47 protein-coding genes and 6 tRNA genes (1 of these 53 running past the window's edge) are annotated in these 57,671 nt (G+C 40.1%); 25 read left to right on the forward strand and 28 right to left on the reverse strand.

The features are described from left to right. Window positions 1-102 precede the first annotated feature (102 nt). Window positions 103-177 (reverse strand) — tRNA-Glu (locus WCW66_05205). Window positions 178-251: 74 nt separating this feature from the next. Here WCW66_05205 and WCW66_05210 point away from each other — a divergent pair. The 7 genes from WCW66_05210 (at window position 252) to queA (ending at window position 8,738) form a co-directional block, all read left to right on the forward strand. Further along, complete coding sequence (locus tag WCW66_05210; GenBank protein ID MFA6392113.1) at window positions 252-812, forward strand: methyltransferase domain-containing protein; 561 nt, start codon at window positions 252-254, stop codon at window positions 810-812. A 715-nt stretch (window positions 813-1,527) separates the two neighbouring features. Continuing rightward, window positions 1,528-2,013, forward strand: coding sequence for an Hsp20/alpha crystallin family protein (locus WCW66_05215; protein MFA6392114.1), 486 nt, complete (start codon window positions 1,528-1,530; stop codon window positions 2,011-2,013). A 129-nt stretch (window positions 2,014-2,142) separates the two neighbouring features. Continuing rightward, window positions 2,143-3,993: a VanW family protein gene (locus WCW66_05220; GenBank protein MFA6392115.1), complete on the forward strand. Its 1,851-nt coding sequence runs from the start codon at window positions 2,143-2,145 to the stop codon at window positions 3,991-3,993. Between the two features lie 2 nt (window positions 3,994-3,995). After that, on the forward strand, window positions 3,996-5,033 hold the full coding sequence (locus WCW66_05225; protein MFA6392116.1) for a hypothetical protein: 1,038 nt from the start codon (window positions 3,996-3,998) through the stop codon (window positions 5,031-5,033). A gap of 796 nt (window positions 5,034-5,829) precedes the next feature. Further along, window positions 5,830-6,852 (forward strand): Holliday junction branch migration DNA helicase RuvB, encoded by a 1,023-nt coding sequence (gene ruvB, locus WCW66_05230; protein MFA6392117.1) that lies wholly within the window; start codon window positions 5,830-5,832, stop codon window positions 6,850-6,852. Window positions 6,853-7,117: 265 nt separating this feature from the next. After that, entirely contained in the window at window positions 7,118-7,726 is a 609-nt protein-coding gene (locus tag WCW66_05235) for a PH domain-containing protein (protein ID MFA6392118.1), read from the forward strand. Further along, a complete protein-coding gene (gene queA, locus WCW66_05240; GenBank protein ID MFA6392119.1) occupies window positions 7,707-8,738 on the forward strand; it encodes a tRNA preQ1(34) S-adenosylmethionine ribosyltransferase-isomerase QueA in 1,032 nt (343 codons plus the stop codon). The genes WCW66_05235 and queA overlap by 20 nt, the downstream gene beginning before the upstream one ends. A 129-nt stretch (window positions 8,739-8,867) precedes the next feature. Here the strand turns inward: queA and WCW66_05245 are convergent, their stop codons facing one another. The 9 genes from WCW66_05245 to WCW66_05285 all read right to left on the reverse strand — a co-directional run bounded on the left by WCW66_05245 (window position 8,868) and on the right by WCW66_05285 (window position 16,034). Next, window positions 8,868-9,506 (reverse strand): hypothetical protein, encoded by a 639-nt coding sequence (locus WCW66_05245; GenBank protein MFA6392120.1) that lies wholly within the window; start codon window positions 9,504-9,506, stop codon window positions 8,868-8,870. Between the two features lie 6 nt (window positions 9,507-9,512). Continuing rightward, window positions 9,513-10,142 (reverse strand): hypothetical protein, encoded by a 630-nt coding sequence (locus tag WCW66_05250; GenBank protein MFA6392121.1) that lies wholly within the window; start codon window positions 10,140-10,142, stop codon window positions 9,513-9,515. Window positions 10,143-10,152: 10 nt separating this feature from the next. Then, complete coding sequence (locus WCW66_05255) at window positions 10,153-10,563, reverse strand: Rid family detoxifying hydrolase (protein ID MFA6392122.1); 411 nt, start codon at window positions 10,561-10,563, stop codon at window positions 10,153-10,155. A 203-nt stretch (window positions 10,564-10,766) separates the two neighbouring features. Beyond that, window positions 10,767-11,609 carry an aldo/keto reductase gene (locus WCW66_05260; protein ID MFA6392123.1) on the reverse strand — a complete coding sequence of 281 codons (843 nt, stop codon included), beginning with the start codon at window positions 11,607-11,609 and terminating at the stop codon, window positions 10,767-10,769. Between the two features lie 70 nt (window positions 11,610-11,679). Continuing rightward, entirely contained in the window at window positions 11,680-12,093 is a 414-nt protein-coding gene (locus tag WCW66_05265; protein ID MFA6392124.1) for a nucleoside 2-deoxyribosyltransferase, read from the reverse strand. Window positions 12,094-12,228: 135 nt separating this feature from the next. Continuing rightward, a complete protein-coding gene (locus tag WCW66_05270; GenBank protein ID MFA6392125.1) occupies window positions 12,229-13,137 on the reverse strand; it encodes a hypothetical protein in 909 nt (302 codons plus the stop codon). Window positions 13,138-13,408: 271 nt separating this feature from the next. Beyond that, window positions 13,409-13,888, reverse strand: a complete 480-nt coding sequence (locus tag WCW66_05275) for a hypothetical protein (GenBank protein MFA6392126.1) — start codon at window positions 13,886-13,888, stop codon at window positions 13,409-13,411. 46 nt (window positions 13,889-13,934) lie between these two features. Next, the gene (locus WCW66_05280; GenBank protein ID MFA6392127.1) at window positions 13,935-14,213 is read right to left on the reverse strand and encodes a hypothetical protein; all 279 of its coding nucleotides are present in this window, start codon (window positions 14,211-14,213) and stop codon (window positions 13,935-13,937) included. 3 nt (window positions 14,214-14,216) lie between these two features. Then, complete coding sequence (locus tag WCW66_05285) at window positions 14,217-16,034, reverse strand: SpoIID/LytB domain-containing protein (GenBank protein MFA6392128.1); 1,818 nt, start codon at window positions 16,032-16,034, stop codon at window positions 14,217-14,219. Window positions 16,035-16,294: 260 nt separating this feature from the next. Between WCW66_05285 and WCW66_05290 the strand changes: the two genes are divergently transcribed. From WCW66_05290 to WCW66_05310, 5 genes are all read left to right on the forward strand, one after another. Next, complete coding sequence (locus WCW66_05290) at window positions 16,295-17,722, forward strand: flippase (protein MFA6392129.1); 1,428 nt, start codon at window positions 16,295-16,297, stop codon at window positions 17,720-17,722. Window positions 17,723-17,724: 2 nt separating this feature from the next. Then, window positions 17,725-18,858, forward strand: coding sequence for a glycosyltransferase family 4 protein (locus tag WCW66_05295; GenBank protein MFA6392130.1), 1,134 nt, complete (start codon window positions 17,725-17,727; stop codon window positions 18,856-18,858). Beyond that, a complete protein-coding gene (locus WCW66_05300; GenBank protein MFA6392131.1) occupies window positions 18,855-20,294 on the forward strand; it encodes an O-antigen ligase family protein in 1,440 nt (479 codons plus the stop codon). The genes WCW66_05295 and WCW66_05300 overlap by 4 nt, the downstream gene beginning before the upstream one ends. Beyond that, on the forward strand, window positions 20,287-21,600 hold the full coding sequence (locus WCW66_05305; GenBank protein ID MFA6392132.1) for an O-antigen ligase family protein: 1,314 nt from the start codon (window positions 20,287-20,289) through the stop codon (window positions 21,598-21,600). Before WCW66_05300 ends, WCW66_05305 begins: the two co-directional genes overlap by 8 nt. Window positions 21,601-21,751: 151 nt before the next feature. After that, complete coding sequence (locus WCW66_05310) at window positions 21,752-23,944, forward strand: N-acetylmuramoyl-L-alanine amidase (GenBank protein ID MFA6392133.1); 2,193 nt, start codon at window positions 21,752-21,754, stop codon at window positions 23,942-23,944. Between the two features lie 467 nt (window positions 23,945-24,411). On the opposite strand, the gene WCW66_05315 is transcribed toward WCW66_05310, so the two are convergent. The 5 genes from WCW66_05315 to WCW66_05335 form a co-directional block, all read right to left on the reverse strand. Next, window positions 24,412-24,488, reverse strand: a tRNA-Ala gene (locus WCW66_05315). A 267-nt stretch (window positions 24,489-24,755) separates the two neighbouring features. Further along, window positions 24,756-24,832 (reverse strand) — tRNA-Val (locus WCW66_05320). An 8-nt stretch (window positions 24,833-24,840) separates the two neighbouring features. After that, window positions 24,841-24,927, reverse strand: a tRNA-Leu gene (locus WCW66_05325). Continuing rightward, the gene (rplS, locus tag WCW66_05330) at window positions 24,928-25,281 is read right to left on the reverse strand and encodes a 50S ribosomal protein L19 (GenBank protein ID MFA6392134.1); all 354 of its coding nucleotides are present in this window, start codon (window positions 25,279-25,281) and stop codon (window positions 24,928-24,930) included. It abuts the tRNA gene before it with no gap. 58 nt (window positions 25,282-25,339) lie between these two features. Further along, window positions 25,340-26,278, reverse strand: a complete 939-nt coding sequence (locus tag WCW66_05335) for an RluA family pseudouridine synthase (protein MFA6392135.1) — start codon at window positions 26,276-26,278, stop codon at window positions 25,340-25,342. Between the two features lie 85 nt (window positions 26,279-26,363). Between WCW66_05335 and WCW66_05340 the strand changes: the two genes are divergently transcribed. Further along, window positions 26,364-26,792, forward strand: coding sequence for a GNAT family N-acetyltransferase (locus WCW66_05340; GenBank protein ID MFA6392136.1), 429 nt, complete (start codon window positions 26,364-26,366; stop codon window positions 26,790-26,792). Between the two features lie 44 nt (window positions 26,793-26,836). Here WCW66_05340 and WCW66_05345 read toward each other — a convergent pair whose 3' ends face one another. The 5 genes from WCW66_05345 to WCW66_05365 all read right to left on the reverse strand — a co-directional run bounded on the left by WCW66_05345 (window position 26,837) and on the right by WCW66_05365 (window position 30,782). Then, window positions 26,837-28,450 carry a glycosyltransferase family 39 protein gene (locus tag WCW66_05345; GenBank protein MFA6392137.1) on the reverse strand — a complete coding sequence of 538 codons (1,614 nt, stop codon included), beginning with the start codon at window positions 28,448-28,450 and terminating at the stop codon, window positions 26,837-26,839. Window positions 28,451-28,580: 130 nt separating this feature from the next. Then, a tRNA-Lys gene (locus tag WCW66_05350) sits at window positions 28,581-28,656 on the reverse strand. Between the two features lie 89 nt (window positions 28,657-28,745). Next, window positions 28,746-29,453, reverse strand: coding sequence for a class I SAM-dependent methyltransferase (locus tag WCW66_05355; protein MFA6392138.1), 708 nt, complete (start codon window positions 29,451-29,453; stop codon window positions 28,746-28,748). A gap of 39 nt (window positions 29,454-29,492) precedes the next feature. Next, window positions 29,493-29,569: transfer RNA gene (locus tag WCW66_05360), tRNA-Arg, on the reverse strand. A 172-nt stretch (window positions 29,570-29,741) separates the two neighbouring features. Continuing rightward, window positions 29,742-30,782, reverse strand: a complete 1,041-nt coding sequence (locus WCW66_05365; protein ID MFA6392139.1) for a type IV pilus twitching motility protein PilT — start codon at window positions 30,780-30,782, stop codon at window positions 29,742-29,744. Window positions 30,783-31,077: 295 nt separating this feature from the next. Here WCW66_05365 and WCW66_05370 point away from each other — a divergent pair, with 295 nt between their 5' ends. The 5 genes from WCW66_05370 (at window position 31,078) to WCW66_05390 (ending at window position 35,099) form a co-directional block, all read left to right on the forward strand. Beyond that, complete coding sequence (locus WCW66_05370) at window positions 31,078-31,488, forward strand: hypothetical protein (GenBank protein MFA6392140.1); 411 nt, start codon at window positions 31,078-31,080, stop codon at window positions 31,486-31,488. A 47-nt stretch (window positions 31,489-31,535) separates the two neighbouring features. Continuing rightward, window positions 31,536-31,844, forward strand: a complete 309-nt coding sequence (locus WCW66_05375) for a hypothetical protein (protein MFA6392141.1) — start codon at window positions 31,536-31,538, stop codon at window positions 31,842-31,844. Window positions 31,845-31,961: 117 nt separating this feature from the next. Then, window positions 31,962-33,074 carry a HAMP domain-containing sensor histidine kinase gene (locus WCW66_05380; GenBank protein MFA6392142.1) on the forward strand — a complete coding sequence of 371 codons (1,113 nt, stop codon included), beginning with the start codon at window positions 31,962-31,964 and terminating at the stop codon, window positions 33,072-33,074. 69 nt (window positions 33,075-33,143) lie between these two features. After that, the gene (locus tag WCW66_05385; GenBank protein ID MFA6392143.1) at window positions 33,144-33,518 is read left to right on the forward strand and encodes a response regulator; all 375 of its coding nucleotides are present in this window, start codon (window positions 33,144-33,146) and stop codon (window positions 33,516-33,518) included. An 87-nt stretch (window positions 33,519-33,605) separates the two neighbouring features. Next, the gene (locus WCW66_05390) at window positions 33,606-35,099 is read left to right on the forward strand and encodes a leucyl aminopeptidase (protein ID MFA6392144.1); all 1,494 of its coding nucleotides are present in this window, start codon (window positions 33,606-33,608) and stop codon (window positions 35,097-35,099) included. A 50-nt stretch (window positions 35,100-35,149) separates the two neighbouring features. On the opposite strand, the gene dxs is transcribed toward WCW66_05390, so the two are convergent. The 6 genes from dxs to WCW66_05420 all read right to left on the reverse strand — a co-directional run bounded on the left by dxs (window position 35,150) and on the right by WCW66_05420 (window position 40,748). After that, on the reverse strand, window positions 35,150-37,024 hold the full coding sequence (gene dxs, locus WCW66_05395; protein MFA6392145.1) for a 1-deoxy-D-xylulose-5-phosphate synthase: 1,875 nt from the start codon (window positions 37,022-37,024) through the stop codon (window positions 35,150-35,152). A gap of 183 nt (window positions 37,025-37,207) precedes the next feature. Beyond that, window positions 37,208-37,498, reverse strand: a complete 291-nt coding sequence (locus tag WCW66_05400; protein ID MFA6392146.1) for a hypothetical protein — start codon at window positions 37,496-37,498, stop codon at window positions 37,208-37,210. A gap of 31 nt (window positions 37,499-37,529) precedes the next feature. Continuing rightward, entirely contained in the window at window positions 37,530-39,128 is a 1,599-nt protein-coding gene (locus WCW66_05405) for a hypothetical protein (protein MFA6392147.1), read from the reverse strand. A 237-nt stretch (window positions 39,129-39,365) separates the two neighbouring features. After that, window positions 39,366-39,587, reverse strand: coding sequence for a hypothetical protein (locus WCW66_05410; protein ID MFA6392148.1), 222 nt, complete (start codon window positions 39,585-39,587; stop codon window positions 39,366-39,368). A 40-nt stretch (window positions 39,588-39,627) separates the two neighbouring features. Further along, the gene (locus WCW66_05415) at window positions 39,628-39,966 is read right to left on the reverse strand and encodes a hypothetical protein (GenBank protein MFA6392149.1); all 339 of its coding nucleotides are present in this window, start codon (window positions 39,964-39,966) and stop codon (window positions 39,628-39,630) included. A 17-nt stretch (window positions 39,967-39,983) separates the two neighbouring features. Continuing rightward, window positions 39,984-40,748 (reverse strand): hypothetical protein, encoded by a 765-nt coding sequence (locus WCW66_05420; GenBank protein ID MFA6392150.1) that lies wholly within the window; start codon window positions 40,746-40,748, stop codon window positions 39,984-39,986. Window positions 40,749-41,038: 290 nt separating this feature from the next. Here WCW66_05420 and WCW66_05425 point away from each other — a divergent pair, with 290 nt between their 5' ends. Continuing rightward, window positions 41,039-41,368, forward strand: coding sequence for a hypothetical protein (locus WCW66_05425; GenBank protein ID MFA6392151.1), 330 nt, complete (start codon window positions 41,039-41,041; stop codon window positions 41,366-41,368). On the opposite strand, the gene WCW66_05430 is transcribed toward WCW66_05425, so the two are convergent. After that, window positions 41,351-42,067, reverse strand: a complete 717-nt coding sequence (locus WCW66_05430; GenBank protein MFA6392152.1) for a DNA alkylation repair protein — start codon at window positions 42,065-42,067, stop codon at window positions 41,351-41,353. The genes WCW66_05425 and WCW66_05430 overlap by 18 nt on opposite strands. 211 nt (window positions 42,068-42,278) lie before the next feature. Between WCW66_05430 and WCW66_05435 the strand changes: the two genes are divergently transcribed. The 4 genes from WCW66_05435 (at window position 42,279) to WCW66_05450 (ending at window position 44,612) form a co-directional block, all read left to right on the forward strand. Next, the gene (locus tag WCW66_05435; GenBank protein MFA6392153.1) at window positions 42,279-43,019 is read left to right on the forward strand and encodes a hypothetical protein; all 741 of its coding nucleotides are present in this window, start codon (window positions 42,279-42,281) and stop codon (window positions 43,017-43,019) included. A 192-nt stretch (window positions 43,020-43,211) separates the two neighbouring features. Continuing rightward, entirely contained in the window at window positions 43,212-43,784 is a 573-nt protein-coding gene (locus tag WCW66_05440; GenBank protein ID MFA6392154.1) for a hypothetical protein, read from the forward strand. A gap of 168 nt (window positions 43,785-43,952) precedes the next feature. Further along, window positions 43,953-44,126 (forward strand): CxxC-x17-CxxC domain-containing protein, encoded by a 174-nt coding sequence (locus tag WCW66_05445; protein ID MFA6392155.1) that lies wholly within the window; start codon window positions 43,953-43,955, stop codon window positions 44,124-44,126. A gap of 153 nt (window positions 44,127-44,279) precedes the next feature. Beyond that, window positions 44,280-44,612 carry a hypothetical protein gene (locus WCW66_05450; GenBank protein MFA6392156.1) on the forward strand — a complete coding sequence of 111 codons (333 nt, stop codon included), beginning with the start codon at window positions 44,280-44,282 and terminating at the stop codon, window positions 44,610-44,612. A 398-nt stretch (window positions 44,613-45,010) separates the two neighbouring features. On the opposite strand, the gene WCW66_05455 is transcribed toward WCW66_05450, so the two are convergent. Beyond that, complete coding sequence (locus WCW66_05455) at window positions 45,011-45,796, reverse strand: patatin-like phospholipase family protein (GenBank protein ID MFA6392157.1); 786 nt, start codon at window positions 45,794-45,796, stop codon at window positions 45,011-45,013. 225 nt (window positions 45,797-46,021) lie between these two features. On the opposite strand from WCW66_05455, the gene WCW66_05460 reads away from it, so the two are divergent. Together WCW66_05460 and WCW66_05465 are read left to right on the forward strand one after the other, a co-directional pair. After that, window positions 46,022-51,217, forward strand: coding sequence for a fibronectin type III domain-containing protein (locus WCW66_05460; GenBank protein ID MFA6392158.1), 5,196 nt, complete (start codon window positions 46,022-46,024; stop codon window positions 51,215-51,217). Window positions 51,218-51,257: 40 nt separating this feature from the next. After that, a protein-coding gene (locus WCW66_05465) for a family 43 glycosylhydrolase (protein ID MFA6392159.1) crosses the window boundary here: on the forward strand, window positions 51,258-57,671 show its 5' portion. It continues 471 nt past the right edge of the window; only the first 6,414 of its 6,885 coding nucleotides appear in the window; it begins with the start codon at window positions 51,258-51,260; the stop codon falls past the right edge of the window.

A 57,671-nucleotide genomic window follows, 5' to 3' on the forward strand; every position in this document is an offset into this window, starting at 1 on the left:
TCCTGTACCATTCGGTACAGGTTTGTCTCGCTTCAACCCTTCAATTCCTAGTTTTAATATAGCGAATCGCGGTAGAAATATTACTAGCTTATAAAATATTTGTGGTACCGCCTAGGGGAATTGAACCCCTGTTTTCAGGATGAAAACCTAATGTCCTAACCACTAGACGAAGGCGGCATAAGCATACTTAACGTATCCTATCGGAAAATATATTTTTCGTCAATGGTCAGGGAAAGTGTTATAATACTTCCATGATTTACAATATTTTAGTATTTATTCAATTTGCTTTATTGCTGGTGGCAATCGGAATGGTTTTTTATATGGGCTATGTAATGCAGAGTTTTAAAAATCCTGTTCCCTACGTTCCGACAAACCGGAAGACAATTAGAAAAATGATTGAAGCAGCCGGGATAAAAAATGGAGATCGGATTATCGATATAGGGAGCGGTACCGGAAGGATAGTGTTCGCCGTTGCCAAAAAGCATGACGGGGAAGTAATCGGGATTGAAAAATCGCCGATTTTGTATTTAATCTCCCGATTAAAATTGCTATTTCAAAATAAAAAGAAAATAAAATTTGTTAAGGGTGATTTTACCCAATATCCCCTGAATGGGATCAATATTGTTATGTGCTTTTTAACACCGGAGGGGCTTTCAATTATTGAAAAAAAATTAACTGATGAACTTTCAGCCGGAGCAAAAATTGTATCTCATTTGTTTCCGTTAAAAAATGCAACTGGTTTTAAAGAGACTAAAGTTTTGCTTAATAAGAAAAAGAAACCAAGTTACCTTTTTATATATAATAAATTGTAATAAAGAGTTTATTAAATAAAAAAAGGGAGAAACTGGACGGTTCAATTTACTCCCCGGAGCGTAATCCGCCGGTTGGCGGGAGGCTCGGTGTCGAGTTTGTGTTTGCGCCCGCATTTCGGGCACTGTTTGGGTGCGTTAAGGATCCATCCGCAAGGACACGTAATCCATTCCCCGATGTGCCGGGGAGTTTCGTTTGGTGCTTGCTTTAGCGCACTCATGGTTGACCTCCCGGGATCGTGGGGTAGAGAAGGAGCAGGCTATTTTGGAAACCCAATGCTAGCACGGATTATTAACATAGTCAATGGCCTAAGAAATAAAAAAAGGCGGGAAGAGATGTATCGAAACTTCATTCTTCGCCGCCGTGGAGCTATTTGGTCCTGCATGTGCACCCGTCCTGGCCTTGAGGTATCAGGGCTCGGCACTCATGACACTGCCGGTAGAGCGGCAGGTCAAAAGCGGACAGAGCGGTCTGACATTCCGGACAGATCGGCTTTTCTGCCTGTACCGGATGCTTACACTCCGGATTCGGGCAGACCCTGTAGAGTTGTCTGTGTGGCATTACTTACACCCCCTTTCAAGGATGCGGCTTGCTCGCGTCCCAAGCCATGTTTTGGGATTGGGACAGTAGAGATTAGCCCAATATGTAATATTTGTCAATCCTCCCATTATATTTTATAATATAGTTATAAATAAATATAAATAGGAGGTTGGTTTCATGCCAAAAATAAAATCACAATCTTCAGATAAACTAGTGACGGATGATATTGCGGAGGAAGAGTTCTGGGCGGATGCTGTCAAAGAACAGCAAAACGATTCAATTACGGATTCTCCGGAAGTCGATCATGGCGGTTGGTTAGAAGAAAATTATGACGGTCAATTATCAGTTGATGTCTATCAGACTGAAGATTCAATTATTATCAAATCAACGATCGCCGGAGTTAAATCAGAGGATATTGATATCTCCATCAATAATGACATGGTTACAATCCGCGGTCTGCGCCAAAAACAGGAAGAAGTGGCAAAGGAGGATTACTTCTACCAGGAATGTTATTGGGGAGGGTTTTCCCGCTCGATTATTCTTCCGGTTGAAGTGAAAGAGGATAAGGTTGACGCGGAATTAGAAAATGGAATTTTAACAGTCGTTCTTCCCAGAGCTATCAAGACTAAGGCTACAAGTATTAAGGTTAAAGAAAAAAAGTAGTAGCGTGTCTATAAATTCCGATTCAGATACTGAATAGGAATTTAGGGGAATAATATTTATGTCTGGATGCGTATTAGCCCAGAATTCGTTTAGTTGTGGATGTAAGACTACAGTAATTTGAGATAATTTATGCCAGAAAAAAAAAGCAAAAAGAAAAAAGAGACTGCTGAAAAGAAAACTAACAAGCAAAAAAGAAAGAGTCATCTCCCGGCGATATTTACAGTTTTGATATGTATCGTTGTTTTTTTTGTTGCTGCCGTCGCAGTTTATTCGAATCTTTATGAACAGAAGATATACCCCGGTGTTTCGGTAGGACAAAAAAAATTACAGGGTTTATCTTACATGGAAGGAATAGATCAAATTGAAAATGCAATAATTGGTATTGAAGATGAGGGTTTGGTGTTTATTTATCAAGATACGGAATTGGTCTTAGACTCTAAAATGACAAGCATTGAAAGTGGTGTTGAATATGAAATATTCTATTTTGATGGTAATACGATGATTGATGAAGCATATCTGACGGGAAGAAGAGGATCATATTTGAATAAGCTCAGGGATCAATTAGCAGCGCTCATGTTCGGAAGAGATATCCCTGTCGAATACTTTTTAGATTTGAGTAAAGTTGAGATTGTTTTGAAAGAAAAATTTTCACAATTTGAATCGCCCCATATTGATGCATCTTTGGCAGTGAATGATGATTTATCCTTCTCAATTACGAAGGAGCAGTCGGGAAAGGTATTTGATTATGATTTAATAATGAATGAGGTAAAAAATAAATTTGTATCACTTCAGCCGGGATCAATAAACATGGAATTAATATTTGATCCGATTCAGATAACACAAAAACAAGCCACTGCATTTTTATCTGATGCGGAAAAAATAGCAAAGTATGCACCGTTTAAAATAAATTACGATGACAAAGCCTGGGAAATTTCGGAAGAAGAATTCCGCGAATGGTTAAACTTTCTACCCGATGCTCAGTCAGGAATCAAAATCGGGTTAGACGGAGAAACAGTTGGAAAATATCTTGATACTTTGCGCGAAGTAGTGGATATCCCGGTATCGGATGGTAAATTCAGAATGGAGGCGGACAGAGTTGTGGAATTCCAGGGCAGTAGACCGGGGGTAATTATTGATTCAGAAAAAACGATACAGAAAATTACCGAAGATATTATTAACAATAGCGGTAAAGAAACAAGCCTGGTTGTTAAAACTGAAGAACCGGAAATTTCTGTCGGCAATGTAAATGATCTTGGGATCAAAGAACTGATTGGTACGGGTAAGTCTGATTTTACCGGCAGCCCCACGAATAGAAGAGCGAATATCAAGCTGGGCGCGGAAAAGTTGAACGGGATATTAATCAAACCCGGAGAGGAATTTTCACTGCTGAAAGCCCTGGGCAGTTTTGAAGCATCCGAGGGCTGGTTGCCGGAATTGGTGATTAAAGGGAATAAAACTGTCCCTGAGCTTGGTGGTGGCGCATGCCAGTTCGGAACTACTATGTTTAGGACCGCACTGAATACCGGCCTGCCGATTACTAACCGACAAAATCACTCTTATTCGGTTTCCTACTATTTCCCCGTAGGAACGGATGCTACAATTTATGATCCGGCGCCTGATTTTAAATTTATCAATGACACAAAACATTATATTTTAATTCAAACCAAAATTGAAGAAAACATAATGACTTTTGAAATGTGGGGTACAAAAGACGGCAGGGTAGCGGAACAGACAACTCCCGTGCTTTCAAATTATGTAAGTCCCCCCGCCACAAAAATAGTGGAGACAACTGATCTTGCTCCGGGCGTGACTAAGTGCACGGAGAAGGCACATACCGGCGTAACCGCATCATTTGACTATAAGGTAACTTATGAGGAAGGTGAAGTTAAAGAACAGAATTTTACCAGCAAATATAAGCCTTGGCAGGAGGTGTGTTTGAAAGGGGTGGAAAAGTTAAGTGAAGAACCTAAGCCAGAATAGCGATGGATCCAAATGAATATCTGAAAGGGAAGTTAGAGACTTGCGCTCAAACCGAGTTAAGACCTGTTGATCGCGAGTTTTTTAAATTGTACGGCGTACAGGATTTTATTTATCGGATGCTCATGCTTAAGAAATTCAGAAAATGGAAAACAAGTGACGAATATGCCGGTGAAATAAAAAAATCGATAACTTATGCAGTTGCAAAAAATGAACCATTCGAACTTTCCTGGTTTTTTGGTGGTTATAAGCTTTGGCGTTTTCCGTCCGCTCCGCTAGTTGATTGGGCGGAACTATTTACAATTTCATATCTGGTAGAATATGCATCGATGATTGCAAAAGTGTATGAACCGGGAATTAAAATTGTTTTCTGGGCAGCTCATCCTTCAGTTATGAAACTCCAGAGTAATATTCCGGAAAATGATTGTCAGGAGTATCGCGATTCATTTGATAATCTGCTTAGTATAATTCATCCTTATTTACCGATAAATTTGAAAGTTGAATTAAAGTCGTTTGAATCTCTGTATCCGAATAATGGAGAATATCAGGCAGAACTTAATCAAATGATTATGGATGTTGAAAATGAATATAAAAACGGATGGACAGCTGAAAGAAAGGATAAAAAAAATGCATCATCTATTTTAAACATCCAATGGCAGGGTGCTGAGAACTGGGAGTCGCTTTCAAGTGATGAAAAAGAAGAAAAAATACGGCGGGGTCCCATAGTACATGACGGTTATTGCCGGCTTTCGAAGATCAGTCAGGCAGTACGCGGTTTAGGAAAAGTTGATTTAACTGCTACACCCATTCCGGGCGGATCGATCGCTGTTGGAACTTCTGCGTCATCAGTAACCAAGTTCTGGACCGGATTTGGCGTGTTAGAAAAGAGGGGCGATGAATATGTAGAGAGGATTCTCTCGCCTCAGCAGTTAGAATCGGTGAAAGAGATGCCACATGAGAAGATAAAAAGCAATATTGTTCCATTAAAGAATTTTGAAGAAATATGGATATTCAACAATGAAATAAATTTTTCATTGAAATGATAAAAACAGATAAAAATTTCAAAATTTTAGGATTCTTGATGCCCTGGTTTTTATATTTTGTAATATATGGTACTTTATGTTTCACCGGTCGAAGTTCTTTGTATAAAAGCAATGTTTGTGTTGAAGAACCGATGATCAATTACTATTGGGCGGTCATTCTTGCTACAATTATGGGTCTCTTTTTTTCTTTCCCAAAATCTAAATTATTCACATGGTTCTTAAGTGCTACAAAATATTTTAGAAATGCCAAAAGCAAAAATAAATTTTACTATCAGTTAAAGTCATACATCAATACATTTTTTTGGTCTTTTATCATTATTCTAATATTTTTTTCGCCGTCTTATCTGTATGTTACGAGTAAACGCGGTCCATATTCGTATTTTTTAATAGTTTCTGTATTTTCAATAATTTATGCAACTGCAGACGCGTTTGTGCCTTTATTTAGAAAGTTTCTTCTTAGAAAGAAAAAGTAATTTTATAGCATTAATTGTCTCTCTGAACAAATCAATTTTTAAGGATAAAAAGCAAAAACCCCGCAAATTTGTGGGGTTTTGATAATATCCATTGAACTGCGCTCAAGAGAATTCATCAGAGGAAAGTTCTAGGTAAACCCAGAAAAAACCTAAAGATGAGTTCCCATGCTTGTCGTGAGCGCAGATTAAAAGATACTATCTATAAAGGTGAAGATTTGTCACCTTTTTTAAGGCAACAGAGTAGGATATCATATTAGATATAACTTGTCAAGGGGGGTAGGAAGTGATAAGATTTTGGTGTAACTTTACTCAAAAAGACACTAATGGAAGCGGAAAAAATAATTACAGCCAAAGATAAACCGGAGGATAAAACACTGGATCTGACATTGAGACCGCGCGCGCTCAGTGAGTTTGTCGGGCAGGAAAAAATCAAAAAAAACCTCCAAATATTTATGCAGGCAGCTCAGCAAAGAAAAGAGGCGATTGAGCATACTTTGGTTTATGGTCCTCCGGGAATCGGTAAAACAACCCTGGCGCATATTATTGCAAATGAAATGGGGGTAAACATCCGTGTTACTTCGGGACCGGCGATAGAACGTGCGGGAGATCTGGGTGCGATTCTAACCAACTTGAATGACGGAGATATTTTATTTATTGATGAGATCCACCGACTACCAAGGATTGTGGAAGAAACATTATATCCGGCGATGGAAGATTATTCTTTGGATATAGTTGTCGGCAAAGGACCGGCGGCGCGGACGCTTCGCCTGGATCTGCCTCAGTTTACGATTATCGGTACGACAACCAGAGCCAGTCTGTTATCTGCTCCGCTCCGTGACCGTTTCGGCATTACATACCGGTTAGATGAATATACCGACAAACATATGGAAGAAATATTGAGAAGGTCGGCAAAAATATTAGGGATTGATGTTCTGCCCGGCGCTCTGGAAGAAATCGCGAAGCGATCAAGACGCATTCCGCGCATTGCCAACCGTATTCTGAAGAGAGTAAGAGATTTTGCGCAGGTTGAATCACGAGAAAAAATTGATAAAGAAATAGCGCAGGACGCGCTCAGCCGTCTTGAGATTGATCCTTTAGGCTTAGATGTCGTGGATCGCAGGATACTTGAGACAATTATCAAAAAGTTTAACGGCGGGCCGGTGGGGATAAACACTATTGCCGCCGCAACCAGTGAAGAAAAAGAAACGATCGAAGAAATCTACGAACCGTTTCTGCTTCAGATGGGATTTATCGCCCGAACGGCCAGAGGCAGAGTAATAACGGAGCAGGCTTATAAACATCTGGGCATAGATTTACCGGGTGATTATCAAAATAAATTGATTTGAAGCGAGAATGACCTTCCCACTTTATGTATTACTAATAGGATATGCGGTAGTAATTTTCATATATTTAATTTTTAGCGCAATTTTGTTGTATCACATATTCCGTTTTGGGTATTGGGACTCGTCAACCAAGCTGATGGTTTTTCTTTATTTTGCCGGCTCACTGGTAATTTTTATTTCAACATTCATTTTCTCCATTGATATTGACTGGTCTGAATCAATTACGCTATTCTCTAATATCCAGTTTAATTTTTCTTTCAACTAACCTATGGATCCATTTAAATATTTTCCAGACAAGAGGCCAAACGAGGAGATCGTTTTGTTGCTGAGAAGACACTGGCACGAAATAATAGGGTATTTTCTTGTCTTGATTTTGGAGATTGTTCTGCCGATAATTATTTTTATAGTATTTTTAAGATTTACGGAATTTGTCTGGGATAAGGATTCACCAATATCCGTACTGATATTTTTCAGTGCAAGCTCATATTACTTATTTATTTGGCTTTTCTTTTTCCATCATTGGATCGACTATTATTTGGACGTGTGGGTAGTAACTGACCAAAGAATTATTAATATTGAACAAAAAGCACTTTTTTCCAGGACTGTCTCAGAATTGAATATGAGTACGATACAGGATGTTACCAGTGAGGTGAAAGGAAAGCTGGCGACCATACTGAAATTTGGCGATGTCCATATTCAAACTGCAGCGGAAGAAAAGCGTTTTGTTTTTGAAAAAATTCCGAATCCCCAGGAAGTAGCAACAAAAATCACTGAACTTCATAGATTGGCAGAGCATAAGAACGGCTTAAATAATCCGACCAGCCAGTTGCAAAATGATCAATCGGAAGCTAAAGACAATGTATCTCAAACATTTTAACTACCTACTTCCTAATAAGCATATAGCGCAAAAGCCCGTTAATCCTCGAGACCACTCGAGACTTTTAGTTTTGGATAAAAATAGCGGAGAATTACAGCACAAGCATTTTTACGATATTTCGGAGTTTTTAAACAAAGGGGATGTCGTTGTCATGAATAACTCCAAGGTAATCCCAGCTAGGTTGCTTGGACAAAAAGAAACCGGCGGGAAGATGGAGATATTTCTTCTGAACAAGGTTGGTAAGGGGCTGTGGGAAGTACTGGTCGGTGGGAAAGGGCAGAAAGAAAATTTAACTGTTTTATTTCCGAAAAATTTAAAAGCAACGCTGATTGAAAGGAAGGAGGGCGGGACCTGGATTGTAAGTTTTAATAAAAAAGGTGAGGAGTTTGAAAAACTGTACAAAAAAATCGGTGAAGCTCCGGTACCGCCATACATTAAAGAGAAATCTGATCTGAAAAAATACCAAACGGTGTACGCAAAGAAAGAAGGTTCAGTTGCTGCCCCGACCGCCGGCTTTCATTTTACCAAAGGATTAATCAACAGCCTGAAAAGGAAAGGGGTAGAATTCCAGGAGGTTACCCTGCACGTGGGACTGGGTACGTTCCAGCCGGTAAAGGTATCCGATATTACCAAACATAAAATGCATCCGGAGTTTGTTGATGTACCAAAAGAAACATTGGCAAAGTTATGGCAGGCTAAGAAAGATGGACGCAGAATTATTGCGGTCGGTACAACTAGCGTACGTGTATTGGAAACGGTTATGGCCGAATTGAAGAATAAAAAAAATCCCCCAAAGGAATCTTTCAAAGCATGGGTGAATATTTTTATTTATCCCGGATTCAAGTTCAAATTTGTGGATGCTATGATCACTAATTTTCATCTGCCGGAATCAACTCTGCTGATGCTGGTATCCGCTTTTGCCGGCAGGAAGAATATCCTGCGTGCATATGAGATTGCCAAGGAAAAAAACTATCGTTTTTATAGTTTTGGTGATGCGATGCTGATTAAATAAGAATCAATAAGAAAGAAGCCGCGATTTCGAAATCGCGACTTCGTTTACTTAATTTAGGCATTTAAACTCCGAATTTCAATTTACTATAGGTGTAATATAGGCTGTGTACGGGGTAATTGGTGATGTATTCTAAAAAAAATTAGCGGTTGGGTTAAGTGGTCGGTGGAAAGTAATGCCGTTATTGGCAGGTTTATTTTTAAACTCTTGGTCCGTTAATGTTATGCGTATACCATATTCATTATCAATAAATTCATATTTATCAAAATAATTTATACCCTCTTTATTACCAACCTCTATATTAGGGTCTTCTTTTTGATTTATATAAATATCAATTATTCGGCCTTGTTTTAAATTGAATTTATTAGGGATAATAAAGTAACCTGGTATAATTTGGTTGTTAAAAGTATGCAGGGAATCCAAATCAAATATAATGATTTTTAAAATATTAATAGGGATTTTTGATTTGATACCTGGTAATTTTTTTATTTGTAGTATATGGCCATTCTTAGATTTAAAATGGGATACACCTGATATATAATGGTAAGTAAATTCTATAAGTTCTATATTTAAACGTTTAAATTGTTTATAGTAGTTGTCAATAATTTCACTAGACTTATCTACGTCATATAATGCTCCTCCAAATTTATTTTTTGGGAAACATATTTTTACATAAGGCTCCTTGTGTTTATCGGATTCACTTAGTATGTTAAATATTTTAAATAAATTATTTTGATCATCTTTGATTAATAATCTATCTATTTTTATCATATATTTTTATTTCTTATAATGCTGAATAATCTGATTAGTAGTCTCTGAAATGTTTAATGATCCATCTACGGAAAGCCACGATAAATTTTCTTGTATCACTTGTTCTTTTAAGATACGTGCAGACGCAATATCTCTTTGCATCCAATTGCGCCATGCTAATTTTCTATCTGAAGTTTTAGCAAGGACATTGTTTATCCAGGGTCGTTTACTGTAGTTGTGTAATTGGAACTCTTTGGTAGCTATTAAATAGTATACATGTTGAGGTGATGCCAGCAATGGAGCAAGGGTGTGCGGAGATACATATCCATCAAATAGCAAAGGCCTTTTGTCTTCTTTCAGACATTGCTTCAAATCTTCTTTAATTAACTCAAATTCTTCATCTGAAAATGATTCTTCTGTAGCAATTTGTTCTTCGAGAGGTCGAAGCCAAAGATCATCACCAGTAATTCGGGAGATTTTGTAAAAGGTAGGATGTTCTGTGGGGGATGCTTTTTCACGGTGTTGATCTATCCATTCATCAGAGTGATATACATTCCAATTCAGACGTTCTGCAATCAAAGAAGAGATCGTAGTTTTTCCAGAACAAACTGATCCGCTAAGCCAGTACATTCGGGAAAAATCTTTCTTTGTAAACATATTTTTTAAATCAGATATTCTTATCATTTTTTATTTCATCACCAGTTGCGACACATTCTATTTCAATGCGAGCTCCTAATGGTAAGGCTTGAACTGCCAGGGCAATTCTAGTGGGTAAAATGTCTTTAAATTTAGCAGTATATATTTCGTTTACTTTAGCATATTCAGCCATATCAATTAAATATATACGCACTTTGGTTAAATTATCTAAAGTCCAACCAACTTCAGATAAAATAGCTTCTATATTATTAAATGTTTGTTTTGTTTCTATCTCAATTCCACCTTCTACTAATTTTCCCGTATCTATGCTGATGCCAATTTGACCGGAAATCTCCAATCTATACTTTGAAGATTCTAAAATTGCTTGAGAATATAACTTTGGTGCTACTGGCGCTTTAGATGATGTAATTGTTTTTTTCATATTATTTGGTTATTGAATTTCGCCTAAGAGGTTGTTTACACACCTATTGGCATCATAGCCAACATTAGCTAAAAAGTAAATAATTTTTTTAATTAAAATACAAAGAAAAAAACTATCGTTTCTATAGTTTCGGGGATGCGATGCTGATTAAATAAAAACAGCCCAAGTGAGGGACGTGTGTGGGTGGTTATAGAGGAAGAAGATTATCTTGAAAAATTATCTAATTTCTTCAAATCTTCTTTATTCATTTGCCAGTCTGCTGAAGTAGCAATTTCTTGTAAGTGTTCTAAATTTAATGCTTTCGGTATTGTGATTACCCCTTGTTTTGATACTAGCCAATTCAACGCTATTTGGGCTTTTGTCTTGCCGTATTTTTTTGATAATTGTTCAAGAATAGGAAAGTCAGTATTAAATAAATCTCCTCTGGCAAAAGGGCGATAAGCTATAATAAGTATATTATTATTTTGACAGAATGGAATTATATCAGATTCCATATTAGCAGTATTTTGCCCCACATTTCTAGTTATTAAATTGTATTCAATCTGGTTGGCCACTATTTTATTTTGACTGAATTTTTGTGCTTCTTTTAACTGTAAAACAGAAAAATTGCTCACTCCTATAAATTTAGTTTTATTAGTTTCTACTAAATGATTCATAGCTCGCATACTATTTTCTATTGAGAAATCTGGGTTTGAAGAATGAATTAAGTATAAATCAACATAAGGGGTATCAAGTCTCATCAGACTATCGTCCATTGCTTTTATTATTCCATCATAACTTAAGTTTTCCTTAGCTACTTTGGTTGTAATAAACAATCTTTTTCTATCAAAACTTTTTATTGCTTGACCTACCAATTCTTCAGTGTGTCCTTGGGCATATATTTCAGCTGTATCGATATGCGTCAACCCAAGTTTTATAGCATTTTCTAAAGCTTCAATACATTTCTGATCATTATTATATTTTGGTGTTAAATCTCCACCCATTCCCCAAGTACCAATACCGATTACTGGTATCTGTATTGCAGATGTGACGTTTGCAAATTTCATCTTTTATAAGTTAATCTTATTTTCATTCGTGTCGGATATACGATGATGGATGATGTTAAAAGACTCGTTATTATAGCAATTTAAAATAATCATCAACATTGTTTATTGCCTCTTCTAAAGTATTATACCTTACTACTTTTATATTAGAGTTTCCACTTATCATCGCTGATAATCTTTTATCGGCCTGCTCTCTATACAAACACAATATTTTTTTATCTATATTTTCAGCTTTACCAATTTCATAGCCAATACCAAGCGAAGGGGTTGATACTTCAGCAATTATAACATCAGCTTCTTTCACCCATGCCATATCACGATTATAGATAAGTTCATCGGTAATGTCTTCACCTACACTAGTGAGATTTTTATCACCAAGGTGTTCGGTTAAAACTTGGCCGTATGTAGCGAGGTGTTGGATTAATTTAAAATATAAATCCATATCATCCCTACCACCACGTATTGATCCAGCAAAATAAATTTTCATATCTTTTTAATATCTTGTTTATTTAAAGGGGTTATGAGTCTTTCAATTTTTCCTAATACTGTATTTACGCATCTGTTAACAGCATAGCCAAAATTAGCTTAAAAGTAAATTAAATTACAGTTCACATTTTTAATACTAAGATGATCTATAAATATTTTTTATTGCCTTTTCCCAAACCACTGCATGAGTCGCGCCCGCGGTTACTAAAATATTTTTATGACCACTTTTTTTAGCATCCAAAATAACATCAATTGCGTTATTATCTCTCATAGTATTCATATCGTGAGCTACGGAGTCTGGTGAAGGATCGGAAGATTTTGTAAATAAATCTTGATCTTTCGCACGAAGAGCTTCATTCTGCGACCTGGATGCTAATTCATTAAATGGTAATCCGGCTTCTTTTTCAACTACTTCGGCAATTTTTTCTGAAGTTAAGTCTAGATATTTTTCTACTCCCGGAACCGCAAATAAAATCAGGTCATATAAAGCTTCCAAGGATGGTTCTTTGCCATCTTCATACAATTTTCTCATTCCATAAGTTGCCAGCCATGTTATTGCTTCGGTGGTGTTATGCTTTAATTCATTGTTTTCAGCTTTTATATTTAAGACAGCCTTTAATTGGTCTAAGCCCGAGATATCCCATGATTGAACTTTGAATCCTTGTTTTCTGGCTAGCCAGGTAAAATATAATTGTTCCTGTCGATCTATTATTTCTTTAGGATCCATTGCCGATATTTCATCAATTGTTTTTCCTGGAAAATATGTTTCCAGTGTGCTAGCCACCTCGGTTAAAACAAGATCAGGATTGATTTCAGCAAGTGTTTTTTCAAAATCATGGATCTTTTGTAATTGATTTGTATGTTTTCTGCCATCAATAAAAATATTTTCCTCGCCGTTTGTTGCCGAATAAGCATATCTATCTTCATATTTTATTTTTTCCACTTCATCGGGACTTCGAAGCAGACTTTTTGGATCACTCACAGTTTCATCTATAGATGAGCCCTGTTCCGTAGATTGCGTTTCCTTTCGTGTTCCAAATTCCATGATTTTATTAATAAATATAGTAATTTATTACTTCTTCACCTAATAGTGTATTTGAGTACCTGTTAACAGCATAGCCAAAATTAGCTTAAAAGTAAATAATTTATTAATCAAATTGCCAAGAAAAGAAACTATCGTTTTTATAGTTTCGCCGATGTTATGCTGATTAAATAGAAAAAAGAAAGAAGTCGCGATTCGAAAATGCGACTTCTTTTATTTATAAACACTCTTTATTGATAATTCAACAATGATATTCGATAATCTATGATTATACTTATTGGACGTGTCTTCTTAGTACTTCAACACTGTTTTCATCATTAGATCCCCCTATTGAACTTTTTATCAGATCAATGAAATTAATTCTTTCATATTCTTGGGCGACACGTTCCATAATATGACCTTTTTCAGCTAACTGATGCCTTCTATCGGTTGAATCCTGATCGGCAGTCTTGCCACTATTATTTTCATCATCATTATCTAATACATCTAGCATTTCTTCAATTTCATCTTCATTAGTTGGTAGATCGTGTCCTTCAAACAAATGTTTTACAACCTCTTCCTCTATTCTTGAATACATGTCATGAATCGCTTGCTTTGGATCAGCCCCAGCATCAATTTCTTCATCGTATAATGATAACGCGGCTCGTATCATGTCAGTATTTTTTAAAGCTTCATTAACTGCCTTTTGAGCATATTTTAATGCTTGCTGATCAAGTGCCGCTTCATTTAATCTTCCTTCGAATGGATGATTCATAATTTTATTGCTTAGTTAATTATTTTTGCTGATTAATTAAACTTTTTTAGTCCTCCCACCCGCATGCGTCTGCGCATTCATTCAAACCAATTGTATCAAAACAAACGGTTTTGCCGGATTCTTCTTCGCAGAATAATTTAGTACATTTTTTAACACAGTCATTTAACTTTCGTAATTCATATACATCCTTTATATTGCCGGGATTTAATTCAATATTGTCCGCATTCTCTATGTTTTGATTAATATCTGCATTGTTCGGTTTACTGACAGACCAAATCAATATTGCGACAATGGCGAAAATAATAATAAAAAGTAATGTTTTCATGAGTTAATATTGTTTTATCAGTTCAGTCCCACGGTAGTAGTGTTTTAAAATATCTTCATATAAACTACCATTCTCTGCCATGGAACGCGCACCGTAGGCACTTAGACCGACCCCGTGCCCGAGTAATGTCCTTCCATTACATCCCGGGTCGTCAACGGAAACAAGCCAGTTGTAAGGTCCGCCGGACCAGACTTCTTCCCACGATCTGGTTCGGCCGTCAGTTTGCGAAAAATATGGTGTGACAACTATTTCATTTTCATAGGTCACCATTACTCCTTCCGTATCAATAATCGCTTGGGTAATATTCGGTGAGCGGGTTTCCAGACCGTATCCGCGGTAGACCTGGTCATTGACCGCGTCAATTGTGAAGTTTTCATCAGCATGTTTTGTACCAGTTTGGTAATGATATATTGCATAAGTACGCGCGGCTGTCAGTAGGGCTTTTAAATAATCCGGGTCATTGTCATTGCTGGCCTCGGCGATGCCTCTTAAATATGATTCCAAAGGTAATTCGTTGATAACCCATAATTTATTTGTTGCACTGGCATAGTGAATTTCTATAATTCCCCGGAAACGGTTATCGTTGAGTGATGTGTTCCACTCCGGCCGATGTTCGTAGTTGGTAATTTCCATAATTGTATCTGTGCTTTTCGGGATTGCCCGGAGCGGTAAATTTGAAATAATTGTTTCATGCGCAGTGACAAGGGAATAGCTGTTATTCTCATATTTAAGCGTAATAATACTGTCTTTAGCAAAACTGCCAATCAGTGTGTTGTTAGTATCTCTTACTTCATAGTCGCCACTTCCAGAAACTGAGACTCCGGCCGTTGTTGGATACAACCCGACTCTGATATCAGGTTCGCCGAGAGTTTCATGGACAGGTTGGACACCATTGGTCACATTTATTTTGATTTTTAACCCGCCGCTTTTTATCCAGGTAAGGTTTTCCGCAACCAGGCCAAAATTTTCTGTATAGCTTCCCAGGGTATCAGGTGCCTGCAGGGCAAAAGTAAACCGCACCTTCTCCCCGGTTTTTACGGGGACCCCCTTCATAATCGTCGGGCGATATGCAGTCGGCCAGAGGCTGTGCCGGAAGGAACTGGTTCTGCCGATCGGTTTATTGATATTCAAAGCAACGAAGTGGTTCCCATTCGGGTACCAGGTTTGAGAGCCGGTATTTTTAAACTCCACCCACGCGGTGAAAGCTTTACCGGGTTCGATATTTATCTCCTTGTTTGATTGAGCAACTAATTTTGCTGAAAAATGCGGAAGGGGATTACCGACACGCATTACGATTTCCAGATCACCACCGCTGATCCAGGTCAGGTGTTCGGCGACCAATCCGAATTTTTCCGAATATTCACCGACTACTTTCGGGGCGGTTAATGCAAAACGAAAAATTCCTGTTTCTCCCGGTTTGACGACGGACGTCTGCATTTTACTCGGACGGTAGTATGCCGGCCAAAAAACATCCCGGAAGTTACTGTTTCTTCCTGTCGGGTTGGTAACGTTTAATGCTAGGAAATTTTTTGAATTATTGTACCAGGTTTCCGTCCCGGTGTTCTTAAATTTTGCTTCAAAAGTCAGTCTTCCACCCGGGTTGATGTTTATTATTTTATAACTCTTGCTGATCAGTTCCGCCTTATATTTATTTGAAATATTATTTTCATAGCTTGATGCATTGGCAGGGAGAATCAGCTGATTATTTTCCAAATAATGACCGACTTTATTGAGAGTGAATGATGCAATTATAACAACCAAGAACACCAGTAGTAGCCAGCTTGTTTCCCGTAAAAATGATTTTTGTTTTTGTTTTTTCATTGTTTTTCAAAGAAGAAAAAAGTGCTTCATTGAACCAAAGTCAAAGCACTTCGCAGTTGTTGTGTTGATATTTCATAAGTTGTACCTTGGTTTTTATTTTTGCCAGAAACTGTTGCTTCTGCTATGTTTATATTATCATAAAATTGACCATTTGTCAATGTGATTTGAATAGTGATATCATGCATTTGGAGCATAAAAATAAGTTAATTGGCGGGGTCTCTTTGGTCCCGTTTTCTATCAGAATAATATCAGCCGAATAAATGTCATTAACCCGGAAAATCGCACATAATACCATCATCCAAATTGTCGGTAAGGCAATATCAACGATTATTGCGCTAGTTGTTGCTTCATTACTTTTCCGTTATCTCGGCAAAGAAGGCTACGGAAACTATACGACAGTCATGGTTTTTTTGCAGTTTTTCGGCATCATGGTAGATATGGGGTTGTATATCATTCTGACGAAGAAAATTTCAGAAGCAGGTGCTGATGAAGAGTCGCTGGTTGGAAATATCTTTACGATCCGACTTATTTCCGCGGTGGTATTTTTGGGGGTTGCACCATTACTCGTGATATTTTTTCCATATCCTTCGGTTGTAAAAACTGGTGTGGCTTTAGTGAGTCTGTCTTTCCTGTTTGTGACACTCAATCAAGTTTTGCAGGGAGTATTCCAAAAACATCTTAAAATGATGCGGGTTACTATTTCCGAAATTCTCGGGCGACTGGTTTTGCTGGCCGGCACTTTCCTTGCTGTATATCTTGATCAAGGCTTGACGACGGTTTTATTGGTGGTTGTCTTGAGCTCATTTACCAATTTTCTTTTTACTTTTATTTTTTCCCGGAAGTTTGTAAAAATACGGCTAGTTTTCGATTTTCCTGTGTGGCGAAGAATTATCAAGGAAGCGTACCCGATTGCCTTGGCGATTCTTTTTAATCTGGTCTATTTCAAGGCGGACATTCTCATCCTGTCTTTGCTTAAATCTCAATCAGACGTGGGGATCTATGGCGCACCGTTCAAAATACTGGAGGTATTAGTTACATTTCCGGCCATGTTCGCAGGACTGGCTGTCCCGGTTTTGACTCAGGCATTTACAGCGATGGATTATGAAAGATTTCGGCGAGTACTCAGCAAGTCATTTGACTTTCTGGTCATGGTTGCCCTGCCAATGATTGTAGGCACAATTTTTATTGCAGAGCCGGTGATTGATCTGATCGCGGGCGCGGATTTTGTCGAATCAGGGCAGGTACTGCAGATTCTGATCGTTACAACGGGTATCATATTTATCGGCAATCTTTTTGGCAACGCTGTAGTGGTGGTTAATCGACAGAAAGAAATTTTGAAATACTATATGGCAATCGCAGCAATTTCTGTGGGAGGATGCTTATTACTAATTCCCCGCTATTCATATATCGGTGCCGCCTGGATGACGGTGGTGTCCCAATCGCTGATCACTCTCGCTACTATTTACGTTGTCTGGCGGAAGACTAAAATATTTCCCTCGCTTAAGTTTTTTACTAAAGCACTGATTGCTTGTACCGGCATGGCCGTCGTTTTATTTTTATTAAAAGGCTTTTCACTTTGGATATTAGTATCCGCCGGTATCATCGCTTATGGCGCTATACTCCTTTTGCTGAAGGGGATATCTAAGGATCTGATTAAAGAAATAATTGCTTCGCCTGCGAAAGAATAAATATGTCAAAGAATATTCTCATACTAAAGTTTCCCTTTTCTTCACTGTTCGGTGGAGGGGAAAAACATACAATTTCCTTAGTCGAAGGATTAAGTCAAAAGGGTTTTTCTTTTTTTCTGGTCAGCTCGTGCCCGGTTTTACTGAAAGAATTTAAAAGACGGGATTGGTATGGCAAAAAAATATGGGCACCCAAAGAGCCCGTATCAAAAGCATCTATAGTATTATTTCCATTTTTAGCGCCATTTTTCTTTATCAGGTTGATAATACTTTTGACCAGCTTCCGCTTCAGAAAGAAAGTAAGGATTGTCTACTGCCTTTCCCTTACTGAAAAAATTCTGATCACTTTGCCGGCAAGATTACTTGGTATGAAAGTCGTTTGGATGGAGCATGTTTCGCCGGACCGCTGGCTGACTATGAACCCTTTCCGTATTTGTTATTCTTTTTATTCCAGGTTTGCTATGACAATCGTCGTATCAAATGCAATCAGAAATGAATTTGTAAAAAATATTCATATCAAACCCGGACGGATTATCACTGTATATGCCGGGATTGATTTGCCGGAGTATACAATGAGCGATATCAGAGCACGGGTTAATGAGGGGGAATATATCATCGGGACAATCGCCCGACTGGAAAAAGAAAAAGGAATTGAATATTTGATCAGAGCTATCGAGCTGGCAAAAGACATTATCCCAAAAATCAGGCTGGTGATCGTGGGAGATGGTAATGAAAAACGCAATCTGACGTGGCTGACAAACAGTCTGCATATGACAGAGCGGATACAGTTTGTCGGATTCCAGAATCACGTTGATCATTGGATAAAAGACTTCGACGTATTTGTTTTACCGTCGGCAATCCGCGAATCTTTCGGTATTGTATTGATTGATGCAATGGCAAATCTTCGGCCGGTAATTGCCAGTCGTATTGGCGGGATAGTCGAAATAGTCGATCATAATGAAACGGGGATTCTGGTGGAGCCAAAAAACCCGGAGGCCATAGCAAATGCTATAATCTATCTGTATAACCATCCTGAGGAAACTATGGAAATTATAAAAAATGCGCGAAAAAAAGTAGAAACAAATTTTACCAAACAAAGGATGTTTGATGAGTTTGAAACAATATTTATTACCCTATGAAACTGAATACCGGAGAAATAAATAAATCTGAATTTTCCATTAAGGAGTTTGTTTTACTGCTTCTGCTTACGGTTCCTATCGGGATTACGGTAAGTTTTGTCGGATTATGGACGCATCCATTATTGATACTCGGCGGAATAGTCGGCGCAGTGGTAAGTATTTTTATCTTCCGTAATCCTACCTTGGGGATTCTATTAATTGCGTTTTTGCTTCCATTTGAGCGAATTGGCGCAATCGAAGCCGGCGGTATGACAATTCGTGTAAGTCAGGTACTGACTATAATAACAATATTCGGGTGGCTATTTGACGGTTTACGCAGACAAACATTTTTATTGTACAAAAATCCGTTAATCTTTCCTTTGACACTTTTTGTGCTGGTAAATGTCGCTTCATTGATTAATGCTGAAAACATTGAAAGATCTGTTTCTGTGCTGTTATTTACGCTATTTACAATAGTTTTCAGTTTATTAATTCCGCAATTGGTTACCGAAAAAAAACAGTTAAAAATAGTAATTTGGCTTGTAATAATCAGTGCTTTTATCGTCGGAGTATTTGGAATATTCCAATTTTTAGGGGATATTATCGGTCTGCCTCAATCCATAACCGGTTTGCGCCATCTCTACACGAAGGAAGTGCTGGGATTCCCGAGGATTCAATCAACAGCATTAGAGCCGTTGTATTTCGCAAATTATTTATTAATTCCTCTGGGATTATTATGCGCGCTTTTTCTCGGAAAGAATAAAAGCATTCGCAACAGTTATCTTTTCGTTTTAATTATCCTTTTAGGTTTGAATTTAGTACTTACCGTTTCTCGGGGCGGATACCTGGGTTTTGCGGTAGTACTCGCGGTACTCGGGATTTACTATTTCAGGCGCATATTTACATCCAAGAAAATATTGATATTACTGATATCAGCATTGGCGATTGCATTCATCGCAGTTAAACTGTTGGGTTTTGGCGACGCAGTTAATTTGGAAGTTTTTAGAGGGCATGTTGTTAATGCATTTTATGGCGCTGCCTACAGTGAAAGAGTTGAGACGCTGCAAATTGCGATGCGGGGATTCTCCGACCATCCCTGGATCGGTGTGGGAGTCGGCGGTTTCGGTCCATATGCGTCCGTGCATCCTTATGTTGAACCCGGTGACGGATGGAATATTGTGAATAATGAACCGGTTGAATTGCTTTCGGAAGTAGGTATTTTAGGATTATTATCATTTACTATCATGTTCGTTGTGGTATTAATGCGTTCAATCAAAGTGATCAAAATTGCCAAAGACGCATATCTTAAAACATTGATGATCGGGTTGCTCGCAGTTTTTGTCGGCATTTTTACACAATACCAGACTTTTTCCACATTATATATTATGCATGTGTGGTTTGTAATTGGCATGATGGTTGCTGTCCAGAATATAATTTTCAGAGAAAACAATGAGTGAACTACTTTTAGTTTTATTTAGTGGCGCATACATTATCATTTCTTGGTATAGAAGAGACTATGCATTACTGATGATTGCTTTGTTGTTGCCAAGTTATCTGATCCGATTTAAAATATTTTCTATTCCTTTTACAGTATTGGAAGTAATGATTCTGATAATATTTCTGACTTGGGTTATCACATCATTATTATATAAATCTGTCGATGGTTCAAAAATACCTTTATTGAAACGTTCATCTTTTAACTGGTCGCTCCCGGTATTACTTTTTATCGGGGCTGGGATAATTGCCGTTATGATTTCGCCAGATACCAGGCAAGCGCTTGGTTTGTGGAAAGCCTATATTTTGGAGCCCATTCTGCTTTACTTGGTATTTATTAATACAATCAAAACTAATAAGCAGATTAAGATGATTGTTTTTGGCCTGGGGATTTCAGTTGTTTTTATTTCAGTAGTTACAATATGGCAATACATTGGCTGGATTGATATCCCGGGTGATTATGCCTTTGAGATTCCCAAAAGAGCCACTTCAGTTTTCCCTTTTCCAACAGCGGTTGGTAAATTCGTCGGCCCGTTATTGGGGCTGTTTCTGGGGCTTTTACTGGTTAAAAGCAATGAATCGAAGCAAATACAAACGGGAAACGATATGTTATGGCGAAACATTTTTTTGTGGGGGGTGGTTTTATTCAGCATCATTGCCCTGACCCTTTCTTTTTCACGAGGTGCATTGATCGGAGTGTTTAGTGCCATATTTTTCATCAGTTTTTTCTCAAAATGGAAGAAATGGATTTTTTCGGGGATGGCGGTCGTAATTTTATTAGCATTGCTTATTCCTGTAACTAGAAACAGCATTACTGATGTATTTAATACCTCCGATACATCTACAGACGTGCATTTGGTTATGTGGAAAGGCGCTGTCAGAATAATTAAGGATAATCCGATTACCGGTACGGGTCTGGCAAGCTTCCCGATTGTTTATGATGATTACAAAGAGGCTTCGCACACGGAATATTTTCCGAACCCCGATCACTTGATTCTTTCTCTCTGGATAGAAATGGGCATTGCCGGGTTAATAATATTTTCATGGATTGTTATTCTGTTTTTCAGATCAGGGATTAAACTTATAAAGTATGATCGAAAATGGGCAGTTGCACTTCTAGCATCGGTGGTTGTTATTTTAGTGCATGGATTGATGGACACGCCATATTTTAAAAATGATCTTTCCGCCATGTTTTGGATCCTAATCGGATTGATGGTTGTTATCTGTAATAAATATGAAATTGATGATTCTTCAGAAAAAATAAGATAGGTATCAAAAAATAAAAACAGTAGTTGATATTGCCCGAAAAGCAATTTTTTTTATTAGTATTGTTTTTTGCGGAAGGGGTGGACAAAAATCCGATTATGCGCTATAATATAAATGTTAAGTTAAACAAAAAACAAAAACAAAACTTGCCATTATGAGAGGTCCTAGTATAACCAGGTATTTTATTATCGGAGCGATTGCTATATTAGCAGTTGTTTTTTTATCTCCGCAGGTACAAGCCACGGTAAAACAGGACGTTCAAAAAGGCGAGATTTCTTTTTCGAATATTGAGGACGGTAAAACTTCTGGGATTATTGAATCGGAATTTCCATTTCAAATGATTGGACTGGCATGGCGCGGGAGTGCACAGACAAATGTTGAATTGCGTTATAACAATTCAGACGGATGGAGTGAGTGGTATCCGATTGATGAACAGGAAGAAATAAATGGTTGGTTTTATTCCAGAGAACCGATTATATCCAACGGTGCTACAAAATTTCAGTATTCAGTTATTTCCGGGCAGATTGATGAATTGAAATTGATTTATCTTGGGACATCGGAAAAGATTAGTTTTAATAAATGGAACCCGATCAACTTATTTCATCAGGCTTCTGCAGAGGAAAATGTGGATATTGTAACACGACCTGAATGGGAAGCTGATGAAAGTCTGCGTTATGACGGGGCAAACATTGAAATTTGGCCGACGCAATACCAGGCCCCCCAGAAATTTGTAGTTCATCATACTGCCGGTGGTGACGGTGGCAATGACCCCGAGGGCACAATCAGGGGAATATATTATTGGCATTCCACGGTATTGGGCTGGGGTGATATTGGTTATAATTATTTGATCGATCAGAACGGGATAGTGTATGAAGGAAGATACGGCGGAGATGGCGCTATCGGGGCGCACGCATATCGTAATCGAACCTGTGCCATTTCGCGTTTTGGTGGTGAACAATTTGAAGCAAACTTTAATGCTGGCACGGTTGGGATCGCCGTATTGGGAGATTATGAAAGTATGGCGCTTAACAGTGCGGTGAGAAATGCTTTGACCAGTTTGATGGCAAATAAAGCTCGGGATCTTTCCATAGAACCAAATGGTGCAAGTTTTTTGATTGATAATACCTATCCCAATATTGTCGGTCATAAGGATTTGGATTGTACGCTGTGTCCGGGGGTTAATCTTTACCAGGAATTAAGCGGTATCCGGTCGGAAACCCAGATTTTGTATGATACGTTGAGTGGATCTGAAGGGCCAATTGTTAAAGCTGAGTTTATTAAACAAAGCGGAAAAACAGTTTCTGTAAGTGCCGGGCTGGAAAAAGAAGTGTGGGTTGAATTTAAGAATACCGGAAACGTAATATGGCAAACAGGTGGTCAATATTCGCCGTATATCATACCAAGCAGCAGTATCTCAAGCTTGCAGGCGAGCAATTGGGAGTCACAATTGCACATTACTTCTGCTGATAATTCCAGTATTGCACCGGGAGAAACCGGAAGATTCACTTTTTCCGTCAAAGGGCCTCTTGATCAGTTGGAGCTGGCGGAAAGTTTTAAGCTGGTGATCAATGATAATCCGGTCAGTGGCACAGATTTTGTATTAAAAATTAAAGTGACCGGCTTGCCTTATGCGGCAAAGTTAGCATCAAACACAATTAAGCCGGCCATGTTTGCAGGTAGTCAGCAAACTGTAATATTTAAATTTAGAAATCAGGGGACCAGCAGTTGGGAAAGAGGTAACGTGTATTTAAATATTTATGATCTTGGCGATAAGGTCAGTCGGCTTGCTTCAAAAAACTGGCCGGATCAATTTGGGAATATCAATTTCAGTGAGGCAGTTGTTAATTCAGGAGAAACCGCAACATTTACATTTGATATTAAGGCGCCGCTGGAACTGGGTTTGTTTAAGAATATTTACCGTATCATCGGTCCGGAAAATGTTATCCAGAATAATACGTTCTCAAAGACTCGGATTGATTCGCAGTTTTCTGCCGAATTAGTATCGCACACCATTCCCTCCGCTTTGCTCAACTATTGGCGATTGCCAGTAGTAGTGAAATTTAAAAATACCGGCTTGAGCACATGGAATAAAACCATGGTTCTGCAAATGTTTGATTTGGGCGGAAAAAGCAGTGTTTTTTATGATTCTACCTGGGGTAACAGTTATGGAAATTTTGTTTTCAAAGAAAACGAAGTCAAACCCGGCAAAGTAGGGACATTTAATTTTTACGTAAAATCCCCTAAGAAGACCGGTATATACTTAAACACAATGAAATTAGGTATTATTGGCAGGGAAATAGTTGTCCAAGGAGGGGAGACTATGCAGAAAATAAGAATAGATAAATAGATATTTCCATAATAAAAAGTTCCCTGTAAACCAGGGAACTTTTTTCGTTCATCAAAGAAAATTTATTTCTTCTTTTTCTTTGCAACTTTTTTCTTTGCCACCTTTTTCTTAGCTGGCTTTCTCTTTGCTACTTTCTTTTTAGCAACTTTTTTCTTTGCAACTTTCTTTTTTGCCATTATATCACCTCCTCTCATGGAAAATATAAAATCAAAAAGAATAAACTCACATAATAATTGTAAACTATATTAAAAAAATGCGCAATAGTTATGTAAATACTATTTGTTAATAACTATTTTCATATTTTATTAAGAAATATTTATTAATATTTTAATAGTATTCAAAATAAAGAAAATATTATTTAATTTGATCTTCCTTATCAAAAAACACCATTTTACATAGGCGTTTTATTTGATGATTAGCAGATGTGGAATAGTGTGTCGCATCAGTGCATTTTCGATAAAATGCCCTGGTGGACCCGAGCGGATTCGAACCGCTGACCTCCTCGTTGCAAACGAGGCATTCTAACCAGCTGAACTACGGGCCCCCGATTGTGCTTTATATTGCTGTCATCGAAAAGATAGATTTAAAGATATTACCCAAGATACCGGACATAAGCAGAAAACTCACTATTATGCATAATATCCCGAGTAGCTTGTAGAAGAGATTCGTGCCTCCATCTAAGCCCAAATGTGCTTCCGCCCATTCAATCCTCCCAAAAAACCTTAAAAACCACACTGATTTTATAACCATTAATGACCCTACCGCAATGCCTATAATCCCGATAAAGAATTTTCCCATAGTGTTTTGTTAATGGTGGGTTCGAGAGGATTCGAACCTCTGACCTCTTCGGTGTAAACGAAGCGCTCTAACCAGCTGAGCTACGAACCCGTGAATGGTGGTGCTCGGAGCGGGAGTTGAACCCGCACGCACGATAAGTGCCTAGGCCCTCAACCTAGTGTGTATACCAATTCCACCACCCGAGCTTATTTTTCTTTTAGTTCTTTTAGTTTGCGTGGCGCTGTTCTTAAAAAATAGAGCTTGGAACGGCGTGTTCTCGGTTTTTTTATGACTTCGATTTTAAGAACATTCGGGGATTCTAGCGGGAAAATTCTCTCAACACCATAACCGCCGTCTGAGACTTTTCTGACCGTTATTGTTTTGTCAGATTTTGTTTTCCCTTGTTTGGCAATCACAACCCCTTCAAAAATTTGAGTACGAGTTTTATCGCCCTGGGTAATTCTCTGGTGTACCCGAACAACATTACCGGAGTCTATATGAGGGACTTCTCTTTTCTCTGATTTTTTCTCATTACCATCTTTTGATTCTTCTTTTGTCATAGCGAAAATTCTGAATAATTAATATATGTAACGAATAGCAGTATAACATTATTCCCTATTAAGTCAACTGTTTAAGAAACTGATCCAATTCCTCTGGAATATTTGCATTAAACTTCAATAAATTACCGTTTAGGTCAGCAAATTGAATGTGATACGCATGCAGGAAAATACGATTCATTCCCGTTTTTTTGGCCATTCTTTTCAAATAATATGTACTGTCGCCAACAATCGGATTGCCTTTGGAAAGAAGATGTACACGAATCTGGTGAGTACGGCCGGTTTTAATTTCTATTTCAAGTAAAGTATAATCTTTGAAATTTTTAGTAGTTTTATAATGTGTTTCCGCTTCCTTACCATCACCGATTCTTTTGACTGACATGCGGTTTGGCTGGCTTTTTGACCTTCCAATCGGCGTATTGATTGTCCCGTTATCAGGAATAATTCTTCCATAAACAAGCGCGATGTACTTTTTTTTGACCGATCTTTCCTTGAATTGTATTTTTAGATGATCGAACGCTCTTTGATTTTTAGCGATGACCATTATCCCAGAAACATCCTTATCCAGCCGGTGGACAATCCCCGGTCTTTTCGGATCATCACCGACAGAAATAATATCGGGGTAATATGCGATCAGTCCGTTGACTAAAGTATGTGCCGGAGTACTTTCAGAAGGATGTACGACAATTCCTGACTGCTTATTAATAGTTATAAAGTCATTATCTTCATAAATAATATTTATTGGAATATTTTTTTCCGGTTTGATTGAAATATTTTCAAGTGTAGGCAGATTTAATTGTATGTCATCGCCTGATTTGATTTTTATACCAGCATTAACCTTTTTACTGTTTAGGGTTATATTTCCATTTTGAATTTGAGTTTTTAGAAATGAACGGGAATATTCCGGGAATTGAACAACCAAAAACACATCCAAACGCTGGTTCTGTTCATTTGAGGCGACAATTATTTTTTTCAGTTCCATGTTTACAGTGTAATTCATTTTATGCAAAAATGAAACATACCCATTCTTGACAACATGGAACATTGAACCTACTGTAATAGTATATAGGTTAACGTTTATGACTATGATAATAAAAGAAATATCACAAGTAACCCCGGCACTGATTGAAGCATTTCAAAAACTGATAACCCAGCTGTCTTCATCTGCCTCCGCTCCTAGCAGACAGGATCTGGAAGAGATAGTAACTAATCCTGGCGCAATATTATTTGTCGCCGAAGAAGGTGAAAAGATTTTGGGAAGCCTGACTTTAATATTTTTTCGGATTCCTGTAGGTATGCGCGGTCGAATTGAAGATGTAGTAGTGGATGAAACAGCAAGGGGGAAGGGAATTGGCAGTGCTTTAATTCTGTCGGCTATTGAAAAAGCAAAAACAATGAATGTCCAAGTAATTGATCTTACTTCAAAACCCGATCGAGAAGCGGCAAACCGTCTGTATCAGAATCTGGGTTTTGTAAAAAAAGATACCAATGTATATCGGTATAAATTTGATTAAAGACTAATCGGTAGAAAGTTTGAATTATATAAAATAACCCGGCCTTAGTTACTAGGGTTGAATTCGTATATCCTGATATAAGGCCCCATGTATAATTGAGATGTAAAATTATTGATAATGGAAATATCGTTTCTATTAATCAGCTCTTCTGTTGAATAACTATTATTGGGGTTAATCTCAAATAATAATTTACTGTTGGAAATGAGATTATTATAGTTCTCAATCGCGCTTTGGGATTTATCCTCCCCTTTTATTTCTGCTCTTTTCAGTATCACACCGTAAACTGATTCAGAAATGGCAAAATAAAACGGTTTGTTTTCAGAGTAGTCCGCAACGATATTATCCCACCCCAAATTCGGCACATTAATTATCCGGTAGTCGTTTTTTGACAGTTCTGGTGTATACGGTTCCCTAATTATTGTGCTTTGTGTCGGTATATTTTCCTGCATCCATGTTTTTGCCTGTTCTATCGTATAAGCATGTGAATAACCATATACGGTTCTTGTTAGGCGCAATCCGGGTCCGATGAGAAGAATAATTATGATCACGGACAGTAAGAGCTTGCTTTTCAGTGTATTAAATAGATAATCGATTGCTACGGCGCTGGGAATGAAAAGCAGTGTCAAAGCCGGTATCAACCATCTTTCCCAGTGGAGATTCAAAAAAGAAAGTGCCAGAATGTAAATAATTGCAGTCATGGCAATCATCAGCATTTTTATCGTCCGATCATCCAGCCTTTTTCGGTATATTCGATAGAAAAGTACGAATACAGTAATAATGGCAAGTAGATAAAGAAACGTTCCCATTTCCCAATTCAGTGTATTAAACAGATACCACCAGAGATTTCCTCCAAATCCTAGACCGCCTTGAATACCATGTGATGTGGCATTTTCCAGTCCTACTTGCTTCAGCGCATTTTTAAATGAAATAAACAGAAAAGGTCCGGTTAAGAATAATGTCAGAACCGTGGTAATCCCGAATGAAAACCATTTTTTAAAGATAAAATCTTTTTTTATAATTAACCAGACGATACACGCTATTATAACGGGTAGGAAAAAAAGAGCGGGATATTTTGTGGTAATGGCGGCTGCAAAAGAAACACCGGACAAAATGTACCAAATCGTTTTTTGGGGATGGTCAATAATCTTAAATAAAAATACCAACAAAAGTAAAAGAAAAAAAGTCTGGGGTATATCCGGTCGGATGATATGAGAGTGATCAATCAGATAGAAAGAAGATGCAACAAGAAATGCGCTGATCAATGCTGTTCTTTTATTCCAGAATTTTACTAAAAAATATACCGCAACAATGCTTAATGATCCGAGGACGGCAAAAAGTGATCTGGCACAGGCATAGAAAAGATTAAAATTTTCCTGATAATTTACTACTGCAGGAAGGTCTGTACCGCGTATGGTATTTAGAATAAAACTGATTATGCGGAATCCGATTCCCATTGCGTAGATTATCGTCTGGCCGGGGGCACCATACCATCCGGGGTTCAGATTGCCGTTAGCAATTCGCAGTGCAGGATCCACAAAGAATTCTTCATCGGGGAGATACAGTCCCGGCAGTTGGTAATCTATATGAAAAAATCTGAAAAATGAACCGAACAAGACAATTATTATCAAAACAATAATAGCCCTGTAGTTCTTTTTCATTTCACTTCAGATTCAATGTATAGAATCAGATATAATTTAGACCAAGGTATTAAAAGCGGATGGTGGTGTTAAGCGTGTACTCAGATAAAATATTTTGTAAGAAAAATTTCAGAATTATGGAATATACTACTGGTGGGAGCAGAGGGATTTGAACCCCCGACCGTTTGCTTAAGAGGCAACTGCTCTACCAACTGAGCTATGCTCCCATGATATACTATTGTAGCATATTTAATTCACTTTTGCCTTGCAGGCAGATAGATATAATTCCGGCATTGCCTTTGTGATTCTCTTGTTCCTATATTGATTTATGAATTGTAAAAATGTGTTTGTCACGAAATGGCCGTGATTGGCTGAATACTTCGTTTGGGAACTCTCTTTGATATGCTTCTTGAGAGCGGGATTTTTCGTAAAAACTGTCGCGTGCTGAAGCGTCCAGCCAAGAGGTTACAACGAAAATTCCCCCATTATTCAGATGTTGATGAATATTTTGCATGGCATAAGAAAATTTTTCCGGATCTACAATGTGTTGAGTAACATCAATCATAATTATTGCGTCATACCTACCTTTGATCTCCTGAGTTGAAACGTCCAGTTTTTCAAAATGATAATCTGAATATTGCCGGCGCAATTCAGGCATTAAAGTATCTGTAATATCAACACCGGTATAATCTTTAACTCCTGCAGATTGTAGCGCTGATGCATAGAAACCGGTGCCACAACCAATGTCTAACCAGCGTGTTTGATTGAAATCAACTGATGATTCTTGGCATACAGCCAGAAAAGTATTGCGAGCTTCAGTATATACCTGGTTATTCTCTTCAACAGACTGCGCAATGTTTCCGACACCTCGTTTATCAAATCCATATTGAGTTAATCGATCGTTCCAATATTTATCCGGCCGGTATGTTGCTCCCTGACCGTAGCGGAGTCTGTTACCGATGGTTATGGCATTTTTTCGGATGGGATGTAATATTTTTCGAAGTGGGGATTTAATTGAAACCATCGTAATCGGATTATTATTTGTTTTATTAATAGACTAATATGGTGCCCTCGGTAGGATTTGAACCTACAACCTCTTGGTCCGAAGCCAAGCACTCTATCCAATTGAGCTACGGGGGCATGAAAAATAGACTACTTATATTTTACCAATTGCCAGCCCGAGACTGGTCCGCCTTGGGCGGAAGCTACGGGCGCAAATCACAATGAGCGTATCACAAAAGTTTTGTTTGATCAAGCGTTATTAATCAAGCAAAAAGGGCTATTTAAAGCCCTTTTTTATTGTTTTTGAATTCTATTTTAATGTTTCCGGATTTGTCATGTAGGATTTGGCAATCTCATCCGTGATCAGACCCTCTTTATATAGTCGCTTCAAATCTTGATCCATTGTTTTCATTCCATTGGCAACTCCGGTCTGAATGACGGTCTTGATCTGAGCAATCTTATTTTCTCTGATCAGATTACTGATCGCAGGGGTATTAATTAGGATTTCTCTGGATGCAACGCGACCCTTGCTTGCTTTTGGAACAAGTTGTTGAGAAATAACACCTTTTAGAAACATGGAAAGCTGCAGTCTGACTTGGGACTGTTGGTATGGAGGAAATACGTCGATGATACGGTCAACTGTTTGAGCGGCGCTATAGGTGTGCAAAGTTGCCAGCACTAAATGCCCTGTTTCTGCGAGTGTGATGGTGGCAGCAATGGTGTCCAGGTCGCGCATCTCACCGACCAGAATTACATTCGGGTCTTGCCGTAGCACGTGCTTCAATGCATCAGCAAAGGAAAGCATATCCGAACCAAGCTGCCTTTGTTTAATAATACTTTTTTTAGGTTTATAGATAAATTCGATCGGATCTTCCAAGGTAATAATGTTTGCTGCTCTGGTAGTATTAATATAATTGATCATCGCAGCCAGTGAAGTTGATTTTCCGCAGCCTGTAGGTCCGGTTACAAGAATCAAGCCCTGTTTTTGATCAAGTAAATCATAAACAACTTTTGGCATCTCAAGTTCTTCCATGGTGGGGGTGAGTGAAGTCACGACTCTGGCGACCAATCCGATATTGCCTTTTTCCCAGTGAATGTTTACACGAAAACGGGATATGTCCGGAATTTCATATGACACATCAATCTCCCGATCTTTTATCAGACGCTCTTTCTGTATATCGGACAGAATATCAAAAACTATGTTCTGTGCATTTTCCGGAGTAATCGGTTCTTGATCTTCGATCGGAGCAAGCGCTCCGTCAATTCGCAGAATAGGCGGTTTCCCGACCGCGATATGCAGATCGGAAGCTCTTTTATTAACAGCAATTAACAATAAATCAGTCAGTTTCATAGATTTGTTGGTTTACTAATTAAAAAAACACTCGCAACGAAGAAGAGAGTGCCTTCAGTATGTTATCATACCAAGAAACTTTTATTGACCACTTCTCAATTTCAATAGTTCCTTGTAACAAGATTTTCTCTTGAATTAAGATGTTGTTTTTTTGCATTGAATTATTTTTGTTTTTATTTTCAATTTCATTGTAGCATATAAAAAGTCATTTGTCAATTATATTTCAATCAGAAAACATTTACAAAAAGGTAAATTTATGCTAGTCTTAAACAAGATTATTAATAAATTAATTTGTATGTCCAAAGAAATACCAGATCTTAATCAAGGAGGTGTTGATGATAAAGTTGTCGAACAATTATCAGATGAACTTGATGAGGAAGTTCAATTGGTAGATGAGATTATTGCCGAATTAAGTCCGGAAGAAATGAGTAGGATGCAACAGATGAGTGAAGGACAAATGGAATTGTCAGATGACACTTTGGCAAAATTGAAGATTTTAAGTGAAAGAGTAGCACAGTTATTAAAAAATTATGGTGAAAAATATGGCCCGGCAACAGCAGGGCTAGTTGCGGGAGGAGTCATTACCGCATTAGGAATATCGAAAGGATGGATGGGTGTCGCGGAATCCGGCAGTGCCGGCACAATTTTCGCTGCGTTAGTGATGACGGTAACGGATTCCCTCCAGCATAATCGTGCGGGTAGCTAATTTATTTCACAGAGACGAGAAGCTGTAGTTAAAGATAAAATATTTTTATGGATGAGATAATTAAAAAAATACAGATACTTGTTGAAAATTCAAATGCAGCAGAGTCTAAAAAGAAAATGTGGCAGACTGCGTTGCGGGGACTAAGTAAAGTGAATTTTCCGGAAGAATATAAGATTGAGACTGTTTTGGAGTCTGTTCGACTTGACGCAGAGAAAGATATAAATGCTTTAGACATATTTTTTCAGAAAATCGGATCATTTGTCTATGCTTACGTTAAGGGCGGGGACAAAACTCTTGGTGAAACAATTGATGAATCAATAGCGGAACTGGATGAAAAATTGAAAGAATTTGAATAAAGAAAATCAGTATGTATGATCAATAAACATGTCCTGTAACGGCGTGTTTTTGTTTTGACAGTACAATATAAAAGAGAGTAAGATTAAGTCAAATAGCGTTTTCTCATCGCCAAATTAATGGAAGACAAAAAAAAGTCAAATTTTTTTAAATCAGTACGGTTTGTCAAACAGTGCCGGGAAGAAGGACTCTCGCTTTGGGAGTGCCCGAATTTTTTATTTGTTTTTACCGGAATTATTTCCCTGTTTAGTATTTCCGGGACGTACTATTTAGCCAGTTTCTATTTTCCTCCGGAAGTTGTGATAATTTGGATTGCCTTTGTTTCATTTGTAATGGTTATCATCTCTTTCCTTGTTAATCAGGGGATGACCAAAATAATGCAGGCGAAGAAAAAATTAAAACAAAATAATCAGGAATTGGAAAAAGCACTGCAAGAATCACGAGAAGCAAAAAAAATGCAGGATGATTTTACAACCATGTTAGTACATGATATGCGGTCTCCGCTGGAAGCCGTCCGGATGATAATTGAACTTTTAAACGAGCAGGAACAGACACCTGGGAAGGAAATGGTGAAGGCACATCAGTCAATCGATCACAGTATCACAAATATGCTGAATCTGATTACTAACTTATTGGATGTGGCACGTTTTGACCGGGGAAAGTTTATTATTCATAAGCAGATAGGGGATATCCAGACGAATATTAAAATTCAAAAAGAAAACTATAAAGTTCTGGCAGCTGGGAAAGGAATAAAATTGAATATGCAAATCGCGGAGAATCTTCCTTCTGTTCCTTTTGATGAGTATTCGATTAATCGGGTAATTGCCAATTTATTAGTGAACGCAATAAAATTTACTCCGGCCAACGGAGAAATAACTCTGCAGGCTGTATATGTTAATAAAGGAAAACACATCGAAGAAATTGCTGAACGATCTGGCATCAAATGGTTTATTACAGCTATGTCACCGCAAATTTTAGATATCAGAAACTCCGTATTAATAGCAGTCACGGACAACGGGATCGGGATTGCCAAACAAAAAATTAGCAGTTTATTTTTAAGTTTTTCACAAGTTATCAATACGCAAGGACAGCTCAAAACTGGAATACCGATCGGTACCGGACTGGGTCTTGCAATTGCCAAAGTGATTATCAAAGGCAATGATGGCATTATTAATGTCGAATCGGTTGAGGAAGAAGGAAGTACTTTCTATTTCACGCTTCCAACGGCTTAATTGCAGAAGCTTAACATTTCTATAAATAAAACATATAATTAACACAGCGTAATAATTTAGTCAAAATATATGGAAAACAAGAAAAGAATACTAATAATTGAAGATGAAGTTGCTCTTTTGTATGCACTACAGTCAAAACTGACTATGGAAGGCTTTGAAGTGGAGGCGTATTCTACCGGCAAGGAAGGATTAAAGGCAATCAAACAAAAAAAATTTGATTTACTGATTTTAGATATTATTCTGCCGGATACGGATGGATTTGAGATTTTAAAGACAGTTAAAAGCGATCCGAAAACAAAAGACATTCCGGCGGTGATTATTTCTAATCTGTCAGAAAAGAGTAATATCAGCAGGGGTATCTCTTTGGGTGCGAAAGATTATCTGCCGAAGAGCGAATATCATTTAAATGATATAGTGGATAAAATCCGGGCCTCAATGGAATAAATAAAGTAATGAATAAAAAAAGGGTGCCAAACGGCACCTTTTTTAAAAGATTGACAAGTAATATTATTGCCATATACTACATGTACTATGAAAATTGCCAAATATAACCGATCATTACTCGAAATAAAAGCGCAGGCGCTGGTACTTTTTTTGTTTGAAGAGAAACTGCTTTCTCAGGAGGTGTTACATATTGACCGGGAGCTGGAAGACATTTTGCAGACGGTTGTAAGGGAAGAAAAATTTGAAGCGAAAAAAGGAGAGACGGTTGAGGTGAATACTGGCTCAAAGCTTGGGTTTACCCGCGTACTGCTTGTCGGTCTGGGAAAGAAAAAAGATTTATCACCGACGGTACTAAAAAGAGGTATGGGTATCGCGATCAGAACTCTGGCGAAAAGTACGGTCAGTAAAGTTGCCGTGTTTCTGCCGAAGATAACAGGATTGAAACTGTCGGCAGATAAAATTGCCGAATCGCTTGTGATCGGTGCGATGACGGCGGAATACCAATTCTCTGAGTATAAGACTGTTAAGAAAGATCTACCGCACCGGGTTACTGAACTTGATTTCTATACAAATTACCCCGACAAGTTGTTTGTGAAGGGGTTAAAAGATGGTGAGATTATTGCTTCAGCGGTTAATCGCGCCAGAGATTATGGTAATCATCCTTCAAATAAAGCGAACCCCAGCTATTTAGTGGAAATGGCGCACGAAGTCGCGAAGATTCCAAAAGTACGGTGCAGAATACTGGGTAAGGAAGAAATGAAACAAAAAAAGATGGAAGCGATCTTGGCGGTTTCGCAAGGGACGCAACATCCGCCGAAATTTATTATTTTAGAATACAAAGGAAAGCCCGATTCCAAGGAGTGGATGGTACTCGTTGGTAAAGGAATTACTTTTGACAGTGGTGGAATTTCGATCAAACCCGGAGAAAAGATGGAGGAAATGAAATTTGACATGGCTGGTGGTGCGGCAGTAATCAGCGCTATCGAAGCTATTGCGAATCTTAAGATAGTAATTAATTGCGTAGCATTAATACCGGCAACGGAGAATCTTCCTTCGAGCCAGGCTTATAAACCGGGTGACATAATCGGTTCGGCAGCCGGGAAAACTATTGAAGTAATTAATACGGATGCCGAAGGCAGATTGATTTTAGCTGACGCCTTACATTATGCAAAAAGTTATAAACCAAAAGTGGTTATAGATTTTGCAACTTTAACCGGGGCATGTGTTTACGCATTAGGGACGCATGTTTCAGGAATGATGGGTAATGATATTAAATTAATGCAAAAAGTAAAACAGGCAGGTGAGGTATCCGGAGATAGAGTATGGGAGTTGCCATTATGGGAAGAGTATTCAAAGCAGATAAAGAGTGATATCGCAGATGTTCGAAATACCGGAACCGGTTATGGAGGTGGCGCAATCACTGCCGCCGCTTTTCTCCAGGAATTTATTTCAGATTACAAATGGGCTCATCTTGATATCGCTGGTACTGCCTGGAGTACAGAAGAAAAACCTTATCTGGGCAAAGGAGCAACCGGCGTCGGGGTCGCGCTTGCTGTTGAGTTGGTCAGAAAGTGGAAATAATTTAAACAAAAGTCCGTTTAGTTAAACGGAATGATAAAAATCACAAGAGCCTATTTGTGGTTTTTTTCTATTAGTAACAATGATTCTTTTACTATTCCTTCAACATCCAGTCCTAATTTTTGCCTAAGAATGCTTTGCGTGCCCTGTTCGATGAAACTGTCCGGGATGCCGATCAGTTTTATTTTTATATCCGTAATATTATTATCCGCAAATTGTTCCAGGATAGCGCTGCCGAACCCGCCCATTACGGAATTTTCTTCAATGACGATTACTTTTTTTATCTGTTCTGATTTGCTATTAATCATTTCAGTATCGAGCGGCTTAACGAATCGGGCATTGATCACACAAGTATCAATCCCTTTTTCTGAAAGCTTCCCTGCTGCGGAAATTGCGGTTTCAACCGTGCTCCCGATGGCGATTAATAACAGATCTTTGCCTTCTCGCAAAACTTCAGATTTACCGACAGGTATAATATCTAATAATGTATCTTTTTTATTTTCTGCTTCACTTCCCCTTGGGTATCTGATGGCTACAGGCTTGTTTAAAGACAAGGCTGTCCTAAGCATCTGTTTCAGTTCATGGCCGTCTTTTGGCGCCATTAAAACCAGATTGGGGATATGCCTGAGAAAGGAAAAATCAAAACTGCCGTTATGCGTCGGGCCGTCATTGCCGACAATTCCAGCCCGGTCGATAGCAAAGACAACCGGCAAATTTTGTAGACAGATATCATGAATAATTTCGTCGTATGCTCTTTGCAGGAAAGTAGAATAAATTGCTACAACCGGTTTAAGCCCCTGCGTGGCCAGTCCGGCGGCAAATGTGGCGGCATGCGGTTCTGCGATACCGACATCGTATATCCGGTCCGGAAATCTTTTGGCGAATTCAGTCAGCCCCGTGCCGTCAGTCATGGCGGCGGTAATGGCCACGATCCGTTTATCTTTTTCTGCCAGTTCAGCCAGATAGTTGCCGAAAATATTACTATACGACTGCCCAGAAGAAGCGTGCATTTTACCGGATTTGATGTCAAACGGCCCGGCGCTGTGAAAAATCTCCGGATTTTTTTCCGCCGCATCGTATCCTTTACCTTTTTTTGTTATTACATGAATCAGGACAGGACCTTTGACGTCTTTGTAGGATCTGATGACAGATATTAAGTCGCCTACTTTATGCCCGTCTAAAGGGCCGATGTATTCAAACCCCAATTCTTCAAACAGGACACCGGGAATAGATGCCCCCTTCACTGTATCTTCCGCTTTCTGCGCAATCTTCAACACCGGTTCACCGATGTGCGGAATTCTTTTCAGTAGGTCGCGGGTTTCTTTCCGGAATTTATTATAACCGTTACTCATCATAATCCTTCTCAAATACGCGGAAAGAGCGCCAACATTCGGAGAGATCGACATTTCGTTGTCATTCAGTATGACGATCAGATCTTTTTTTGATTGTCCCGCATGATTCAAACCCTCGAAGGCAAGTCCAGCGGTCAGTGCACCGTCACCGATTACGGCGATTACCTTAAAACGTTCTTTGTTCTGATCTCTGCCTTCCAATATCCCTAAGGCAGCCGAAATTGAAGTTGAGCTGTGTCCGGTACCAAACGCGTCATGCTCATTTTCAGTAATTTTTGGAAAACCGGAAATCCCCCGGTGCATTCTTAAAGTAGGAAATTCGTCATATCGTCCGGTCAGCAGTTTATGAACATAAGATTGATGACCGACATCCCAGATGATTTTATCCAGCGGTGAATCAAATACATAATGAAGAGCCAGCGTAAGTTCAACTACGCCTAGGTTTGAAGCAAGGTGTCCGCCGTTAACGGCTACAGTACTGATGATAGTTTCTCTCAATTCTTTTGCTATTTCGTCCAATTCTGAAACAGAAAACTTTTTCAAGTTATTCGGGTTTTTTATCTTTTCTAACAGCATTATAGCCTTTATCGATTATTTATTGATATATCCTGGGAAGATTACTTTCTAGATATTACATAAATCATAGCACTCGCGAGGTTAATTGCAAACTAAGTCTTAGTGTGCGATTTTGCTGATTTGGTTTTGCAATACTAAACAAAAAAGCGTATCGAATTGATACACTTTTTTGTTTAAAAATTATTATTCCGCTTGCGTCGGTGTTTCGGGTTTTGTTTCAGTTTTTTCAACAGCTACCTTTTTGCCTTTGAGGCCCAGTAGGGTAACTACGAAGATAATCATATACATAATTAAACCATAAACGCAGGCCGGCAAGGTGCCCAGATCAACTACCGGTTTATCACCAACCGAGCATTTTACGATGGCATCCGTGCATCCTCCCCGAAATATTTCCATATAGGAAAGATATCCGGAGAATAATAGTCCGGCGATGGATATAATGAGTACGGTTTTTAATGCAGTTTTTGCTGTCATGTTCTTTTGTTAATTATAAGAAAAATTAATATTAATATAAATCGTCTTTTTTCTCCCGAATATAATCAATCCACTGCTCCGAGACATGCACGATTGATTTAAATGGCGCTTCGATGATTACATCAAGGATAAATACAAATACATTTACCTTCGGGGCTTTCAGGGAGAGCCAATGTCCCACTCTGACGATCGGGATGGTAAAAAAGTCTACTAGAATACTGAAGAATCCTTCTTTTTGATTTTGCATCCGCAGTTCTTTATTGTCCTGACGCAGTTTAATCCCCAGGAAACTAACGATAGTCAAAAAGAAAATGAAGAATAAAATACTGACCCAGTTAAAATTAATTAAGGTAAGAAAGGCGATTAGAATTCCGAAGGAGAGTGTAAAAGCAATTCCATAGATAATTTGGAAAACAAGCATAGTAACTCTTCTCCGTTTTGCGGGACGGATTCGCCACTTCGGTTTACTGTCGGTATTCAGCGATAGTATGCCATGGATACCACGGATAATCCGCTCGGTATTATCATTACTAGGAGTGTTAATTGTTATGGCAAGGAAGAATAGAAAAAATGGATGGAATATGATATTCACCAGTAGTGGTGTGTAGTTAACTTCATCAACAAAGAATCGATCATAGGGAAGCTCAACCATTAAAGCAAGCGCGGTTTTAGTAAATAATAAATAGACAAAACTTCTTTTTACGCTCCGCTCTAATTTAATGTGTGCCTTTTTGTAACGTTCCGTGGTTACTGTTCGGATTTGTGCGTCTAATTGTCCCGGATCCAGAATTATTGAAGTAGCAGTTTGGGGATTATTTTCTATTACATCTCTTAATACCTGGAACAGAACAGATGTTTTTTTAATTTTATTAAATAGGTATCCGTTTAAAGGGTGATTTAAGATGCGGTTTGTTTCTTTTCTGAAGTTGCCGATTTCTCTACCCGCTCTGCGGATGGTTTCCATATCCACATTTTTCCATTCGCCGAATTCAAACTTCCACAGATGATGAACCAGAATCGGCTGGTCGGATTTAATCAATGCGCGGTGGATGGCCAGATAAAGGATTGTGTTTTTGTCCTTCTGGGATATTTTATTGTCCTCCCATTCCATGTTTTCTGTAATTGTTCGGAAGGAAAAATCAACAATGGCCGCGTCCCGATGCGGACTGACCAGCTGGGTTTCAATCTCAACAGCTGCGATATCCAAAATCCATTTACGAAAGTCATAATAATCCTGTCCGGTATAGTCACGAATCACTTCATGGAGCAGTAGTACATAATTGTTAATAGTATGAGCTATTTCGTGAATTTTAGTCTCCGGAACGGATTTATTCCTTAAATATCTGCCACGGATCAGTTCGTAAACCAGGTGTTTTGCGACTTTATTGATATCTGCTCCTGGTACCAATCGGCGTTTCAACATACGGCTAATGGCATTTTTTCTCAGTAGGTTTTCTTCTTTATAATCAATAGCATTACGGAATTTTTCATAAAAAAAAGCCACACGGCTGATGGTATTGTTAACCTGAATCCTGGCTACTCCATGTGGTATATCTTCAACCGCCGGCTTCCGCTGGAAAGCCATTATCAGTTGTTTGAGTGAAAATGGTAATGAATCTTCTGTAATCATGGTTCGACTTAATTTATTACTTTATTATACCCTATTTTCGTTTATTTTAAAGTCTCTATTTACGAGCTGGGTACTTTATCCTTAAAAGGGATAAGTGTCAAGACATAATTAAATACCGGTATAAAAATTAAAATCGCAGGATTATGTATAAAAAAATAGGCCTCCGGAGTAAGTCATCGTGCAGAATTGCCGATGAAATACTCGCGGAGGCGCAGTAGAAAAAGGTGCGACGTATTGCTAGTCGAAGCGGGGGTCGTAGCCGTTCACGGCTTCTTCGAGGTTGCAGACCCCCTTGTAGAACCCCATCACGAATATTGGGTCTTGGGAGGTGGGATGCTCGACGTTCCCGGTACGTCCTTCATCATAGCCTCTCCAGAAGATCTGCTCCCTGACCTTATGCCCGTTGGGGCAATATTGGTCATGGCTTTCACCCTTGTGTCCGCAGAAGAGACACTCCATTGTTTCACCTCCTAGACTTATAGTTGACGGGGTGAATGTGCTACTTGGCTCTAACGCCGAGGCACTGGAAGCTGTCGAGCTTACGGACGGTAATACCATCCTTGGTTTTCAGCTTCACGCATTCGCGGAGCCGAATCGTCACATTCGTTCCGGCCGCGAATTCCTTGATACCGAGCCGCGGAATCACGAGAGCGCCCTGTTCGGTCTCGACGTCGAGAAGCAGTACGGAACAGGACTTCACGACTCCTTCGAGCTCGAAGGGTTCCGAGTACTCGACTGGGCCGTAGTGCACCCCCAGAACAGGGAGACACAGGGCAACTAGTGCCAGGTTTGCAACCACCAACAGGATGATGGCAACACGGCTTTTTGTCCGAGACATGATTAACCTCCAAGGGGTTATCGCCGACCGAAGCGGGTGATACACTGGTCAGCCAGTTGCTGCCAAACGCCAGTCTTGTCCTTGAATACTTGCTGGGTCAGGTCAAAATCCTGCCCAAGCGTCTGGCTGAGAACTTCATCGGTGAAGTGCCAAACGAGCACTCCATACGACGAATTGCCGAAGGTCTCGCGATTGTCAGTGACCTGCTGGTACAGGCACAGGAACGCGCCGATCAGCTGGTCGCGCTCGGTGCCAAACTGTTCAGCACGGGCTTCGTCGCCCCGTCCACTTTCCACAGCGTCAATGACGCTGCGACGGTTGCTGACGAGCCAGATGGCCGTCTCAAGCGAAGCGACGGCAGTCTTCATGCCAGACTCGTCGATGAGCACGATGCTGTGGATCGTCGACGACTGGTCAAGCGACCAATTTGCCGCTTTCGGAAATTCGCAACCATTGAGAACGATCAGATCCGAACATCCACCCCAACCCGACACCTTCTGTCGGATGAAGATTGTGTCCGAGTCCGGAAAGATGCCTTTAACTTCCTTACCGGTGTCGGGGTCGATCCAACGGTAGATATACCGCTGGCGTCCGTTGTGCTGCCACAGGTCGAGGCAGAACCACGAATAGTAGACCAGGCACGGAATCAGAGCCAGCACGATGTTCGTAAGCGAGATCTCGATCTCGGCGTCGATCATCATGTGTATGCTGGCGGCCAGCATTACGATGCCGACGACGGTGAAGGAACTGATCCAGCATGCCGAGCGCTTTTCGCTACTCATGATAAACTCCTTCCCCATAGGCCCTTATGTCCTATGAAGACGAAGCGTGTCTGACAGCCATCCTGCAATGGAGAATTCCCTGCAAGTTCTGTCCGGCACTTGGGGTGCGCGTTCAGCTAGTGAACGTGCCGTCGCTTCTCTTGGTTCTATCCATTTGAAGCAACTGAGCATTCTATCACTAAAACTGCATCTTGTCAAGTCCATTAGTAGGTGAGGATACGTATCCTCACCTACTAATGGGGTTAATACTATTGAGGACATTCTAATCATGTATAAAAAAACACCATGTAATGGCGTCTAATTTACGGGAGAAGATTTTACTTTATAAAGAATTTATCCAAAAGAAACTGAAAATGGTTATCACTGCAATAATCGATCCAAGGCGCAAAAATATTTCTTCGGTTTTACCTAGGCTGACATTCCACTTTTTAGCGGTGAAAAACGCCAGTACAATACTGCCTAGTGGCATAATAATAAACAGAACGGTTGCCGTAAATATCGTCAGTTGGATACCAAGCCCGATGGTGAAAATCATCAAACCAAAAGAGACTGAAGGCAGTACAATAGACAGCATAGAATTTAACGGCGCTTTGTATTCGTTTTTATTGATTTCCATATAAGTATCCTTTTCTTTTTTTATCTGGGAATTTCTCTATTGCATAGCGCAGCATAGTACGGGGCATTCTGTGGTAGTTTTTCTTCAGGAATTGTTCTTCCGCAGGCATATTTCTATTGCCAATCTCCCGGAGCATCCAACCCACCGCTTTCTGGATTAAGTCGTGTTCGTCCTCTAACAGTATTCTAGCAAGTTTCAGCGTTTCTTCAAACTGCCCTTGTCTTATGAAATAGTAAGTCGCCATTATAGAAATCCGCCGTTCCCACAGATTGCCGGATTTCACCAGTTTATATAACATGCCCCGATTCCTATCAAACAAATAATGCCCGACAAAATACGGCGCGGATGAATCTACCAGGTCCCAGTTATTAATGTGTTTTACATTTTTGAAATACAAATCAAAGATGTTTTTCTGCTCCGCTTTGCCAGCGCTGTTATATTTCAGATTCAATATATGAAGCGCAGTCAGTCGTTCCTCATGCCATTTGGATTGTAATAGTTTTTCAACGGACTTCAAATCAATTTGTTTAAATTTTTTTGCGATAATTCTCTGATTAGGGACTTTGATCCCCAAAAATTTATCATTTTCTCCATATTGCCCTTTTCCGGTTTTAAAGAACCTCAAAAGATTTTGGGCTTGTTTGGGGTCACTATGTATATGGAGTTCTTTTCTTAATTCATTCAGATTCATTTTCTCGTTCATAAAATATTTACATTGATATTTTAACAGAACAGTTTCATTTTGAAAATAGATAATAGCGAGATACTAGTAAAAATTAATCTCAGTAATTTCAGCACTAAATATTTTTATATTGACCAATATCTTGGACAGAGATATGATTATAATATTGTTAGAGATAATAAAACAGCCATCAATTTATTTGTTGGCTACTAAAAAACTAACGTCGAAACATATGAATAATCGAGCACGTAGCGTGGTCGTCGGAGTTTTCTCCGTGTTGGCCATCTTTGTCGTGGCAAGCGTTGCTTTTAGTGCCGTGACAACATTCAAAGGTCAGGGTACTTTTGAAGTCGATTCGCTTAAAGTCGGTAATCAAGGCACGGGTGGTGTTACCGCTTTCAATGGTACAATTATCAACAATACAACTGGAGCAAACGGTTCTGACCAGCCAGTGGCCTTCGGCGATAACGTCCGGATTGACGGTAGAGTTTATCGTGGCAGTACCGCGGGCACTAGCGATGACAAGCCTTTTATTATTAATGACAACGCGGAAATTTCAGGCACATTGGAAGTTAATGGGAAGACTGTAACGGGCACCAAGCGGTATGAAGGAACAATCGATACCGGTAATGACGGAGATTTTATCTCAACATATGATTATGATACTGATTGCACTACGCCTGATTCCGGCACATGGGCGAAACAATCACATGCGCACTTCAAAAAAATTACTGTTACTGAAGCAAGTATGGATGCGCCAATAAACATCCGGGTGTTTTACAAACCTTATGATGATGGAAATGATTATTCACCTAGTATCTATCCTGAAAACAACGACGTCTGGGTTTCTGCTGGCTATTCTTTAGGTGAAGATGCGGTCTATCTTATCTACAAATATGTTGAAGAGAGTTGTAATGGAACACTTACAGATTCCATCAATACTACAGGTGCTTATCAGGTTGTGGTCAATTAAATTATTTTTTTAGAATGATACAAAAGGACCGCTTGTCGAGAGCGGTCTTTTCTATTTTATATTGGTCTAGTTGCATTTTTTTATAATATAATGTAATTTACTAACACTAATATTTCAGATAGTATCGCTCTTTTTTGATAGGAAGTCCCGTCCTAAGCCTGAGACAATGAAACTGAGCAGGGAGGTTCGGTCATGGCCGAGGTCATGTGTGGATTCAAAGCGCGGGTAACGAACAGGTTCCAACCCAAGGGTTGCGTCGCCTTTGAGGTGCGCAGCGGAGCATTGGTGTTGGATAACAGCACGGAACTGTTGTTCGAGAGGTGGGAGCGTTTCGAACACTACCAGAGCGTGCACTCGCTCCAGATCAACCGTCGGCCGGTTAGGGTTGTCGTCGCCGGCGAACGGTGCGCGGTACTGGTGGAAGGATTCTGCGATGAGCTTCCTCCCAACAAATCCGACGTATTTCTCGTGAACGGCGTGCAGGCCACCATCGGCGGCAAGGGGACTATCTTCCATGTCTATGATGCCAGCGGTGTGATCGCGGTCGACCTGGAAGAAGGTGTTTTGTGTCAGGGTGACTGGATCGTTATCCATGGTCCGGATGGATTCCGCCACGAACAGATCGCCGCCTCTATCGAGGTCAATCAGGGCTATCAGGAAACAGTGATTGCCGGCCAAACGGTCAGCATCCTCATCGAGGTGGATCCGAAGAACGGATTTCCCACTGAAGGTGACACCGTCACCGTAGTTTCGATCAAGAAGTAGGGCGTAAGTTCTACGGTTTGCGCGGGCTCATGTAGTTCGCGCATTTTTTTATTTTTAATAAATAAACGATTGACAATAGAAAACCGCGATGATAAACTTTTATTACTAATTAGTTAATGTATTTTGTTTAAAAGATTTTTAAATAGAATACAATAAGGTCACATAATAATGGACGACCAAAGAGATTTTGACCAACGTAAATCTTACCAAGGCCAATGGAGTTGCTCAGAATGCGGAGCAGAAATTACCGAACTTCCATTTGAGCCGGATGGAGATCGACCGCTTTATTGCCGGTCTTGCCACCAAAAGCGAAGAAACGACCGACCGCGTCGGGACTACTAGTTTCTAGAGAATTTGAAGAGACTCCTCAATTGAGGAGTCTTTTGGTTATAAAAATGTATCAGGTTGACAAAATGGCCTCGCTGTAATAATCTAGCCACTCGCGGGTTATCAGTTAAGCGTTGTTCTTTCATTCAAACCAAAGGAGAGTAGTGAATGGATGATGATGATTTCATCCCGCCGATTGAACACATCGGTAATGCTATCCTGGAAGCAATCTTCAGGTTAGTGGAAACACCAGATGCAGATCGCCCGGTCATTGATATAGAGGTCGATGACCATACCACATACCTCGATGTGCAACTCACGGGTATGGGACTGGTAATTGCCGATGGTCAGGGAGTAATCGCGGAAGCGATGCTGGATGATGATATTTTACCTTCGCTGGTTTTCATCGCGTCGGGCGTGCCTTACCGGAAGAGTTGGAAAAATCCCCATTTCCCAAACATCGTGAGAATCGTGGAACACGTTCAGGGAGGAAACAGATGAAGTGTAATGAAGTGCTCATCCCGGCCAGTCTACCCTATTTGAGGGGTTACACCCATGCCGGGTGTCTGCGGGTAACGAAGGTCATTGAGTCGATTTGCTTTAATGGACGGCTGTTCTGCCTGGTCCGCTGTTCCGACTGCAACGGGGAGGAGGCTCAAGGAAGCAGTATTCGCGTCTTCACTCCGCGTGACACCAACCATGCGTGGGATCTGGCTTTCCCCATGGTCATCGTTCCCCATCCAGATCAATTCGTCGGTATGCCACGATTCCTTCGAGAAGATTGTACTCTTTCGATCGTTGATTCTGCTGGCGGAGGAATAGCTCCGATCAGGCTCGCATAGAACGACTTGCGAGAAACACAAAGCTCGTGATTTGGCAGATTCACGAGTTTTTTTATTCTATTTTATTTTAAACTTTCTCTTTAATTCCGGGATATGGTTTTGGGCGGCAAGTTCGCCGGAATTAATAATATATCTTATTGTTTTTTCCGGTGAAATTATTCTTGCATTGTCAATATGAGGTTTGATTATTGTATAGTTTTTCTGTTTATACTCTTTTAATCTCAGATCAGCGATTTCTTCCTGCATGATCCTAATACTGATATCCAGTACTGTTAGGATGGAAGATCTCTCGTGCGTCTGCAGGTTTTTTTTCGGAGTGATATTCACTGTAATAAATTTTTTGATTTTTTTTGGTAAAATCGGAAAGGGCTGGTTGTTTATCACGCCGCCGTCAATATAGTAGTTATTTTTAATTTTTAATGGAGCGAAAACTCCCGGATATGCAGTACTTGCGTGGATTGCATTCATAATATTACCGGAATAAAAAATTCTTTCTTTACCTTCAGTAATGTTTGTTGCGTTGATATATAGTGGAATCTGAAGGTCACTAAAGTCTGTGACTCCGACAAAATCAATAAGAGCTTTTTCAAATTTACTCATTTTTTTGATTCCCAATTTGGAAAAAGAAAAGTCCACTAATCTGTGTAATCTTAGTGAGAGGATGAATTGCTCCATTTCTTCCGGTGTTCTGCCAGCCGCATAAGCAGTGCCGATTATACTACCCATACTGCAACCAGCGATTGCTGAGATTTGGATCCCTAGCCGATCGATAACCTTGAGCACTCCAATATGAGCTAATCCCAATAAACCACCACCACTTAGTGACAGGCCTATTTTTGCCATATGTATAAAATTATGATTATCCTATTAATTATTTTACTCTTATTTTAAAATATTGACAAAACATAAAATTTAGAGTATAATAGAATAAGAAACAAAAATAAAAAACATTTAAATATGGATATGAATACTAACAGTTATACAGCTGTTTTGGCTGATATTGGCCAAATATGCCATATAAATGCCACCATTAATAAAGTACGTTAATTGCGTGCTTTTTTTGTAAATATGGATGACTTGCTAAAAAACCAAAACCCGATTAAAAAGACTTTTATCTATATAAAAGCGCTTTTTTGCAAAAATCTTGCTTTGGAATACCACAAGGTAACGCCACAAACGGATCGGGGTGTCTACACACGCCCATATACTAATTTCAAACAGCTGATATGGACGATACGGTTTTTTGGCTTTATTCTGATTTTTTCAGCAATATTAATTCTAAATCTGGCTGATTCTAACGTAAGCACCGCGGCCAGTTCAATCAATATTTCAGGTCATGCTTACCAGGATTTCGGTAAAACGCCGATTGACGGTAGTGTTACCGCCAAAACAGTTCAGTTGAAGGTTGAAGGGGCTGGTGCTTATACAGATGAGATAACGACCGCCGATGGAGCCTGGTCTATATCAGCAGTGAATGTTAATTCTGGGGATATAGTTACGGTGTTTTTAGATGATGAATCAGAAGAGGCTACAACTGCTTTTATTACTGATGAAACGTCACAAGTGAACGTGAATTTGTATAGTAACTATGTAATTTTACGGTCAGATACGGGAACGATAACCAATAGTGATTTATTGACGGGAGATAATGGCGATGATGATATCAAATATATCGTTTCAGGGGCGGATATCAGTTTTGATCCGGGATTTAATTTATATATCTGGACGGGTGATATCTATACTCCGGGCGGTTTGGTAACAACCCAGGGCGGAGGAGATTTCCGGATCGGTGATGGTGCGACGGTAAATATGAATAATAATGCTGTTGCTGTCAGCGGTTCCTGGAAAAATGAAGGCACTTATAACCCTGGCAGTAATACGACAACACTGAATGCTTCTGCCGGCACAGAAGCTATTGATAATAGTGAAGCAGATTCTGTGGCGGGCGCCGATTTTAATGACTTGATAATTAATGATAGTGGGTCCGGTGCAGCTTATGTGCCAGGTGGCAATGTAGATGTGGCAAATAATATAACAATTGATGGTGGTACTTTAAATATGAGCGGTCCGCAAGTTTGGTATTTTACTGATGATACGGATGGTGCGGCAGCAAACAGTCGAAGGATGAAGTCGGAAGATCCAGCCGGGGTAGCCAGTGATATCGCAACTTGTTCTGATAGTGAGGTTGACCATAACAAACAATTTTGTGTTTTTTATCCGACAGGAACTTCGGGATTTATTGGTGCATCCCAACCTGCCACTTTCCAATCCCGTGCGTATATGTTAAATAATGGCATGCCGATTAACGGGTCCATTGCTGCGGGTAGTTGGTCAGTGAATCTTACTAGAGTGTATCATCAGGGTTATTATCAGTACGATACTATTGGTATCTCCGCGCGTCTTTGGAAGGTTAACTCTGATCTTAGCAGCCCAACTGCAATATCAAACTGGACTATAGTAGCGACAGGAAATACGGAAGGAGCTACCGATAATACAATTACTTTTGCCGGTATACCCCAGCAAGATTTAAGTAATCAAATTTTAGCGGTTGAGTTTGAAGTCAGAACAGGTAATGCTTTTCATCTTGCCAGCAGTGGTGAAACAACAATTTCTCTGAGGGTAAATGAAGGCGGTTCAAAACAAAAATTAAATACGCCGGCTTTTACACCCCAAATAAATGTTGGAGGAAATTTTGATAATAATGACACGTTTACTCATCAGAACGGGAGAATCGTTTTTGATGCGATAGATACTGATAACACTATAGAAACAGGAGTAAGCAGTTTGTATGATGTCGTATTCCAAGGTGACGGCGGAGACGGTACATGGGCAATTCAAACTGATGATATGAATGTTGCCAATACTCTGGATGTTGATGCCGGTGATGCGGTGAATATTAATTCCGGTAGAGTTTTATCTTTAGCAAAAACTTCGGGTTCAGTTCTGACTCTGGATGGAATAATTGGCGGGTTAGGCAGATTGGATTATAAAACCTCCACTGTTTTCCCGACAACCGGAACGATCTCATCAATTTTGCGTTTGGACACGACCAGCAATGATCAAACAATGCCGGTTCGAACTTATGGTGGTAATGTGGAAATATATAATAATTCCGCCACAAATGCCCGTACCGTGACTCCTGCTGCCGGAACACATACTGTTGCTGGTGATTTAATTATCCAGGCTGCCAATACTCAGAATATTTCTTTTGCCGGAGCAACAAACGATCCGACAATGAATATTTCCGGTGATCTGGATTTTGCCGTATCGGGTGGTGGAGTGCAGACTGTCACGACCGGAAGTAATCCTTGGACTGTTTCTGGCAATGTCGATTTAACCGGCGGAACCTTCACTACCGAGACTGGTAATATACTTGTCATGAACGGAACGGATAAAACTTTGACCAGCGATGCAGAAAACCTCGAAAATTTTACGGTCAGCGGAGGAGCGGTATCATTAGCGGATCCGTTAACGGTCAATGAATCAGTCGGCATATCGGCAGGATCTTTTTCATCAGGTGGAAATGACTTAATAGTCAAAGGCGATTGGTTAAACAGCGGTGGAGCATTTAACCACGGCAGTGCCGGAGTTACATTCAGTTCGACGGATGCCGGTGAAATTATTGAGGCCGGCCTGTCCCCGTTCTACGATGTTGAATTTAATCATGCCGGCGGCGGTTGGACTATCCAGACAGACAACATGACGGTTGCCAATGATTTGAATTTAACCAGTGCTTCATCATTTGTGGTGGAAAGCGGACGGACGGTTGAAGTTCAAGGCAATTTTATCAATTCCGTGGGCGGAGTCAGTACTACCTGGACCGGTTCAACATTATACTTAAACGATGCCAGTGAACTGGATATGATTAACACCAAAACCGCTGGCGCTGATACATACGGCACATTGCGGATCGGTGGAAGTGACGGAATTGGAATGTGGAATTCTACCGCCGACGCGATCACTGTAGACAGCGGTGGATGTTTAGAATCATTTGATCATAATACAACAGACGGGCAATTAAATATCTACGGCTCATGCAATACCCGGTCGAATGAATATTGGGCATACGCTACAGATTTCGACGGTACTGACTTATCTGGAGGAGATGAAAGGCAGACGAATATAAGATTCAGTCCGAGCGCATCATTTGCGGTTGATCAAGCTGATTCCTTGCTGATTCAAGGCCAGTCAGCGGGCAGTAATAGAACGCAGATTTCCAGATTAAGTACCGGTAATTTCGGCATGAATGTCGCTGGCACGATCAGCGCCAGATATTATGATTTTGACTATCTAAATGATTCCGGTTTAAATATTTCATCAACCGCTACGGTATCAGAACTGTCGGACGGCACCTTTGATAATATTGGAGCGGGCTCCAATCCTAGTTATATTTCTCTGCTGGGATTAACATCTAATGATTCATATAGTAATGTGGTTTTTGATTCGGCATCAGATGGCGCGGATGCCAATGCTGTTTACAATGTCAATGCGAACGGCCCGGGAATTAATTGGACATTTGCCCAGGCCAGCGGCAACAAAAGCGGAGAAAATTTTGACAGGGAAATAAACGGCGCACAGATAGCATGGACCATTTATTTTTCAGTAATTAATGACGGATTGGTCAGTGACAGCAATGTGACAAATGATGCAACCCAGCTTTCCGCAAACTGGTCTACAGCAACAGATGACGGGATTGATCATTTTGCTTATGCCATAGGAACTACCTCGGGCGGTAATGAAGTTGTTGACTATACCGATGTTGGTTCCAGTAAAAATTTTACCCGAACCGGGCTAGCGCTTTTGAATGGTGTAACTTATTACACAACAGTTAGAGCATATAATTCTGATAATGAAGTATTGGAGTCAATCACAAGTAATGGGATTACTGTCGATACAGCTGAGCCGACATTTTCCAATATAGTAATCACACCTGCTGAAAATTCATTTACTGTTTCCTGGACGAGCAATGAACCGACTACCAGCATCATTCATTGGGGTCTGACAGATGCGTATGGAAATATTACAGTTGGTGATTCAGTAAGAACGACACAGCATGAAGTGACTGTGACTGGACTTGCTGGTAATACCACCTACCATTTCATGCTTACCGGAACGGATACAGCAGGGAATACGGGAGAGTCGGCCGACAATCTGGTTACAACCAGTGCATTAGAGAATACCATTATTACGAATGTACAAGTTTCGAATATCACGACAACTTCAGTGCTAATCTCCTGGACCACTAACCATGATGCTGATTCAAAAGTCCGGTACGGCATAAGCACTGAATATGGTGGTGAAGTTTATGATGCTGATCTGGTTACAATGCATGAATTATTAATCTCGGACCTTGTACCGGATACAAGATATCATTATGAGGTATTGAGTACCGGCAATACGATAGCAATTGATGCGGATGCGACGTTCTCAACACTGGCGGAAGGAGAAGAAAACACATTACCTGCTATTCCGACAATTATTGCTCCGGAAAGTGAAACAATTGTAAATACCACGAGACCATTAATTACCGGTTTGGCTGAATCCGATAACGATATATTTATTTTAGTTGACCGTGAACTGGTCGCGGTGGTAAAAGCCACTAACGATTCCAGTGGTACCGGCAATTTCTATTATTATCTTAAGGAGCCCCTGCTTTTTGGCAAACATAGTATTGTGGTTAGGGCGCGGGATGCAGACGGGCAGGTCAGTCCTGAATCCGGTCCAAGAGTGTTCTCAGTGAATCCGCCATATCCAACACCAATCGTATACGCTCCAACTTTATATGATGGTGATAATTATAGAGTTACAATTCCTGGATTAGCAATTAATGACAGTCAGATTCGGGTATATTTGAATGGAGTAATTGTTAATACATTTATGGTTGAAAATAATATTTCAGGGACAGCGAATTTTAATGCATTAGTTAGCGGACTAACGTTCGGTGTGAATGTTATTGAAATTGATGCTGTTGGCTTAGACGGAAAAGTAAGCGAAAAAACAGATCCGTTGACGGTAACGATCAATCAGTCTGAACAGAATGTTACTGAATATGTGCTCGAAGGAGAAACAGTGCAGACCGAATTATTTTATGAAGTGTCCGAAGGAGATTCGCTGTGGAAACTGGCAGAACAGTTTTATGGTGATGGAAATATGTGGAATCATATAAGTTTTGCTAACCAAGAGGTTTATTCTTCACTAAAAGACAATCCTGGCATAATTATGCCCCGTTGGAGGTTGAAAATTCCAGCACTAGTGTTAAACTAAGACAACAGATACTTTATTCTTGAACATTTTAAATCCCCTAATGTTTAATTTAGTTAAAGGAACAAATAAAACCAAATTTTATTCTAAAGCTCTAATTGCCCGCAATCCGGCCATTGTTTACCACAAGGCGGTAAATCAAAACCAGAGCGGCGCACCAATTACATCTTACTCACAATTCAGAAGGAATGTGAGAATTGCCCAGTCCGTAATTGCTTTAGTAATGTTTTTTGGCGGTATCATTTTCAGCCTGCCAAAGCTTTATCCAGCTCTTGCGGCGTCCAGTATTAATCTTTCCGGCATAGCATATCAGGAAAACAGGACAACTCCGATTGATGGCACGGCAGACAATAAAACAATACAGGTGGCGGTTAATGGTGTTATTCAGACTAGCGACACAATAACAGATAATACTGGTTCCTGGGGAATTACCGGGCTTTCAGTGAACAGTGGTGATATCATCACTGTGTTTTTGGATGAAGAAACTGAAGAAGCAAACATGGTTTTTGAATCCAACGAGACAACTCAGACGAATATTGATCTCTATCGTAATCATGTAATTGTCCGTTCTGACACAGCCACAATTACCAATACAGAAATTATCACCGGTATTAATGCTGACAGCGATGTTAAATTTTCTTCGCCAATTGCTACTGATATTGAAATTGTTGCCGGTTTTCATCTGTATGTCTGGGGCGGTGATACTTTTTCTATGGATGATAGTGTCTCAGTTGGCTCCGGTGTGATTATCGCAGCCAGCGCGACACTTACCGCCAATGGCAACCCGATTTCTGTTCCAGGAAACTGGACTAATGCCGGAACATTCACGCCGGGTGGAAATACAGTAACGTTTAATAGCGGAGTAGCTGGGCAGTCACTGACTACTGGTAGTTCTATCAACAACGGCAGCGGCGCGCCGTATTCTGAAACTGCCGGTAAAAAGTTTTATAATGTTACTATTGCCACAACTGGTGGTGGGACAGTGACTCTGGCGGCGAGTTCGGACTTATCAGTTGGCGGTGATTTAGTTTTTACCAGTGGGAGACTCGATATCGGCTCTAATGATAACAAAATTTTAATAGCCGGGGACTGGGATGCCTCTACTGTAACCGAGTCAGCTTTTGAAGCACGTGAAAGTACATGGAATGATTTTCCCCAAGTTCATTTTGTCGGTAGCAGTACCCAGATGGTAAAAATCGCCAGCGGTGAAAAGCTTCAGCTAGATTCACTTGAGATTGGCGATGTTAACGGCATCGAATCTTCGGTTGTTCTTTCTACTGGTGGAAGCGCGGCGACCCTTGCCTATGATTTATATTTGGTTGTACTAGCTGGCACATTCGACACACAGGACGGTGTGAATGCAAGCGTAAATATCAGCGGAAATGGAAGCGACTCGGAACTTTATGTTGGTGATGAATTTGGTGAAGACAGCGCTACTTATAAACGATTCTATGCAAATAGTTCAACAATAAACAATATTAAAGCACTTTTTGTAACGGATGGTCGGGTCGGCGGAGATGATGCGACTTTTTATGCGGAGGACTCGACGATCACTCTTTTGGATTCCATCAACGTAGGTGACAGCAGTGTACTAGCGCATGCGGTTAATGTTTTTGATGCTTCAGCTACTAGCGCTAATACTATATCCATAGATCGAATTGATGTAGGGGTTGGTACATTTATTTTGGGAGATTCCCGTATTATAGATGTTGACCGTGCAACAGTTCAACAATATGGAATTCGTGTTTATGCCAATGGCACGTGGGATGCGTCTACCTATACTTCAAATGCTACCGTAAATGTAGCCGGTAATATTATTGTGGATACCGGTGGATCTTTCCAAACGGGGAGTACAACCTTTGTATTGGACGGCACGGTTGCGCAACAAGTTGATTCCGATGTCAATCTTACATTTTACGCGCTGACAATAGATGACACGGCTAGTCGGACAGTAACACTGCACGACACAGATACAGCCGGACGAAGCTTTGTTGTAAATGGAACATTCACTTGGGACAGCACAACGCCTGCGAATGCCGCCAATATTTCAATTGGTAACGTAACATACAGTGCCTCTGTCACTTTAAATTCCGGTTCAATAGTAATTCCATCCGGGCACACGCTGACTATATATGGAACTGGGACACTTGATGTTTCAGGAAGCTGGACTAACGCCGGAACCTTCACGCCGAATTCAAGCACGGTCACATTCATCGGCAGTTCCGGTACGCAAACAATCAATTCAACAGGTGCGGTAAGCGCCGGTTTTTCAAGTGTTGTTATTGATTCATTGGGTGCCACTAAACAGCTGAGCGCGACAAATATGGCGATTAGTGGCAATCTCACTGTTCTGAACGGAACGCTTGATTTAAATGGCAGACAATTGCAGGTTAACGGTTATTTCAACAAGTCCGGCGGGAATCTGAATATGGATCAGGGCGGGGACAATTTCAATGTTGACGGCACTTTTACCGTGTCGGGTGATGCGGGAGGGTCAGTACTGACTGCTGGATCAACTGTAGTCGGTGGTGATGTTGATATATCCGGTGATAATACGTTTGTAATGGGACATGCCACAAACTACCCCGTTTTCTCCATGGATGGCGCGGCGGACGCAAATTTATCCATTGTGGGAGCGAATAATGCCTTCGGCTATACTGGAGGAATCGGTGAATTTGATGTTGATAAAACTGGGGGAGCCGGAGTAACATTATTGTCTCCGGTCCAGTCATGGAATTTTCTTATGAATACCGGTGAGCTTGATATAAACGGTCAGACACTGACCGTATCCAGTCTCTTTGTGGGATTTGGCGGACTTCTAACAATGGCTAGCGGAACAATCGCAACAGGCAGCGATAACCTTGTTCCCTCCTCGCACGCCATGTTTTATGTTGACAGCGGTTGGACAGAAAATATCTCCGGCGGGACCATTACTGTCGAAGGTGTTGGGCATGTTACTAACGGTGCGGCATATTTTGCGAATGGATCAGCTTTTACTCCGACCGGGGGAACTTTCCAGTTTATCGGCAATGACAATAAAGTTCTGACAATCGCGGAAACAGGCGAAGCGGATTTCAATTTTTTTAACCTGACAATCGGCGACGGCGTAAATGCGCTGACGGTGGATATTAATCCTTCTGTAGCTATAACGGTGGATCTGGAAGGTGATATGACAATAGCAACAAGTGCCACGCTTGATTCAAACGGGGAAATACTGGAAGTGGCAGGTGGTTGGGATACTAACGGTACTTATACGCACGGTAACAGCACGGTGACTTTTGATTCGGCTGATACTGGAGAGACGATTGAAGCGGGCAGTTCCCAGTTTTATAATATGGTATTTAATAATGCAGCGGGCGGTTGGACTGTACAGACTGACAACTTGACTGTCGCTAATAATTTGACGCTTACCTCTGCAAATACATTTACTGTCAGTAGCGGTGTAACTATTGAAGTAAGAAATGATTTCACAAACAGCGTCGGGGGAGCGAATACTACCTGGACCGGTGCTGCCTTATATCTGAACGGAACTAGCGCGAGCCTTGATGAGATAAACACAAAGACTGTCGGAGGTGATGTATATGGAACACTACGGATAGGGGTAAATGAAAATGCGGCCATGTGGAGCTCTTCAGCAAGTACGGTTACTGTAGACAGCGGAAGCTGTTTAGAGTCTTTTGACAATGGGGCAGTGGATGGTCAAATAAATATTTATGGTGAATGTAATTCACGTTCCGCGGAATACTGGGTATATGAAAATGACTTTGACGGGACCGCTCTCGGGCTATCAAGTCGGCCGGTAACTGTCAATTTTTCCAGCGGGTCTTCCTATACGGTTGATAGCGGAGATATTTTGTATATTGTCGGTTCAGCCGGTGATTTCACGGATATTTCCGCCACTTCCGGTTACTTTAGCCTGACTGTGAACGGAATAATTCATGCTTCAAATTACAATTTTGATAATCTTGATGCGAGCGGTCTTAAGCTGAATAGTACGGCTACGATTTACTCGTTGGATAACGGATCCTTTGACAATAACGGTCCGGGTGCAAATTCCAGCTACATTACTTTATCCAATCTGGATACCGTTAACATGTTTGGTGATGTTATATTTGATTCCCAAACAGACGGAGAGGATACAAATGTTGTTTATAATGTTAATGCTACTGGATCAACCATCAATTTAGTATTTCCATGGGCAGGTGGTAATAAATTCGGTTCAGAATTTGAAATTGAATCCAGTGGTGCCCAGATTAGTTGGACGATTTTACCTTCGGTGGTCAATGATGGATTAACCGGAGATGCCAGCATCACAAACGATCCCACCGAGCTCTCAGCAAACTGGGAGACGGCGCAATCATGCTCAGAAGATAACGTTTCAATATTTACGCCATCAGACGGGATGAAATCATTAGATTTCTCAGTTGTCGAAAAAGACGGTGTTTATCATGTAATCCACATTCGTGGCGAAGATATCCCTTGGTGGGCATATCCGCAAACTACTTTTGGGCACGAAACCTCTACTGATTTAAATAACTGGACGAACCAGGGACCAATTGATCTTCATGGCTCTGTCGGAGAATGGAATGATAAGCAAACTTGGGCGCCTTATATTTATGAAGAAGGTGGTACATACTATATGTACTATACCGGGGTGAATTATGACACGAATTACACTATGAATGCTCAACGGATTGGCTTAGCAACTTCTACTGACCTTGTAAACTGGACTGATGCCGCCAGTACTTGTTCCGGAATCGGCGGACAGGGTTGCGTATTAGACTGTTCAGCTGCCTGGTCCACTTGGGACCAGTGGGATAGTACTGCTTGGAAAGGCGATTGCAGAGACCCATTTGTTACCAAATGGGGGAGCACTTATTATATGTTTATGTCAGCAAAAAAAGAAGAAGGTGCCACTGACCGCATGGTTATCGCTTTCGCTACATCAAGTGATTTATTGAATTGGACATTGCAGGATCCGATTGATGCAACACTTTCCGGTACCGCCGAGTCGCCCACTGTAACAGAACACAATGGAACATACTATATGTTCGGAACAAGGTATGATCATATCCAGTACTATACAACAACAACCCCGACTGTCGCGGCCAGCTGGGTGGATCAGGGTTATGCGCATCAGCATTTTGCCAATGAAGCGGAGCCGTATATAGCGGGTCAGACCCTTTTCCCGTACGTTCATGGCGAAACCTGGGCGGTCCGATTTTTGAAATTGGGATATAACGATGACGGGTCGCTTAGGTATTCCAATAACGTAACTCCGGCCTGCCAGTCCGGCGGCAGTCTTGATCCAGATGATCAGACAACTCCTGACGCCGTAGATCATTTTGAATACGCTATCGGTTCGACAGAAGGCGGAACTGATGTTTCCGATTTCAGCAGTGTCGGGCTGTTAAAAAATGCTACTAAGACGGGATTGGATTTGGCGGACGGGACATATTATACAACGGTTCGTGCCATAAACAGTTCCGGTGAAGTAATCGGCCAGTCGTCTAGTAACGGAATTATGCTTGACTCGGGATTGCCTACATTCAGTAATGTCAACACAAATTCCACTCAAACAAGCATTACTATCCAATGGACCAGCAGTGAGCCGGCTACTACTCAGGTAAACTATGGTCTTACAAATGCCTATGGATTCACAACTGTATTAGACTCTACTCTAACTCTGAATCACTCGGTAACCATTACAGGCCTGAATGCAGGTACAACATATCATTTTCAGCTGGTGGGAGAAGACGGATTTGGCAATACGGGATATTCAATTGACTACAGTACGGAAACAGTTGCACCGGATGCGACAATAATTACAAATGTTCAGGTGATTAATCTTACTGAAACTGCGGCGTCGATTACCTGGCAAACTAATCATCCCGCTGATTCCAGGGTTAATTATGGTTTAAATACAGATTATGGTCAGGAGAAATATGACAGCGGATTAGTTTCAGAACATCTGGTTCAATTGACCGGATTAGAACCCGGTACTGTATATCATTACCAAATTGTCAGCACGGGGAATACTGTAGCAACACAGGCTGATGCGAATTTTACTACAATAGCAACTGAAGTCCCTGATCCGGATACAGAACCGCCTCCAATAGATATTGAGCCTGTCCCATATCTTCCTGCGCCGACACTTTATGCTCCAGAAAGTGGCAGTATCGTGCACACGGCATTGCCGACCATTACCGGGGTTGCCCGATCGAATAATGACGTGTTCATATTGATTGACAGGGAATTGGTCGCGGTGGTCAAGGCCAGTGATCATTCCAGCGGAACAGGAGATTTTTATTTTCACGTTAAAGAACCACTTACTAGAGGCGACCACAGTATTATTCTAAGAGCGCGAGATAATGACGGATTAATCAGCAGTGAATCAAAATCATACAGCTTTTTTGTGGAACCGCCATATCCGGTGCCCACGATTGACAAAGCATAT

The sequence above is a fragment of the Patescibacteria group bacterium genome (assembly GCA_041664365.1).
In the GTDB taxonomy this organism is placed as follows: domain Bacteria; phylum Patescibacteriota; class Patescibacteriia; order UM-FILTER-42-10; family UM-FILTER-42-10; genus JAHJEX01.

Coding starts and splice junctions, on each gene's coding strand:
- WCW66_05210 (MFA6392113.1), top strand. CDS start 252: ATGATTTACAATATTTTAGTATTTATTCAATTTGCTTTATTGCTGGTG.
- WCW66_05215 (MFA6392114.1), top strand. CDS start 1,528: ATGCCAAAAATAAAATCACAATCTTCAGATAAACTAGTGACGGATGAT.
- WCW66_05220 (MFA6392115.1), top strand. CDS start 2,143: ATGCCAGAAAAAAAAAGCAAAAAGAAAAAAGAGACTGCTGAAAAGAAA.
- WCW66_05225 (MFA6392116.1), top strand. CDS start 3,996: ATGGATCCAAATGAATATCTGAAAGGGAAGTTAGAGACTTGCGCTCAA.
- ruvB (MFA6392117.1), top strand. CDS start 5,830: ATGGAAGCGGAAAAAATAATTACAGCCAAAGATAAACCGGAGGATAAA.
- WCW66_05235 (MFA6392118.1), top strand. CDS start 7,118: ATGGATCCATTTAAATATTTTCCAGACAAGAGGCCAAACGAGGAGATC.
- queA (MFA6392119.1), top strand. CDS start 7,707: ATGTATCTCAAACATTTTAACTACCTACTTCCTAATAAGCATATAGCG.
- WCW66_05245 (MFA6392120.1), bottom strand. CDS start 9,506: ATGATAAAAATAGATAGATTATTAATCAAAGATGATCAAAATAATTTA.
- WCW66_05250 (MFA6392121.1), bottom strand. CDS start 10,142: ATGTTTACAAAGAAAGATTTTTCCCGAATGTACTGGCTTAGCGGATCA.
- WCW66_05255 (MFA6392122.1), bottom strand. CDS start 10,563: ATGAAAAAAACAATTACATCATCTAAAGCGCCAGTAGCACCAAAGTTA.
- WCW66_05260 (MFA6392123.1), bottom strand. CDS start 11,609: ATGAAATTTGCAAACGTCACATCTGCAATACAGATACCAGTAATCGGT.
- WCW66_05265 (MFA6392124.1), bottom strand. CDS start 12,093: ATGAAAATTTATTTTGCTGGATCAATACGTGGTGGTAGGGATGATATG.
- WCW66_05270 (MFA6392125.1), bottom strand. CDS start 13,137: ATGGAATTTGGAACACGAAAGGAAACGCAATCTACGGAACAGGGCTCA.
- WCW66_05275 (MFA6392126.1), bottom strand. CDS start 13,888: ATGAATCATCCATTCGAAGGAAGATTAAATGAAGCGGCACTTGATCAG.
- WCW66_05280 (MFA6392127.1), bottom strand. CDS start 14,213: ATGAAAACATTACTTTTTATTATTATTTTCGCCATTGTCGCAATATTG.
- WCW66_05285 (MFA6392128.1), bottom strand. CDS start 16,034: ATGAAAAAACAAAAACAAAAATCATTTTTACGGGAAACAAGCTGGCTA.
- WCW66_05290 (MFA6392129.1), top strand. CDS start 16,295: ATGTCATTAACCCGGAAAATCGCACATAATACCATCATCCAAATTGTC.
- WCW66_05295 (MFA6392130.1), top strand. CDS start 17,725: ATGTCAAAGAATATTCTCATACTAAAGTTTCCCTTTTCTTCACTGTTC.
- WCW66_05300 (MFA6392131.1), top strand. CDS start 18,855: ATGAAACTGAATACCGGAGAAATAAATAAATCTGAATTTTCCATTAAG.
- WCW66_05305 (MFA6392132.1), top strand. CDS start 20,287: ATGAGTGAACTACTTTTAGTTTTATTTAGTGGCGCATACATTATCATT.
- WCW66_05310 (MFA6392133.1), top strand. CDS start 21,752: ATGAGAGGTCCTAGTATAACCAGGTATTTTATTATCGGAGCGATTGCT.
- rplS (MFA6392134.1), bottom strand. CDS start 25,281: ATGACAAAAGAAGAATCAAAAGATGGTAATGAGAAAAAATCAGAGAAA.
- WCW66_05335 (MFA6392135.1), bottom strand. CDS start 26,278: ATGAATTACACTGTAAACATGGAACTGAAAAAAATAATTGTCGCCTCA.
- WCW66_05340 (MFA6392136.1), top strand. CDS start 26,364: ATGATAATAAAAGAAATATCACAAGTAACCCCGGCACTGATTGAAGCA.
- WCW66_05345 (MFA6392137.1), bottom strand. CDS start 28,450: ATGAAAAAGAACTACAGGGCTATTATTGTTTTGATAATAATTGTCTTG.
- WCW66_05355 (MFA6392138.1), bottom strand. CDS start 29,453: ATGGTTTCAATTAAATCCCCACTTCGAAAAATATTACATCCCATCCGA.
- WCW66_05365 (MFA6392139.1), bottom strand. CDS start 30,782: ATGAAACTGACTGATTTATTGTTAATTGCTGTTAATAAAAGAGCTTCC.
- WCW66_05370 (MFA6392140.1), top strand. CDS start 31,078: ATGTCCAAAGAAATACCAGATCTTAATCAAGGAGGTGTTGATGATAAA.
- WCW66_05375 (MFA6392141.1), top strand. CDS start 31,536: ATGGATGAGATAATTAAAAAAATACAGATACTTGTTGAAAATTCAAAT.
- WCW66_05380 (MFA6392142.1), top strand. CDS start 31,962: ATGGAAGACAAAAAAAAGTCAAATTTTTTTAAATCAGTACGGTTTGTC.
- WCW66_05385 (MFA6392143.1), top strand. CDS start 33,144: ATGGAAAACAAGAAAAGAATACTAATAATTGAAGATGAAGTTGCTCTT.
- WCW66_05390 (MFA6392144.1), top strand. CDS start 33,606: ATGAAAATTGCCAAATATAACCGATCATTACTCGAAATAAAAGCGCAG.
- dxs (MFA6392145.1), bottom strand. CDS start 37,024: ATGCTGTTAGAAAAGATAAAAAACCCGAATAACTTGAAAAAGTTTTCT.
- WCW66_05400 (MFA6392146.1), bottom strand. CDS start 37,498: ATGACAGCAAAAACTGCATTAAAAACCGTACTCATTATATCCATCGCC.
- WCW66_05405 (MFA6392147.1), bottom strand. CDS start 39,128: ATGATTACAGAAGATTCATTACCATTTTCACTCAAACAACTGATAATG.
- WCW66_05410 (MFA6392148.1), bottom strand. CDS start 39,587: ATGGAGTGTCTCTTCTGCGGACACAAGGGTGAAAGCCATGACCAATAT.
- WCW66_05415 (MFA6392149.1), bottom strand. CDS start 39,966: ATGTCTCGGACAAAAAGCCGTGTTGCCATCATCCTGTTGGTGGTTGCA.
- WCW66_05420 (MFA6392150.1), bottom strand. CDS start 40,748: ATGAGTAGCGAAAAGCGCTCGGCATGCTGGATCAGTTCCTTCACCGTC.
- WCW66_05425 (MFA6392151.1), top strand. CDS start 41,039: ATGGCGTCTAATTTACGGGAGAAGATTTTACTTTATAAAGAATTTATC.
- WCW66_05430 (MFA6392152.1), bottom strand. CDS start 42,067: ATGAACGAGAAAATGAATCTGAATGAATTAAGAAAAGAACTCCATATA.
- WCW66_05435 (MFA6392153.1), top strand. CDS start 42,279: ATGAATAATCGAGCACGTAGCGTGGTCGTCGGAGTTTTCTCCGTGTTG.
- WCW66_05440 (MFA6392154.1), top strand. CDS start 43,212: ATGGCCGAGGTCATGTGTGGATTCAAAGCGCGGGTAACGAACAGGTTC.
- WCW66_05445 (MFA6392155.1), top strand. CDS start 43,953: ATGGACGACCAAAGAGATTTTGACCAACGTAAATCTTACCAAGGCCAA.
- WCW66_05450 (MFA6392156.1), top strand. CDS start 44,280: ATGGATGATGATGATTTCATCCCGCCGATTGAACACATCGGTAATGCT.
- WCW66_05455 (MFA6392157.1), bottom strand. CDS start 45,796: ATGGCAAAAATAGGCCTGTCACTAAGTGGTGGTGGTTTATTGGGATTA.
- WCW66_05460 (MFA6392158.1), top strand. CDS start 46,022: ATGGATGACTTGCTAAAAAACCAAAACCCGATTAAAAAGACTTTTATC.